The 57,671-nt window shown below is 58.7% G+C and carries 54 protein-coding genes and 2 tRNA genes (1 of these 56 running past the window's edge); 17 read left to right on the forward strand and 39 right to left on the reverse strand.

Going from position 1 to position 57,671, the window contains the following annotated elements; genetic code table 11:
* Window positions 1-360 precede the first annotated feature (360 nt).
* Genes AD928_RS11590 through spt form a run of 4 tightly spaced genes read left to right on the forward strand, consistent with a single transcriptional unit; the run spans window position 361 to window position 4,756 of the window.
* Window positions 361-1,491 (forward strand): hypothetical protein, encoded by a 1,131-nt coding sequence (locus tag AD928_RS11590; RefSeq protein ID WP_062250721.1) that lies wholly within the window; start codon window positions 361-363, stop codon window positions 1,489-1,491.
* Entirely contained in the window at window positions 1,491-3,266 is a 1,776-nt protein-coding gene (locus AD928_RS11595; RefSeq protein WP_062250723.1) for a fatty acyl-AMP ligase, read from the forward strand. The genes AD928_RS11590 and AD928_RS11595 overlap by 1 nt, the downstream gene beginning before the upstream one ends.
* A gap of 23 nt (window positions 3,267-3,289) precedes the next feature.
* The gene (locus tag AD928_RS11600) at window positions 3,290-3,541 is read left to right on the forward strand and encodes an acyl carrier protein (RefSeq protein WP_025826965.1); all 252 of its coding nucleotides are present in this window, start codon (window positions 3,290-3,292) and stop codon (window positions 3,539-3,541) included.
* A 6-nt stretch (window positions 3,542-3,547) separates the two neighbouring features.
* On the forward strand, window positions 3,548-4,756 hold the full coding sequence (gene spt / locus AD928_RS11605) for a serine palmitoyltransferase (RefSeq protein ID WP_062250725.1): 1,209 nt from the start codon (window positions 3,548-3,550) through the stop codon (window positions 4,754-4,756).
* Here the strand turns inward: spt and AD928_RS11610 are convergent.
* Window positions 4,753-5,739 (reverse strand): hypothetical protein, encoded by a 987-nt coding sequence (locus AD928_RS11610; RefSeq protein WP_233420060.1) that lies wholly within the window; start codon window positions 5,737-5,739, stop codon window positions 4,753-4,755. The two genes, spt and AD928_RS11610, sit on opposite strands and share 4 nt — an antisense overlap.
* Window position 5,740: 1 nt before the next feature.
* Window positions 5,741-6,718, reverse strand: coding sequence for a diacylglycerol/lipid kinase family protein (locus AD928_RS11615; protein WP_062250727.1), 978 nt, complete (start codon window positions 6,716-6,718; stop codon window positions 5,741-5,743).
* Between the two features lie 129 nt (window positions 6,719-6,847).
* Between AD928_RS11615 and AD928_RS11620 the strand changes: the two genes are divergently transcribed.
* The 6 genes from AD928_RS11620 to AD928_RS11645 are packed head-to-tail and all read left to right on the forward strand — an operon-like array spanning window position 6,848 to window position 12,730.
* Entirely contained in the window at window positions 6,848-7,747 is a 900-nt protein-coding gene (locus tag AD928_RS11620) for a metallophosphoesterase family protein (RefSeq protein ID WP_233420061.1), read from the forward strand.
* On the forward strand, window positions 7,744-8,961 hold the full coding sequence (locus AD928_RS11625; RefSeq protein ID WP_062250729.1) for an LptF/LptG family permease: 1,218 nt from the start codon (window positions 7,744-7,746) through the stop codon (window positions 8,959-8,961). Before AD928_RS11620 ends, AD928_RS11625 begins: the two co-directional genes overlap by 4 nt.
* Window positions 8,958-10,052 (forward strand): LptF/LptG family permease, encoded by a 1,095-nt coding sequence (locus AD928_RS11630; RefSeq protein WP_062250731.1) that lies wholly within the window; start codon window positions 8,958-8,960, stop codon window positions 10,050-10,052. Before AD928_RS11625 ends, AD928_RS11630 begins: the two co-directional genes overlap by 4 nt.
* The gene (locus AD928_RS11635; RefSeq protein WP_062141856.1) at window positions 10,049-10,852 is read left to right on the forward strand and encodes a sterol desaturase family protein; all 804 of its coding nucleotides are present in this window, start codon (window positions 10,049-10,051) and stop codon (window positions 10,850-10,852) included. The genes AD928_RS11630 and AD928_RS11635 overlap by 4 nt, the downstream gene beginning before the upstream one ends.
* A complete protein-coding gene (locus AD928_RS11640) occupies window positions 10,849-11,637 on the forward strand; it encodes a nucleotidyltransferase family protein (protein WP_062250733.1) in 789 nt (262 codons plus the stop codon). Before AD928_RS11635 ends, AD928_RS11640 begins: the two co-directional genes overlap by 4 nt.
* A 7-nt stretch (window positions 11,638-11,644) precedes the next feature.
* On the forward strand, window positions 11,645-12,730 hold the full coding sequence (locus AD928_RS11645; RefSeq protein ID WP_062250853.1) for a glycosyltransferase: 1,086 nt from the start codon (window positions 11,645-11,647) through the stop codon (window positions 12,728-12,730).
* A gap of 29 nt (window positions 12,731-12,759) precedes the next feature.
* Here AD928_RS11645 and AD928_RS11650 read toward each other — a convergent pair whose 3' ends face one another.
* On the reverse strand, window positions 12,760-13,431 hold the full coding sequence (locus tag AD928_RS11650) for an HAD family hydrolase (protein WP_062250735.1): 672 nt from the start codon (window positions 13,429-13,431) through the stop codon (window positions 12,760-12,762).
* A gap of 110 nt (window positions 13,432-13,541) precedes the next feature.
* On the opposite strand from AD928_RS11650, the gene glmU reads away from it, so the two are divergent.
* On the forward strand, window positions 13,542-14,888 hold the full coding sequence (gene glmU, locus AD928_RS11655; protein ID WP_062250855.1) for a bifunctional UDP-N-acetylglucosamine diphosphorylase/glucosamine-1-phosphate N-acetyltransferase GlmU: 1,347 nt from the start codon (window positions 13,542-13,544) through the stop codon (window positions 14,886-14,888).
* A complete protein-coding gene (glmS, locus tag AD928_RS11660; RefSeq protein ID WP_062250737.1) occupies window positions 14,888-16,711 on the forward strand; it encodes a glutamine--fructose-6-phosphate transaminase (isomerizing) in 1,824 nt (607 codons plus the stop codon). Before glmU ends, glmS begins: the two co-directional genes overlap by 1 nt.
* Before the next feature lie 98 nt (window positions 16,712-16,809).
* Here the strand turns inward: glmS and AD928_RS11665 are convergent, their stop codons facing one another.
* Both AD928_RS11665 and AD928_RS11670 read right to left on the reverse strand, forming a co-directional pair.
* Window positions 16,810-17,646 carry a DUF3108 domain-containing protein gene (locus AD928_RS11665; protein WP_062250739.1) on the reverse strand — a complete coding sequence of 279 codons (837 nt, stop codon included), beginning with the start codon at window positions 17,644-17,646 and terminating at the stop codon, window positions 16,810-16,812.
* Between the two features lie 21 nt (window positions 17,647-17,667).
* Window positions 17,668-18,465 (reverse strand): IclR family transcriptional regulator, encoded by a 798-nt coding sequence (locus AD928_RS11670; protein WP_062141861.1) that lies wholly within the window; start codon window positions 18,463-18,465, stop codon window positions 17,668-17,670.
* Here AD928_RS11670 and AD928_RS15295 point away from each other — a divergent pair.
* Together AD928_RS15295 and AD928_RS11675 are read left to right on the forward strand one after the other, a co-directional pair.
* Window positions 18,464-18,598, forward strand: a complete 135-nt coding sequence (locus AD928_RS15295) for a hypothetical protein (RefSeq protein WP_264821164.1) — start codon at window positions 18,464-18,466, stop codon at window positions 18,596-18,598. The two genes, AD928_RS11670 and AD928_RS15295, sit on opposite strands and share 2 nt — an antisense overlap.
* A 145-nt stretch (window positions 18,599-18,743) precedes the next feature.
* The gene (locus tag AD928_RS11675; RefSeq protein WP_062250741.1) at window positions 18,744-19,229 is read left to right on the forward strand and encodes a glutathione peroxidase; all 486 of its coding nucleotides are present in this window, start codon (window positions 18,744-18,746) and stop codon (window positions 19,227-19,229) included.
* A gap of 14 nt (window positions 19,230-19,243) precedes the next feature.
* Here the strand turns inward: AD928_RS11675 and AD928_RS11680 are convergent, their stop codons facing one another.
* From AD928_RS11680 to AD928_RS11810, 27 genes are all read right to left on the reverse strand, one after another.
* Complete coding sequence (locus tag AD928_RS11680; RefSeq protein WP_062141863.1) at window positions 19,244-19,927, reverse strand: ABC transporter ATP-binding protein; 684 nt, start codon at window positions 19,925-19,927, stop codon at window positions 19,244-19,246.
* Window positions 19,920-21,167, reverse strand: a complete 1,248-nt coding sequence (locus tag AD928_RS11685) for a lipoprotein-releasing ABC transporter permease subunit (RefSeq protein WP_043550760.1) — start codon at window positions 21,165-21,167, stop codon at window positions 19,920-19,922. The genes AD928_RS11680 and AD928_RS11685 overlap by 8 nt, the downstream gene beginning before the upstream one ends.
* Before the next feature lie 2 nt (window positions 21,168-21,169).
* Complete coding sequence (gene proS / locus AD928_RS11690; RefSeq protein WP_062250743.1) at window positions 21,170-22,486, reverse strand: proline--tRNA ligase; 1,317 nt, start codon at window positions 22,484-22,486, stop codon at window positions 21,170-21,172.
* Between the two features lie 167 nt (window positions 22,487-22,653).
* On the reverse strand, window positions 22,654-24,300 hold the full coding sequence (locus tag AD928_RS11695) for a ribonuclease J (protein WP_062250745.1): 1,647 nt from the start codon (window positions 24,298-24,300) through the stop codon (window positions 22,654-22,656).
* A gap of 8 nt (window positions 24,301-24,308) precedes the next feature.
* The gene (locus AD928_RS11700) at window positions 24,309-25,121 is read right to left on the reverse strand and encodes a type III pantothenate kinase (protein ID WP_062141866.1); all 813 of its coding nucleotides are present in this window, start codon (window positions 25,119-25,121) and stop codon (window positions 24,309-24,311) included.
* Window positions 25,105-25,869: a biotin--[acetyl-CoA-carboxylase] ligase gene (locus tag AD928_RS11705; RefSeq protein ID WP_062250747.1), complete on the reverse strand. Its 765-nt coding sequence runs from the start codon at window positions 25,867-25,869 to the stop codon at window positions 25,105-25,107. Before AD928_RS11705 ends, AD928_RS11700 begins: the two co-directional genes overlap by 17 nt.
* Window positions 25,866-27,308: an NADH-quinone oxidoreductase subunit NuoN gene (gene nuoN / locus AD928_RS11710; RefSeq protein WP_062250749.1), complete on the reverse strand. Its 1,443-nt coding sequence runs from the start codon at window positions 27,306-27,308 to the stop codon at window positions 25,866-25,868. The genes AD928_RS11705 and nuoN overlap by 4 nt, the downstream gene beginning before the upstream one ends.
* Before the next feature lie 63 nt (window positions 27,309-27,371).
* Window positions 27,372-29,312 carry an NADH-quinone oxidoreductase subunit L gene (nuoL, locus tag AD928_RS11715; RefSeq protein ID WP_062250751.1) on the reverse strand — a complete coding sequence of 647 codons (1,941 nt, stop codon included), beginning with the start codon at window positions 29,310-29,312 and terminating at the stop codon, window positions 27,372-27,374.
* An 8-nt stretch (window positions 29,313-29,320) separates the two neighbouring features.
* Window positions 29,321-29,644 carry an NADH-quinone oxidoreductase subunit NuoK gene (gene nuoK / locus AD928_RS11720; protein WP_043550666.1) on the reverse strand — a complete coding sequence of 108 codons (324 nt, stop codon included), beginning with the start codon at window positions 29,642-29,644 and terminating at the stop codon, window positions 29,321-29,323.
* Window positions 29,641-30,357, reverse strand: a complete 717-nt coding sequence (locus AD928_RS11725) for an NADH-quinone oxidoreductase subunit J (protein ID WP_082779876.1) — start codon at window positions 30,355-30,357, stop codon at window positions 29,641-29,643. Before AD928_RS11725 ends, nuoK begins: the two co-directional genes overlap by 4 nt.
* 36 nt (window positions 30,358-30,393) lie before the next feature.
* On the reverse strand, window positions 30,394-30,882 hold the full coding sequence (gene nuoI, locus AD928_RS11730; RefSeq protein ID WP_043550664.1) for an NADH-quinone oxidoreductase subunit NuoI: 489 nt from the start codon (window positions 30,880-30,882) through the stop codon (window positions 30,394-30,396).
* Window positions 30,882-31,910 (reverse strand): NADH-quinone oxidoreductase subunit NuoH, encoded by a 1,029-nt coding sequence (gene nuoH / locus AD928_RS11735; protein ID WP_062141871.1) that lies wholly within the window; start codon window positions 31,908-31,910, stop codon window positions 30,882-30,884. The genes nuoI and nuoH overlap by 1 nt, the downstream gene beginning before the upstream one ends.
* A 6-nt stretch (window positions 31,911-31,916) precedes the next feature.
* Window positions 31,917-34,016, reverse strand: a complete 2,100-nt coding sequence (gene nuoG, locus AD928_RS11740; protein ID WP_062250753.1) for an NADH-quinone oxidoreductase subunit NuoG — start codon at window positions 34,014-34,016, stop codon at window positions 31,917-31,919.
* A 5-nt stretch (window positions 34,017-34,021) separates the two neighbouring features.
* On the reverse strand, window positions 34,022-35,350 hold the full coding sequence (nuoF, locus tag AD928_RS11745; protein WP_062250755.1) for an NADH-quinone oxidoreductase subunit NuoF: 1,329 nt from the start codon (window positions 35,348-35,350) through the stop codon (window positions 34,022-34,024).
* A gap of 11 nt (window positions 35,351-35,361) precedes the next feature.
* Window positions 35,362-36,003 (reverse strand): complex I 24 kDa subunit family protein, encoded by a 642-nt coding sequence (locus AD928_RS11750; protein ID WP_062250757.1) that lies wholly within the window; start codon window positions 36,001-36,003, stop codon window positions 35,362-35,364.
* Complete coding sequence (locus tag AD928_RS11755) at window positions 36,000-37,283, reverse strand: NADH-quinone oxidoreductase subunit D (RefSeq protein ID WP_062141875.1); 1,284 nt, start codon at window positions 37,281-37,283, stop codon at window positions 36,000-36,002. The genes AD928_RS11750 and AD928_RS11755 overlap by 4 nt, the downstream gene beginning before the upstream one ends.
* Window positions 37,280-37,945 carry an NADH-quinone oxidoreductase subunit C gene (locus tag AD928_RS11760; protein ID WP_062250759.1) on the reverse strand — a complete coding sequence of 222 codons (666 nt, stop codon included), beginning with the start codon at window positions 37,943-37,945 and terminating at the stop codon, window positions 37,280-37,282. The genes AD928_RS11755 and AD928_RS11760 overlap by 4 nt, the downstream gene beginning before the upstream one ends.
* Complete coding sequence (locus AD928_RS11765; RefSeq protein ID WP_043550655.1) at window positions 37,938-38,501, reverse strand: NuoB/complex I 20 kDa subunit family protein; 564 nt, start codon at window positions 38,499-38,501, stop codon at window positions 37,938-37,940. The genes AD928_RS11760 and AD928_RS11765 overlap by 8 nt, the downstream gene beginning before the upstream one ends.
* 11 nt (window positions 38,502-38,512) lie before the next feature.
* Window positions 38,513-38,878, reverse strand: a complete 366-nt coding sequence (locus AD928_RS11770; RefSeq protein WP_025827009.1) for an NADH-quinone oxidoreductase subunit A — start codon at window positions 38,876-38,878, stop codon at window positions 38,513-38,515.
* Between the two features lie 249 nt (window positions 38,879-39,127).
* Window positions 39,128-39,202: transfer RNA gene (locus tag AD928_RS11775), tRNA-Val, on the reverse strand.
* Between the two features lie 96 nt (window positions 39,203-39,298).
* On the reverse strand, window positions 39,299-39,667 hold the full coding sequence (locus tag AD928_RS11780) for an HU family DNA-binding protein (protein WP_256441373.1): 369 nt from the start codon (window positions 39,665-39,667) through the stop codon (window positions 39,299-39,301).
* A 60-nt stretch (window positions 39,668-39,727) separates the two neighbouring features.
* On the reverse strand, window positions 39,728-42,259 hold the full coding sequence (gene lon / locus AD928_RS11785) for an endopeptidase La (RefSeq protein WP_082779535.1): 2,532 nt from the start codon (window positions 42,257-42,259) through the stop codon (window positions 39,728-39,730).
* Between the two features lie 188 nt (window positions 42,260-42,447).
* The gene (gene clpX / locus AD928_RS11790) at window positions 42,448-43,716 is read right to left on the reverse strand and encodes an ATP-dependent Clp protease ATP-binding subunit ClpX (RefSeq protein WP_062250763.1); all 1,269 of its coding nucleotides are present in this window, start codon (window positions 43,714-43,716) and stop codon (window positions 42,448-42,450) included.
* Between the two features lie 120 nt (window positions 43,717-43,836).
* Entirely contained in the window at window positions 43,837-44,499 is a 663-nt protein-coding gene (locus AD928_RS11795; protein WP_197463990.1) for an ATP-dependent Clp protease proteolytic subunit, read from the reverse strand.
* 169 nt (window positions 44,500-44,668) lie between these two features.
* The gene (gene tig, locus AD928_RS11800; protein WP_062250765.1) at window positions 44,669-46,003 is read right to left on the reverse strand and encodes a trigger factor; all 1,335 of its coding nucleotides are present in this window, start codon (window positions 46,001-46,003) and stop codon (window positions 44,669-44,671) included.
* Window positions 46,004-46,094: 91 nt separating this feature from the next.
* A tRNA-Leu gene (locus AD928_RS11805) sits at window positions 46,095-46,179 on the reverse strand.
* 31 nt (window positions 46,180-46,210) lie between these two features.
* Complete coding sequence (locus AD928_RS11810) at window positions 46,211-47,692, reverse strand: bifunctional ADP-dependent NAD(P)H-hydrate dehydratase/NAD(P)H-hydrate epimerase (RefSeq protein WP_062250767.1); 1,482 nt, start codon at window positions 47,690-47,692, stop codon at window positions 46,211-46,213.
* 162 nt (window positions 47,693-47,854) lie between these two features.
* Between AD928_RS11810 and AD928_RS11815 the strand changes: the two genes are divergently transcribed.
* The 3 genes from AD928_RS11815 (at window position 47,855) to AD928_RS11825 (ending at window position 51,811) form a co-directional block, all read left to right on the forward strand.
* Window positions 47,855-48,310, forward strand: a complete 456-nt coding sequence (locus tag AD928_RS11815; RefSeq protein ID WP_062250770.1) for a hypothetical protein — start codon at window positions 47,855-47,857, stop codon at window positions 48,308-48,310.
* Between the two features lie 532 nt (window positions 48,311-48,842).
* Window positions 48,843-50,486, forward strand: a complete 1,644-nt coding sequence (locus AD928_RS11820) for a DEAD/DEAH box helicase (RefSeq protein WP_373320535.1) — start codon at window positions 48,843-48,845, stop codon at window positions 50,484-50,486.
* Window positions 50,483-51,811, forward strand: a complete 1,329-nt coding sequence (locus tag AD928_RS11825; RefSeq protein WP_082779877.1) for a class I SAM-dependent RNA methyltransferase — start codon at window positions 50,483-50,485, stop codon at window positions 51,809-51,811. Before AD928_RS11820 ends, AD928_RS11825 begins: the two co-directional genes overlap by 4 nt.
* On the opposite strand, the gene AD928_RS11830 is transcribed toward AD928_RS11825, so the two are convergent.
* The 7 genes in view from AD928_RS11830 to sufB are tightly spaced (at most 16 nt apart) and all read right to left on the reverse strand, a layout consistent with a single transcriptional unit that may run on beyond the window.
* Window positions 51,759-52,127 (reverse strand): HesB/IscA family protein, encoded by a 369-nt coding sequence (locus tag AD928_RS11830; protein ID WP_062250774.1) that lies wholly within the window; start codon window positions 52,125-52,127, stop codon window positions 51,759-51,761. The genes AD928_RS11825 and AD928_RS11830 overlap by 53 nt on opposite strands.
* A gap of 16 nt (window positions 52,128-52,143) precedes the next feature.
* Window positions 52,144-52,731, reverse strand: coding sequence for an SUF system Fe-S cluster assembly protein (locus AD928_RS15240; protein WP_062250775.1), 588 nt, complete (start codon window positions 52,729-52,731; stop codon window positions 52,144-52,146).
* The gene (gene sufU, locus AD928_RS11840; RefSeq protein ID WP_062250777.1) at window positions 52,718-53,176 is read right to left on the reverse strand and encodes a Fe-S cluster assembly sulfur transfer protein SufU; all 459 of its coding nucleotides are present in this window, start codon (window positions 53,174-53,176) and stop codon (window positions 52,718-52,720) included. The genes AD928_RS15240 and sufU overlap by 14 nt, the downstream gene beginning before the upstream one ends.
* A complete protein-coding gene (locus tag AD928_RS11845) occupies window positions 53,173-54,420 on the reverse strand; it encodes an aminotransferase class V-fold PLP-dependent enzyme (protein WP_156470195.1) in 1,248 nt (415 codons plus the stop codon). Before AD928_RS11845 ends, sufU begins: the two co-directional genes overlap by 4 nt.
* A 2-nt stretch (window positions 54,421-54,422) precedes the next feature.
* Window positions 54,423-55,700, reverse strand: coding sequence for a Fe-S cluster assembly protein SufD (sufD, locus tag AD928_RS11850; RefSeq protein ID WP_062250780.1), 1,278 nt, complete (start codon window positions 55,698-55,700; stop codon window positions 54,423-54,425).
* Window positions 55,697-56,473, reverse strand: a complete 777-nt coding sequence (gene sufC, locus AD928_RS11855; protein WP_061502878.1) for a Fe-S cluster assembly ATPase SufC — start codon at window positions 56,471-56,473, stop codon at window positions 55,697-55,699. Before sufC ends, sufD begins: the two co-directional genes overlap by 4 nt.
* 13 nt (window positions 56,474-56,486) lie before the next feature.
* Window positions 56,487-57,671, reverse strand: the 3' portion of a protein-coding gene (gene sufB / locus AD928_RS11860; protein WP_062250781.1) for a Fe-S cluster assembly protein SufB. Its footprint extends 306 nt past the window's final position; only the last 1,185 of its 1,491 coding nucleotides appear in the window; the start codon falls outside the window, past its right edge; the stop codon is at window positions 56,487-56,489.

The following is a 57,671-nucleotide window of genomic DNA, read 5'->3' on the forward strand; positions in this document are numbered from 1 at the left end:
CGCCAGTTTTCAACGGGATAGCCGCAAAATTAACGGCTTGGGGGCTCCCCAATCAGCTAAAACCCCACTTTTGGGCCCCAAGAAGGCTTAGGAATCATGGAAGCCAACAGGGCTCCGCCCTTCCTCTTTATATAAGAGAGACCGTTCTATGCCGCGCCCCTCTCCGTGCTCACGACTGTTCACGAAAAACGCGCCGCCTCGTCCCTGCCCCGCTTGAGGCGACCTTGACTATATGGAGCGTGCCACGATTTGTGCATGTGTGCAGGTTACACTGCCGCACAGTAACAGGTTGATGAGGCACCCGATGACGCAAGCAGAAATGACGGATCATGCCTCAATACAAGAGGTGTTATTTCACTGATGCGCGTTCTTTTCCCTTATATCGCACAGCCGCACCAAACCTTGCATTCTCTGCCGATTGCAATGGAAATCGCTAGCAGACACCCTGAAACAGAAGTCCATATTGCCTGCGCCACGCAAGCCCATCTGGATTATGCGCAATCCCTTGCGTCCTATTATCCGGAATCGAGAGCGAGCTTCGAACTTTTGCACCTCCCGAACCTGATCCGGGAGCGTGTTGAACGGCATGGGCACACCGTTTTTTCCCGGTTTGCGAGCCTTTTCTTCAACAAGAAATATTTCTCTACGTTTCAGGGCATCGTCGTGCCTGAACGCACATCGCTCTATTTAAGGAAGCTTGGTGTGCGCCAGCCCCGCCTGATCTGGACCCGTCATGGGGCGGGTGATCGGGCCATTGGCTTTGCCCGCGACGTCAAGAACTTCGACTATGTTCTTATGGCTGGCAAAAAGGTCGAACAGCGGCTTCTTGCTCAGGGGGCCATCCGCCCCGGCCACTATCATACTGGCGTTTATGCCAAGTTTGACATGGTGCGCCGGATGCGAAGCACGAGCTCCCGCCTGTTCAACAACAACCGTCCGACCATTCTTTATAATCCGCACTTCAATGCGCGCCTGTCCTCCTGGCCCAAAATGGGACTGAATATTCTCAGCCATTTTGCCAATCAGGATCGTTACAACCTCATTTTTGCCCCGCATTACCGGCTGTTCGATAATCGCCGGACCGAGGCAGCGCAGCTCAAGCGGGCTTTTGGCGGCCACTCTCATGTGATTGTGGATACGGGCAGTACCCGCAGCATTGATATGACCTATACCTCTGCGGCTGACCTGTATCTGGGGGATGCCAGTTCCCAGATTGCTGAGTTCCTTATCCATCCCCGCCCCTGCGTTTTCCTGAATGCTCACGACGTTGCCTGGCAGGGTGATGAGAACTACCGCTTCTGGACTCTTGGGCCCGTCCTGAACCAGCTGGAAACCTTCTCTGAGGACATTGAAGGCGCATTTTCTTCACATGATGCTTTCGTAAATCTCCAAAAAGACTATATACGCGACACGTTCGATCTCACGGGAGACGAACCAACCGCGCCGGTAGGGGCCGACGCTATTGTTGATTTTCTTCGAATGGCCAGCTGATGAACGTTATAAATCCTGCATCTTCACCTTCTAACGAAGAGGCCCTGCAGCCGGTTCCCACCGGTTCTGGTCAGCAGCGCCGTTATGGAGATTTTGCAACATTCCCCGAAGCGCTTGATTACGCTGCGCAGGGTGAAGCTGGCTTTAATATCTATTCCGGCCGAGGCGTTCTGCTGGAAGCGCTGCCGTATCGCAAACTGCGTGAGCAGGCGATTGAAACCGGCCTGCGCCTTTTGGGAATGGGCCTCCAGCCGGGTGACCGGGTTGCGATTGTCGCCGAAAGCGATGGCGATTTTGCACGCATTTTCTTCGGCTGCCAGTATGCTGGTCTGGTGGCGGCTCCCCTCCCCCTGCCCGTCGCTTTTGCCGGGAAAGAAACCTACCTGACCACGCTGCGCGGTATGATTACCAGCGCCGGGGCCAGTGCGGTGGTTATCCCGCAGATTATTGAAGGCTGGACCGACGATATCGTCAGCGGCATGGGACTGGCCTTTGCAGGCTCCCCCGCTGAACTGATGGAACGGCCTGTGCCGGACATGGCACTGCCGAACATTCACCCGGAAGCCCTGTCTTATCTTCAGTTCTCCTCAGGCAGCACCCGCTCCCCGATGGGTGTGTGTGTCAGCCAGCGTTCCGGCATGGCCAATGTGGCCCCCATTGCGCATGATGGCCTGTGTGTGCGGGAAACCGGCGACCGCTGTGTGTCCTGGCTGCCGCTTTATCATGACATGGGATTGGTCGGCTTCTTTCTGACCCCCATGACGTGCCAGCTGACGGTTGATCTGCTGCCGACACGCGAATTTGCACGACGTCCGCATGTCTGGCTGGATCTGATTAGCCGCAACCGTGGGACCATCGCCTACAGCCCGTCTTTTGGTTACGAGCTCTGCGCACGCCGTCCCGCCTCTGCTGAGTTGGATCTGTCCTGCTGGCGCGTTGCCGGGATTGGCGGCGATATGATCCGTCCGCACATTCTGAAAGAATTTGCCGAGCGGTTTGAAGCGGTTGGCTTCAACGCGAAAGCCTTTGTCGCCAGTTACGGTATGGCAGAAGCCACGCTTGCCATCAGCTTTGTGCCGCTGAATACCGGGATTGAGACCGATACGATTGATCTCCCGGCACTGGAAAATGACGGTATTGCCCGTGCGGCAACGGATCCTTCCACCCCGACCAGAACCTTTGTGGTCTGCGGCAAGGTTCTGCCCGGCCACGAGCTGGAAGTGCGGGACCCGGAAGGGCATGTGCTGGGTGACCGTCAGACCGGCACCATTTTTGTGCGTGGCCCGAGCCTGATGAACGGTTACTTCCGCAAGCCTGCCGACACAGCCCAAGTGCTGGATGAGGACGGCTGGCTGAACACGGGTGACCTTGGCTACATGCTGAACGGCCAGATTGTCGTGACCGGCCGCGCCAAGGATCTGATTATCATCAATGGCCGGAATATCTGGCCGCAGGATCTGGAATGGTCTGCTGAAAGCCATATCCCTGCCCTGCGCAGCCGCGATGTGGCCGTGTTCTCCATGGAAAAAGGAGAGCATGAGGAAATTGTGGCCCTCATCCAGTGCCGCGTAACCTCCCCGGAAGCGCGTGAAGCGCTGCGTGCAGAGGCCGCCAGCCTGTTCCGCCGCCTGCATGGCGTAGATGTGTCTGTGGTTCTGGTGCCGCCACATGCTCTGCCGCAGACGTCCTCCGGCAAACTGACACGCGCCAAAGCCCGCAAGATGTTCCAGACCGGCATGTTTGAACCGCAGCCTGAAGCAGCCTCTGCCTGCTGAGGCGGGAAAATAAGGATTTTAAAATGAGCGAAACCGTTGAAAGCGTGTCTGCGCTGATCATCCAGAAGCTTCTCGCCAATCCGAAAGTGCCGCGCGATATCGACGGCAACTGTAAGATCATGGACGATCTGGCCTTTGATTCTCTGGCAGTCATGAACTTTGTCATGGAAGTGGAAGACAGCATGGATGTCTCCGTTCCGCTCGACAAACTGGCTGATATCCGGACCATCAATGACCTTGCCGCCTGCGTTGTTGATCTGAAAAACAAAGGCTGAACACGCATGACGTCTATTTTTTCCAAATTTGACGGCATTGCAGGAGCTCTCGGCTCCCTGGTGGAAGCTGGCGGACGTAACCCGTTCTCTGTGGTGATCGAAAAGCCCGTCTCTTCCACAGTTGGTATCATTGAAGGCCGCGAGACGCTGCTTTTTGGCACTAACAACTATCTGGGCCTGAGCCAGTCCCCCCGCGCGATCAAAGCGGCTCAGGAAGCTGCGGCAACCTGCGGCGTCGGCACAACCGGCTCCCGCATTGCCAACGGCACGCAGTCTTTGCACCGGCAGCTTGAGCGCCGTATTGCCGATTATTTTGGTCGCCGCGACGCCATGGTGTTCTCCACCGGATATCAGGCCAATCTGGGCATGATTTCCACACTGGCGGGAAAAGACGATTATCTGATTCTGGATGCGGATAGCCATGCCAGCATTTATGATGGCAGCCGCCTGAGCCCTGCACAGGTGATCCGTTTCCGCCATAACGATGCGGATGACCTGTACAAGCGCCTGAAGCGTCTGGATGGCACCCCCGGTGCAAAGCTGATTGTTGTGGAAGGCATTTATTCCATGACCGGCAACGTTCCGCCGATTGCCGAGATGGTCGCCGTCAAGCGTGAAAGCGGCGCTTATCTGCTGGTTGATGAAGCCCACTCCTTTGGTGTGATGGGCGCACATGGCCGCGGCATTGCTGAACAGGCTGGCGTGGAAGCGGATGTGGACTTTATTGTCGGCACCTTCTCCAAGAGCCTTGGCACGGTTGGTGGCTACTGTGTGTCCGACCATCCGGAACTGGAACTGGTGCGGCTGAACTGCCGCCCTTACATGTTCACAGCGTCTCTGCCGCCGGAAGTCATTGCTGCCACCATGGCTGCTTTGGAAGACATGGCGGAACATCCGGAGCTGCGCACGCAGCTGATGGACAATGCTGCCCGTCTGCATGCCGGGTTCCATGGCCTTGGCCTGAATGCCAGCAAGCAGGTCAGCCCCGTGATTGCCGTCACTCTGGAAGAAATCGGGCAGGCCATTGTGATGTGGAACCGCCTGCTGGACCTCGGGGTTTACGTCAACCTCAGCTTGCCGCCCGCAACGCCGGACTCTCGCCCGCTGCTGCGTTGCTCTGTGATGGCGACACACACTGCTGAGCAGATCGACAAAGCGATTGCGATCTTCAAGCAGGCCGCTCTGGACGCTAACGCTCTTCCGGCAGCCGCCTAAGAGCGTTTGAAAGCCCCCTTGCGCCAGAGCCGCCAGAGCAACGGCGGTGCGGCCAGCAAGGGGTGCTTTTCTGCAAAGGGTGTCAGCCGCACCTTGATCCCGCTATGCCGTTCGATTTTCCACGCGGCGTAACGGGCCCCTCCGGTAAATGTATAAGCTGCCTTCATCAGGCGCAGGATATTCAACGGACGCCCTATGCGGCGCCGGACCTGCCATGCCTGCTCTTCCCGGAATTTCTGGGTGGGTGAGATCAGCGGTCTGACCTCTTCTCCCACCACTTCGTAAGACAGTCCCGCCACCTGCCAGCACGGCAGCAGCAGATCCCTGTAGCGGTCCTGATAGCTGGCGACGATCCCGGCCCCACGGCCTGCTTTTTCTACCCGGAGCTCTGTCTGGTAGGTCTGGCGATAGAGAGCGTTCCAGAAATCGTTCCGGCTGCCTTTTTCCGGACCGAGGAAGGCTGTCCAGCGAGCCGCCGTCAGGGTGGCGCGCATCACGCAGCGGCGTAATGTCTGGGCTGCCGCCGCATCACGCTGCCAGACAAGCCGCACGGGTTGAGAAAAACGCGCCCAGACCGTCGTATCCAACGCACTAAACCCGGTTAGCCTGCGGAACTGGGCAAGCGTCAGGATGGCGACTTTCGCGCGCAGAGGGCCCCCCTCAACAGTCAGCTCATGATATTCAACATTGGGAGGCAGGAGCGCGTTGGCCAGACAGGCCAGCCGGCTGCGTGGCCAATCCGATTGCTTACGCACGATCACGTAAAAATCGAGCAGCGTGTCCGTCTGAATGCCACCCCGCAGACCAGAACCGTAGAACAGCACGCCCAGTGGTTCGGCTGTGCCGACCATCTGTTCCACAAAATCCAGCACCGCAGGGCTGACGCGTGTTGTCAGTTCCTGCCGGATCTGGTCATCCAGAAAACGGGCGGCTTTGGCCTGTGTCGTGACGGTATGCAGTTCAGTTGGCTGCTGTTTTACCATGTCATGCCTGTAGGAAAGAAAGAATCGGTCCTGCGGAAATTTCCAGACTTTGCGCCGGTCCCGTTTCCAGAACCTCACCATCCAGCACGAATGACTGCTCCGTGTTGAGCAGAACCTGCCGGGCAGAACCGCTTGAATAGGTTGGGTCTGCCCGCAGCCATGCAGGGCTACGCCCACGCAACAGGCTCCAGATGGCCCGCATCAGTTTTTTGGGATTTGCGGCCACATCCAGATAGCTGATGCCTTCGTCCGCTCCACCCCCACGCCAGAACGGCCAGATGCCATGCGGCAGACAATGCAGCCCCGTGCACAGGAACAGGAAACGGTTGTGCGCTTCCAGCTCACCTCCGTTCAGGCCAAGTCCGACCGGCGTCCCATCCAGCCAGCTTTGCCGCAGGCGCGGCGTGATAATCTGCCGCAAGGTTTCCGCCAGCGTAATGAGCACAGCAGTATCGTGCGCATAATTTTTCAGGATGGCGGGCGAATGGGCAATTTCGATTCCACGCGTAAACGCACCCAGGCCGCCAAAAAAGCCCAGAACCGGTGCACGATCCTGCCCCGGCCAGGAGACAACCAGAGGCTGACGCTGCTTGACGTCTGACACCAGACGGTCTGAGCGGGCTCTGTCCTGAAGTCGCTGCAAAGCTTCCTCACCCCGCATGCCAAACCCGACGTCGGCGGCTATCAGATTTGTATTACCGGATGGCAGAACGGCGATCATCGGCAGTCTGTCTTTGGGGTAAGATGAGACGTACAGCGCGCTCAGCACATTGCCGACCGTACCATCCCCTCCGTCCACTACCAGACACCGCACGTCCTGCCGTGCCATGTCTTCTATGACGTCATGCAGTTCGGTCTGGGAGTCTGGCGAGAAAAACAGCGGCCCCAGAGTGCGGCGCGCGCAGTCCAGATAACGACTATCCGCCTTGAGATTGCGTCGGCTGCGGGAATTGTGAATCAAGACGAAACGATCGGGCACTCGGAAACTCTTGCTTTTGCAGATACGGTGCCAGCGCTTTTGCTCCGGCTTGTCGCGGTGGTATAATTAGAGTCCGCCCGCTTGTCACATACTGTCCTGTCAGGCCCCCTGCGCCGGAGACCTTCTTTCTTGCCTTCTTTTCAGATTGCGCACCTGTCCGACCCCCATCTTCCGCTGGCGGAATTCCCGGCTCTGGATGAAATTCGCTTCAAGCGTATCCTCAGCCTGCTGTCCTGGACATTAAAACGCCGCCATCTGCATAAAGCCGCCCCGCTGGCACGGGTGATGGACGATATCCGGCACTTTCAACCCGAACTGGTGGCGTTGACAGGCGATCTGACCAACCTTGGCCTTCGCTCCGAATTTCGCCACGCCCGCCGCTGGCTGGAAGAGCAGGCTTTGCCGCCTACCCTGCTGGTGCCGGGGAATCATGATGCGCTGATCCGCCAGAATGCTACCGGAAAAGCAGCTCTGTGGGCGGAATGGCTGAAAACGGACGCCAGCTTTCCTTCCCTGCTGGTGAAAGACCATATCGCCCTGATTGGGGTGAACACCGCGGTGCCAACCCGTCCATTTTTGGCCTCGGGCAAAATGGGAGCCGCGCAGGCTGAGCGCCTCCGTGCCGTCCTTCACAAAACCGGGCAAGAGGGACTGTGCCGGGTCGTGCTGATCCATCACCCGCCCGTGGCAAAGCTGGTCAGCCGCCGGAAGGGGCTGGATGATCTGGCACTGTTCCAGTCCATTCTGCGCGAGGCCGGGGCCGAGTTGGTGCTGCATGGCCACTCGCACCGCGCGACTCTCGCCTTCATTCCACACACGGATATTCCAGTTGTCGGCACGACGTCCGCCTCGCATAGTGCGGACAGCCCGGCCACCGCAGCCGGATGGAACGCCATTGCCGTCCATCCGCAGGCCGGACACTGGTCAATAACCGTGCGGCGGCGGGAACTTGGAACGGATGGCATCATGCGCGATGGTTTAACGCAAGTGTTCACGCCCCATCGCCTTTCCCCGTCAATCCGGCTATGACACCCCCCATGCCGAACCCGCCCCTGTTGCGCCGACTGCAAGCGTTCTTCACTCCAGGCACTCTGGATCGCTATCTGATTGCGCAGGTCATTCCGCCTTTTCTGGTCGCCCTCTCAGTCGTGATGGCCGCCCTGCTGCTTGAGCGGCTGCTGGTGCTGTTCAACCTGCTGGCCGCAGGCAACAACCATCTTGGCGTTTTTGTTGAGCTGCTGACCACTCTGCTGCCGCATTATCTGGGGCTGGCCATTCCGGCGGCGCTCTGCGTAGGCGTGTTCTCCATTATCCGGCGCATGAGCCAGAATGAAGAGATTGACGCCATTACCAGCAGTGGCATTTCTCTGGTTCGCATTACCCGACCCTATATTCTGATGGGGGCGTTACTGAGCTTTCTCGCCTTCCTGCTGTATGGTTTTGTGCAGCCGCATGCGCGGTATGACTTCCGGGCGACGTTCTACATGGCCAGCCACACCGGCTGGGCGCCCCGGCTGCAATCCAACATGTTTGCCAGCCCCTCGCCTACGCTGACCATTGTGGCAGATAACGTCACACAGGGTGGGTCCGATCTGCATGGCGTGTTTATCCGCGATACGTCTGACAATCAGGAACGCGATATTACCGCCCGGCACGGCCATATCCGGCTGGCTTCAGACAGTTCCGCCGTAGAAATTGATCTGGAAGACGGCACAATCCTGACAGACAACCATAAGAGCGTGCCGACCCTTACGACCTTTGACCATGCCACACGCCTGCTGACCCGCGCGAACCATATCACCCCCTTCCGTGAACGAGGCGAGGATGAGCGCGAGCTGACCTCTCCCGAGCTGGTCAGCCGGCTGATCCATCGGGATCCGTCGATCTCCCGCCCGCATATGCGCTCGGAAGTGCATTTCCGACTGGCGCGCAGCCTGACCATTCCGTTTATTCCGGCACTGGCGGCTGCCCTAGCCATCATGCGCAAGCGGCAGCGGAGCAGTGCCGGGCTGGTGCTGGCCTTTATCATCATGGTGGGGTTCGACCATATGCTCCAGTTCGGGCACAGCATGGTTGCCACAAAAAAAGCCTCTCTGCTGATTATCTGGGGGCCAGCCCTTTTCTTTGTCGCAATGAGTTCTCTGCTGCTTCTGTATAAGTCCGGCACATTTCAGACTCTCAAAGCCCGGTGGACGAGCAAACGACGCGCTGGGGCGAAAAACAGCCAGAAAGCCCTGCCTTGAAAACGCAGTCTCCCGCTCCGACCCACGTTCTCCTACGCTACCTGTCTGGCGTACTGTTCAGCCGTGTCATGTTCAGTTGCGCCATTCTGGTGGGCCTGATGGAAATTCTGGCTCTGCTGGAACAGACCACCCCTATTCTGCAGCGGCATCTGGGCGTTGCCGGTATTCTGACCTATGCGGGGATGCGGCTGCCGTTTCTGATGGCGGGAGCCCTCCCGCTTGGGGTGTTGATTGGTGCGCTGATCATGCTCACGCAGATGACCCTCGCCAGCGAGATGGCCATTCTGCAAGCCTCCGGGCTTTCCATGTGGGGCCTCTACAAGCGGCTCATTCCCGCCACGCTGATTATTGGCGTGATGGGCGTGGTGCTGGACGACCAGGTTACCCCCCGCTCCGAACAGGCTCTGGCCGCATGGTGGAACCGTACAGACCCTCACCCGGAAAATGGCCACGCCTTCTGGTTCCACGAAGGTGGGCGGATAGGCCGCGTGCACTATGTTGCGGATGGCGGCAACATGCTTTCCGGCCTTGATCTGTACACACGCACACCAAATGGCCTTTTGCATAAAGCCATGCATGCGGAACGTGCGGATTATACCCACGCGCATGGCTGGCAGCTGCATGCCATCACAGGCATTGAAGTCGATGGGAATAAAACGGCCAGACTGCCGGTCGAGGCCGACGCCGCCTGGCAGACAACACTGCATCCGTGGGACTTTATCCGCCTTTCGGCTGAAAATCCGCCCCTGTCTTCCGGCACCATTATCGGCATGTTGCGGGGGCGGCTGCCCTCCGATTCCAGCCCCGGCTTCCTGCAGGCGGGCCTGCTGGAACGCTTTCTACGCCCGGCGGCCATGATGGTATTGTTGTTGCTTGCCATGCCGGTAATCTATATTCCACCCCGAACAGGCACACGCAGTTGGGTCCCGGTCTGGTGTCTGGGGGCCGGTCTGCTCTTTATTATCGCGCAAGGGCTGTTACGGGCCATGGGCAATGCCGGACTTCTGCCCCCACCCGTTGCGACCATCCCCGGGTTGATCATTTTCACCCTGGGAGCGGCCACGGCGCTCCTGAGGAACGAGGCAAAATGAGCGGTACTCTGAATAATGCGACAATCCGCACAGGCCGGAGTTTTGATCTTGGCAAGATGAACCTCCGCCAGCTGTGGGTCGCCTATCTGACTTACCCGACCATCCTGCTGTATTTCGCACTGGTTATTGCCAGTGCTGCCCTGGCTACATGGTTTTTTGCCGGATGGGGCCCGACACTGATTTCCATTGTCGCGGTTATTCTGGTCTACCCGGTGGTGTGGTATCTGCTGCATCGCTACGTCCTGCATGGACGCACGCTTTATAAGATGAAATGGACGGCCGCCCTGTGGAAGCGCATTCATTTTGACCACCATCAGGACCCGCATCTGCTGGACGTGTTGTTTGGCGCACCTGTCACCACGCTGCCGACAATTGGTGTGATCACCCTTCCCATCGGTTATCTGATTGGGGGATGGGGGGCTGCTGCCACCGCCTTCGGCACCGGTGTGGCCATTACCTGCATCTATGAATTCTTTCACTGCATCCAGCATCTGAACTACAAGCCCCGTGCCGCATGGATCCAGCGGATGAAGGCGCGCCACGTGCTGCACCACTTCCATGATGAAGACGGCAATTTCGGCATCACCAGTTTTGTGGTCGACCGCGTCTTTGGCAGCTACTATCTGGACGCCAAGGCTCGCCCGCGTAGCCCAACGGTGTTCAATCTGGGCTACGACGTGAAGGAAGCGAAGCGCTTCCCGTGGGTGATGGACCTGACCGGGTCTCCCCCGCGTGACCGGCCCGACGGTGCCCGCCCGGAAGCCAAACTAATGCGCGACAACACCAGACACGCTGCATGAACACGACTCACGGGGCGCTGTCCGCCCTTATTCTGGCGGGCACACGCCCCGGTGCGCCGGACCCCATGGCGCAGGCTTGTGGCGTTTCCCACAAAGCGATTTTGCCCGTAGCCGGCACCCCTATGGTGCTGCGTGTCATCCACGCCTTGCAGGCAACACCGGGCATTGGGCGGATTGCCGTTTGTATCGACAATCCCGCCGTGCTGGATGGCTTACTCCCCTCTGATATTGAGATTGTTCCTTCCAGCCCGAATGGCCCCAGTGCCAGTGTGCTGGCCGGGCTGACGCAGATGGGCACACCCCTGCTCGTCACGACTGCGGACAATGCCTTGCTGCGTCCGGAATGGATTAGTGAATTTCTGGCTAAATGCAGCCCGCAAACGGATGTTGCCGCTGCTGTTGCACCGGAAGCCGTCGTGCTGCGCGATGTGCCCGGCACGCGACGCACCTTTATCCGGCTGGCTGATATGGCATTTTCCGGCTGCAACCTGTTCCTGTTCCGCACCCCGGCCTCCCTACAGGTGGCAGCACTTTGGCAGCGTGTTGAAAAAAACCGGAAGCATCCGCTGCGGATTGCCTGGCTGCTTGGCCCCGGCATTCTTCTGCGCGCAGTATGCAGGAAACTGACACGCGCCGCTCTGTGCAAGCGTATTGGCACGTTGAGCGGCACAACGGCGGAACTGGTACCGCTCTCAGATGGGCGGGCAGCCGTTGATGTCGATAAACCGGCTGATCTGGAACTGACGGAAAAGCTGATTGCTGCCGACGCCGCAGCGAACGCCTGATCCTGTCATGCGCATTGCCTACATTATCAATTCCACAGAAGGCGGCGGCGCGGCGTTCCCTGTGCCTGCCATTACCAGCGTGTTTCGCAACGCCGGGCATGAGGTTGCTGTCTTTGCACTGACGCGGCGTGATGGCCGGGCCATCAAACCCATGCGGGACGCGGGGCTGGATGTGCGGGTTCGGGACGGTGGTCGAAAAGATCATCTTGCCGCCCTGCTCTGGCTAAAACGCCAGATGGAGTTGTGGCAACCCACTCATCTATGGACGTCCCTGACCCGCGCGACTCTGCTCGGGCAGATTGTCGGCCAGAGGCGGGGCATTCCCATTGCCAGCTGGCAGCACTCCGCCCGGCTACGCCCCCCGAACGGCACTTTGCTACGCCTGCGGCGGAATGCCTCCTGTCTGTGGGTGGGAGATTCGCAATACGTCACGGATATCACCCGGCAGCAACTCCATATCCCGGTGGACCGCCTGCTCTGCTGGCCGATTTTCCATGCGCGGGCCAATGCCCCGCAATCCCGGCCATGGCAGCATGGGGAGCCAGTGCGCCTCGGCTCTCTGGGGCGGCTGCATCCCGTTAAAGGGTTTGATACGCTTTGCCTCGCACTGGCCCGGCTTCAGCAGGCCCAGCGCATTCCTCCTTTCCATCTGACACTCGCAGGAGAAGGGGAAGAGCGTCCGGCGCTGGAAGCCCTCATTCGGGAAAACGGACTGCAGGAGCATGTCTCCCTACCCGGCTTTTGTGAGAATACTGGCCAGTTTCTGGCCGACCAGCATCTCTATCTTCAGCCATCGCATTGGGAAGGCTTCTGCATGGCGGCGCATGAGGCCATGCAGGCAGGCCTGCCGGTGATTGCCTCCGCCGTTGGAGAGCTCACCCATTCCATCCGTAATGGGGAAACCGGCTGGACCGTGCCGCCTAAAAACCCCGACGCACTGGCCACAGCCCTCGCAACAGCCCTCGCCCAGCCGGAACAACTGGCCGGTATGGGTCAGGCAGGACGTCATTATGTCCTGACCCATTTCAGTGAAGAGGCCTTTACCCATGCGGGTGAGGTAGCCCTGCATAAACTTGCAGCGCTGACGACCTGATAAGTCGGACGCAGCCAGAGCGCGACCCGTTACCCCAGCAAGGCCGCAGCTTTTTCCGGAACATCCGCCATACGTGCAGCACTGCCGTTTGCCTCTTTGGCAAAAGCCGGATTTCCATACCCCCACGCCGCAAACAGGGATCGTGCGCTGGCGCCTTTTGCCGCCAGCAGATCCGGCATCATATCCCCAATCATCACAGTGGAGGCCGGATGCCCTCCGGCCTGCTCAATCGTGCCCAGCAAGTGCGCGGGGTTGGGCTTTCGGACAGGAAAGCTGTCCCCGCCCCCTATGCTGGCAAAGAGAGAGGTCAGTCCAAAATGATCGAGAATATGCCGTGCCGCGGCTTCGGGCTTGTTGGTACAAACCGCCAGCTGCCAGCCCTGCGCCCGTAACGTCTCTAACGCGTCCTCCGTGCCGGGAAACAGGCAGGAGAGCCGCGTTGCACGAGGCATATAAAGACCCAGAAACTGCTGAACGGTCTGATCCGGATTGATCCCGATCTGCCCGTGTGGATCCGCCGTGCGAATCAGGCTCTCCACCAGCGCCTGAACGCCATTGCCAATCATCCCGCGCACAACGGGATCCGAGACGGGCGGCAGACCATGCGAGGCCAGAATTTCCCGCACGCAATCGGCAACGTCCGGCAGGGAGTCCAGCAAGGTGCCGTCCATATCAAACACGGCCAGTCCTGACTGCGTCATACGCTGTTATCCTTCTGTAAATTTTGGAAAAGTTTTATGATACACATATAACGTCTTTCCCCGGCCAGACGTTTGACACTTCCTTGAGCTTGGCTTACCGCAAGTGGATCATGACGTCTTCTCCCGCATCCCGTCCCGCCACTGCCGTCCTGCTTGCTGCCGGGCTTGGCACCCGTATGAAATCCTCCCGCCCCAAGGCCATGCAGCGTCTGGCAGGCAGGCCCATGCTGGCCCATCTGATCGCCAGCGCGGCAGAAGTGTTTGACCGGCTGGTTGTCGTTATCGGCCCGGAAATGGGCGATGTGGCCGAGCTGGCTGCGCCCTACCCCGTCGTCATCCAGCATGAGCGGCTGGGCACAGCGCACGCCGCGTTGCAGGCGGAAGCCTATTTTGGAGAGGGCGACGTTGCCGTTCTCTATGCCGATAATCCCCTGATTTCCGCAGATACGCTCAGCCGCCTGCTGGAAGCCCGGCATGCGCCGGATGTGGGACTGGCTCTTCTGGCCATGCGCCCTGCTGAGCCGGGCCGCTATGGCCGCGTAATTGCGCAGGACGGGCTTGTAGAACGGATTGTGGAATGGGCCGATGCCACGCCGGAAGAGCGGGCTGTTGATCTGTGCAATGCCGGCGTGCTGTGCGCGGATGCCACCACCTTCCGCCGCTGGCTGCACAGCGTGAAGAATGATAACGCCAAGGGTGAATTCTACCTGACAGATGTGGTCGATTGTGCCGTGGCCGATGGTGTGCGCGTCCATGCTGTGGAAGCCGCAGAAGACGAACTGCGCGGCATCAATTCCCGTATGGAGCTGGCGGAAGCCGAAGCCGCCCTGCAAGATCGCCTCCGGCAGAAAGCCATGGAAAATGGCGTAACGCTGGTTGCTCCAGAGACGGTATTCTTCTGCGCCGACACCACACTGGCCCCGGATGTACTGGTAGAGCCGCATGTGGTGTTTGGCCCCGGTGTGACGGTTGAAAGCGGCGCTGAAATCCGGGCTTTCAGCCATCTGGAAGGCTGCACCGTGCAGGCAGATGCCATTATCGGCCCGTATGCACGCCTGCGCCCCGGCACCACCATCGGCACGGCGGCACGCGTGGGCAATTTTGTGGAAGTGAAAAACACCACCCTGGGTGATGGCGCAAAAGCCAACCATCTGACCTATCTGGGGGATGCGTCCGTTGGCACCGGCTCGAATGTTGGGGCAGGCACGATTACCTGCAATTATGACGGGTTCTTCAAACACAAAACGACTATTGGGGACCGGGTTTTTGTCGGCTCCAATTCTATTCTGGTGGCCCCGGTCAGCATTGGCACCAATGCGCTGATTGCCGCAGGCAGTGTGATTACCAAAGACGTGCCGGAAGACGCCATGGCCTTTGGCCGCCCCCGGCAGGAAAACAAGCCCGAACTGGGCAAACGTTTTAAGGAAACCCTCAAAGCCCGAAAGGAAAACGGCTGATGTGTGGCATATGCGGCGTTGTCGGCCTGCGACACGCCACCCCGATTGTCTTTGAAGGTCTGCGCCGGCTGGAATATCGCGGTTATGACTCCGCAGGTATTGCAACGCTGGTCGATGGGCGGGTTGAACGCCGTCGGGCGGCGGGAAAACTGGATAATCTCGGTCGTCTTCTGGAAGAAAGCCCACTGGGTGGCACCACAGGCATTGGCCACACACGCTGGGCCACGCATGGTGCGCCTACCGCCTGCAATGCACACCCGCATGGCACGGAACGTGTGGCGATTGTCCATAACGGCATTATTGAAAACTTTGAGACGCTGCGCCGGGAACTGGAAGCCGTCGGACAGGTTTTCCAGACGGAAACGGACAGCGAAACCATCGCCCTGATGGTGGATTACTATCTGACGCAGGGTCTTGCCCCGAAAGAGGCCGCTCTTAAAACCCTGAACCGTCTTGAAGGCGCTTACGCCGTCGCCATGATCTTTGCTGGTCATGAAGGCCTGATGATCGGCGCCTGCCACAGCGCGCCTCTGGCTGTTGGCTATGGTGACGGGGAAATGTTCCTGGGGTCTGATTCCCTCGCCCTCGCCCCGCTGACCCGCCGCATTACATACATGGAAGATGGCGACTGCGTGGTGATTACCCCGGCAGGGGCGGACTTCATGCGGTTTGATGGCACGCCTGTTACGCGCAAGGAGCAGACAACAGCTCTCGCCGCAGGCTCCATCGGCAAGGATGGCTACCGCCATTACATGGAAAAAGAGCTGCACGAGCATCCGCTGGTTATCGGCCAGACGCTGCAGCGCATGGTGGACCCGGCCAGCCGCCGCGTGATGCTGCCGGAGATGCCGTTTGATCTGGCTTCCGTGCCACGTGCGGTTATTACCGCCTGTGGCTCAGCCTTTTATGCCGGCATGATTGGTCGTTACTGGCTGGAAGATATTGCCCGCCTGCCGGTGGATATCGATGTCGCCAGTGAGATGCGGTATCGCAACCCGCCCCTCACAGCCGGCTCTCTTGGTCTGCTCATTTCTCAGTCCGGTGAGACAGCCGACACGCTGGCGGCTCTGCGCAGCCTGCGGGAAAAAGCCGTTCATATCCTCTCCGTGCTCAATGTGGAGCACAGCACCATGGCGCGTGAGAGTGATGTTGTGCTGGGCACCGTGGCCGGTCCGGAAATTTCCGTGGCCTCCACCAAAGCCTTTACCGCGCAGCTAACGGTTCTGGCCTGCCTGACCATTGCTACCGCCCGCGCCCGTGGCACGCTGGAGGCTCTGGGTGAGGAAGAACTGGTCTCCGCCCTGCTTGATCTGCCCAGCCGTGCGGCGGAAGTCTTCACGCAGGGTGATGCGGTCCGCCGTATGGCGCAGGTCGTGGCGGAGGCGCGGGATGTGCTCTATCTGGGCCGGGGCAGCATGTTCCCCGTCGCCATGGAAGGCGCGCTGAAGCTCAAGGAAATCACTTACATCCACGCGGAAGCCTATGCCGCGGGCGAGATGAAACACGGGCCGATTTCCCTGATCGACCGGACTGTGCCGATTGTTGCCAGCGCGCCCTACACCCCGCTGTTTGATAAGACGCTCTCTAACCTGCAGGAAGCAAAGGCTCGTGGCGGTCGCCTGCTGGTCTTTACGGATACCAAAGGAGCTGAGCGCGTCTCCGCCATAGCGGAAGATATGGTTGTGCTGCCACATGTGCATGATTTTGTGGCCCCCATCCTGCAAACCATTCCGGTGCAGATGCTGGCCTATGAGGTTGCTGTGCTGAAAGGCACGGATGTGGACCAGCCGCGCAACCTCGCAAAGTCCGTAACGGTCGAATAAGCCGACGTTCACACAGTTTTAGACGAGGCTGACAAAACGTGCGGCGCGCTGTGTCCTGAGAAAACTCTCAGACCTGCGCACCGCACGTTTTTGTTTTTTCAGGTCGCCTGCTTCGGCGTCCCGTCCAGAAGAATGGTAATGCGGCCAAGTTTGGGGTGATCGATCTCAACCCGCACCGCTACAAAACCGGCTTCTCCTATTTTTTCAAACCACGCCCGGCCCGGCTGCGGGTTCCGCAACTTGCTCTTCTCGCTGTTGAACTTGAAGCCTTCGGTCTGCTGCGCCACAAAATCACACCGCAGCGCATCTTCACCCCATTCCAGCGGACCGCCGGAAGGAAGGCGTTGTAAGCCCACCGGGTGCATGGAGAGTGTGCTCAGACGCATGCCATCAAAAACTTTCGCCTGCCCGCTACAGCTCTGGGTGGTGCGGACCTGATGCAGCAAATTCATCAACGCAGCGAGGGTATCAATGGCCCCTTTTTTGTCGGCGTCGGGCACAACTTCCCGGTCCGTCTCGGCCGGGTCAAGCTGGGTGACCACAGGCATCTGATCCCGATAGGCCAGAGAGACATGGCGGTTCCGGCCACGAGACCAGCCCACGCTATCATACGCGGCAGGCTCTGCGGTCTGGCCTGCAAACTGCCCCTGCGCACTGGTCTGCAAATTCGTTTTCATGAACAGGCCGAAAAACCCGCCTGTCCTGATATGGGCGGCAACCCCATATTGCGTCTCGCTCAGCCGATAGGACGCCTGAATATCCATGACGTTGAAGCCATGCGCATAGACACGATAGTTCACGACAGTCTGAGCCAACGCGGCATCAGCGCGCGCGACAGAGCCACACCCGCTCACCAGTAAAAGTCCGGCACACAGGCCCGGCACAAGAGACCTCAAAAGAGCGGCCCCACCGGACAGCAAACGTAAACGCGGCATAGCATTCCTTTTCAAACGGCCTCAGACAGACTCGGCCTGCACAGGACGATACCCCAACCGGCGGGAAAGCGCCTGCGCCAGAGCCCCAGCCATGCGCCCAAGCTGGCTGACATCATAACGACCAAGCTCAGTTTGCGGCAGGCTCAGTCCTACCCCCGCCACCATGCGCCCGGAATGATCCTTCACCCCGGCGCCGAAGCACCAAAGGCCATCATGGATCTGTTCATCATCCACGGCGTAACCACGTTCTCTGATTTCCGCGATTTCCCGCACCAGAGTCGTGACTGAGCGGATACCGTTGGGCGTCAGCGGTTCCGGCCATGTTGAAGCTGGATGCAGGGTCAGCCACTCCCGGAAGGCGTTATCGTCCATCTCGGCCAGCATGGCATTGCCTGTGGCCGTAAATATGGCAGGCAGACGCATGCCGACGCGGAAGGACGCGCCCAGCACCGTCGCACTGTTCCGGCAGGCCATGTAGACCACCTCCGTATCTTCCAGCACCGTGAGTGTGACCGTGAAGGCCGCGAGGTCCGAGAAGCTTTCCAGAGTCTGGTAAAATTCCGTCACCAGATCCCGCCGTTCCGTCACCCCTCCGGCCCAGTCCAGCAGGCGCGCGCCCAGCCGATAGCCTTGTGTGACGGTTTTTTCCAGCAGCCCCAGTTCCACCATAACCGCCACCAGCCCGTGGACTGTGCTGCGGGGCAGTTCAAGCTGGCGGGCGATATCAGCCGCAAGCGGCGGGCGCTCTGTGCTTTTCACCAGATCCAGAATGCGCACAGCCCGGCGCAGGGCGGGCACAGAGTCATGAGATTTGGACATGCCGTTTCTTATTTTCCTTGTTGACAAAGAGGGGCCTTACCCTCATTATTCCAAATACGGGATCGAGTTCAATATAATGAACAATAAAAATCAGAACTCGATCCTCCCGCAGACTATTCTGGTGGAAGCCTGACAAGAACCCGGAACAGGGCAGCAGGCTTCCCCCCGGACTTTTCTGATCTGACACATCTCCCCCTCCACACTCGCTCCTTTGGTTCTCTTACGCTAAACAGGACAGACGCAAGTCCCGTCAATGTCGTAAAGATGAGTGCCTGACCGTGACCACACTCTATGATTTTACCCTCCCCGCCCTTGAAGGTGGTGAGATCAATCTGGCTGATTACCGTGGCCGGCCCGTTCTGATTGTGAACACGGCCTCCAAATGCGGCTTTACCCCGCAATATGAAGGGCTTCAGGCCCTGTGGTACCAGTTCCGCAGCATGGGGCTGGTTGTTATCGGGATTCCCAGCAACGATTTTGGGGCGCAGGAGCCGGGAACGGCCTCCGATATTGCCTCTTTCTGCCATCGGAACTACGGCGTGAGCTTTCCTATGGCGGCTCGCTCCCCGGTAAAAGGCCCCCACACCATTCCGCTGTTCCGCTGGCTGGACAAGGAGTGCGGTTTTCTGGCCCGCCCCCGCTGGAACTTCTACAAATATCTGACCAACCGAAAGGGTAAACCTGTCGACTGGTTTTCCAGTATTACGCCGCCCACCTCCGCCCGTGTGACCAAAGCGGTGGAACGTGTGATCCTGAACCCCTGAGCCGGGTTTAGTGTTTAACGAGGAACGATCAGCCCATCCCGCAGCGTGACCACCCGGTCCATGCGGGTCAGGAGTTCTTCATTATGGGTGGCGACCAGAGCCGCCAGCCCCTGCCCGCGCACAGCCGCCATCAGTTCCGAGAACACGGCATCTGCTGTGCGCACATCCAGATTGCCAGTCGGTTCATCCGCCAGCAACAAAGCGGGGTTATTTGCCAGCGCGCGGGCAATCGCCACGCGCTGCTGCTCACCGCCGGACAGCTTGCCCGGCAGGTGGCTCACGCGGTGCGCCAGACCAAACATGTCCAGCAGCTTTTCCGCTTTCTGACGCGCCTCGGCCTTGCGCACGCCAGCAATCATCTGCGGCAGCATGACGTTCTCACGCGCTGTGAACTCCGCCAGCAGGTGGTGGAACTGATAAACGAAGCCAATCTGGTCACGCCGCAACGCCGTGCGCCCCACCTCCGGCAAGCCATGCGTCCGCTGGCCGCATATCTCAATCTCGCCTTCGTCTGGCGTATCCAGCAGGCCAGCCAGATGGAGCAGCGTAGATTTCCCGGTACCCGAGGGAGCCACAAGCGCGACAATCTCACCCGCATGCAGGGTGAAGTCCACGCCCTGCAAAACAGGCAGCGTGCCGTCTTCCCCGCTTTTATAGGTCTTCTTCACGCCGCGCAGGCTGAGGGCGACATTACTCATGGCGCAATGCCTCCACAGGATCAGTTTTTGCCGCACGCCATGAGGGATACAGCGTGGCGAGCAGAGAGAGGGTCAGAGCCATGGCAATCACCTCGCCCACCTGCCCCCAGACCAGCTTGGCCGGAAGGTGTTCGAGGTAATAAACCTCCGGGTTAAACAGATTCGTGCCGGTCAACTTCTGCAGCGCCTGACGAATCCGCTCGATATTCTCACAGAACACCACGCCCAGCAGCGTTCCGGCCACGGTGCCGGTGACACCAACAGAAGCCCCGCACATCAGGAAGATGCGCATAATGGCCCCTCGGCTGGCCCCAATGGTGCGCAGCACGGCAATATCGCCCGTCTTGTCCTTCACCATCATGATCAGGGAAGAAATGACGTTAAAGGCTGCGACCAGAATGATCAGCGTCAGGATCAGGAACATGACGTTCTGTTCCACCTGCACCGCGCCAAACAGAGCATTGTTGGCATTGGTCCAGTCCAGCACCCGCAGGCCGGGTTCTCCGATGGCATTCACAATCCGCATCGTCACCGGGCGAATGTTCTGCTCATCCTTCGCCATGACCTGAATCTGGGTCACCTTGTCAGGCATCTGGAAATAGACCTGCGCGGCGTGCATCGGCAGGAAGACGTAGCTGGAATTGTAGTCGTTCACGCCCGCATCAAAAATGGCCACCACATGATAGGCCCGCACGCGAGGTACGGTGCCAAACGCCGTGGCCGCGCCATCGGGCGAAACCAGCGTGATGCGTGAGCCAATGGACAGCCCCGCACGATCCGCCAGCGTCACGCCGATGGCGATGGAATCGTCACTGCCGAAATCATCCAGCGTGCCCGCCACCAGCGAGGAACTGACGCCTTTCAGGTCCAGCAAGCCCTGCCGGGTCATGCCATGCACCACCCCGCCGGAATTGTAAGACCCCGCACTAAGCAGCACCTGTCCTTCAATGAGTGGGGTTGCGCTGATAACGCCCGGCACTTTCCGCACCCGAGCCGCAACATCCTCATACTGAGAAATGGTGCGGCCCGCGCCGTAAATGCTCAGATCCCCATTCAGGCCGAGAATACGGCCCATCAGGTCAGCCTGAAAGCCGTTCATCACCGCCATGACGATGATGAGCGTGGCGACCCCGAGGGCAATCCCCACAAGCGAGAAAATGGCAATGACGGAAACAAAGCGTTCCCCGCGCCGTGCCCGAAGGTAGCGGCCTGCCACGGCCCGCTCGAAGGGACCAAACATCATCAGTCTGCCAGCACCAGAGCGAGAGCGTCTTCCACACTGACTTCCTTGCGCTCACCCGTTGCGCGGCGCTTGAGCTCCACGCGGCCTTCCTTGGCGCTACGCGGGCCGACGACGATCTGCCAGGGGTGGCCCATCAGATCCGCATCCGCGAATTTCGCACCGGCACGGTCCGTGCGGTCGTCATAGAGGAAGGCTTCGATATTGGTGTTGTAGATCTGCTCACACATGGCGTCACAGGTTTCATCACCCACCTTCAGGTTGATGATTACTGCACGGAACGGTGCGACCGCATCCGGCCAGATAATGCCGGCATCATCATGGCTGGCTTCAATAATGGCCCCCGCCAGACGGGAGACGCCAATACCGTAAGACCCCATTTCCGGATAGACCGGTGTGCCTTCCGGCCCGCTGACCGTCACATCCATGGATTGGGTATATTTGGTACCAAAGTGGAAAATATGCCCCACTTCCACGCCACGCCCTTCCCGACGGCGGTCTTCCGGCACGGCATCCCATGCGGCGGTATCGTGCATTTCATCGGTTGCGGCATAGGGTGTGGTCACGCGCTTGTAGAAGACTTCCAGCGCTTTGGGGTCTTCCACATTCACCGGCTCATCCAGCCAGTCCTGCTCTTCCAGAGCGGCATCATAGAACACGCCACTTTCCCCTGTCGGGGCGAGGATCAGGAATTCGTGGCTCAGCTCACCACCAATCGGCCCGGTATCGGCACGCATCGGCACGGCCCGCACACCCAGACGCTGGAACGTGCGCAGGTAAGCCAGCAGCATGCGGCGATAGGTGGCGACAGCAGAGTCGTAATCCAGATCAAAGCTGTAGGCATCTTTCATCAGGAATTCGCGGCCGCGCATCACGCCAAAACGCGGACGCACTTCATCACGGAATTTCCACTGGATATGATACAGCATCTGCGGAAGGTCCTTGTAGGACTTCACAGCCTGCCCGAACAGATCGGTGATCATTTCCTCATTGGTCGGCCCGTAAAGCAGTTCGCGTTTATGGCGGTCCTGAATGCGCAGCATTTCCGGGCCATACGCGTCATACCGGCCGGAACGCTTCCACAAATCAGCGGACTGAAGAGTGGGCATCAGCACTTCCTGCGCGCCAATCCGGTCCTGCTCTTCCCGCACGATCTGGCTGATATTGCGCAGAACCTTCAGGCCTGCGGGGAGCCAGGCATAAATGCCGGAGGCCGTCTGCCGGATCAGGCCGGCCCGTAGCATGAGCCGATGCGAGACGATCTGCGCCTCTGCCGGGTTTTCCTTAAGCGTGGGAAGAAAACTACGCGAAAGACGCATGATGCACTCAGCCTTGTCTGGCAGGTGAGACCACAGGCGGCCTCACTCTGAAATTTTACTCTGTAATCTGCTCTAAAACAGTGCGGCGACAAAGAAAACCCGCCTGATGCAGGTCTTCTTTTAGCCGCCGTTTTTACCCTGCTCTGCGCAAGGTAAGGGTCCGCGCGTCAGACGCGCAGAACGTGAACATCCACCAGCGGACGCTTCTGAAGTTTGCGGCCAAGTGCGCGACGCAGCGCAGTTTTGGCGGCATCCCGGAAGGACTGGTCATCGCTCCGCAGTTCATCAGGAATCACATCAATCGCGTTGGCGAACTCTTCGCGCACGCGCACGCTTTCCAGATCATCCGGGTCCAGCAGACCGGGGGCGCTGACTTTCGGCTCACCGATAACGAAGCCTTCGTCATCCACCGCAAAGCTGGCAATCACCACACCATTGAACAGCATCTTGCGGCGAGCCGCCAGCACGCCACCGTTCATGGGCAGCAGACGCCCGGCATCCAGAGCCAGACGGCCAGACGGTGCGGTATCGACCACTTCCACCTTGCCGGGGGCGAGACGCAGGATGTCACCATCTTCCAGCAGGATCGGCGCGATGTCCTTTTCCTGAGCCAGAGCGGCATGGGCCGTCAGATGGCGCCATTCGCCATGCACCGGCACGGCATATTTCGGCCGGACCAGATCATACATGGTGCGCACATCATCGCCCGTCGCGTGACCGGACACATGCACAAAGGCTTCCTTGTCCGTAATCACGCGCACGCCGCGGCGGGAAAGGTTATCCTGCACCGCCATGATGGCGCGCTCGTTGCCCGGAATCATACGGCTGGAATAAATCACCGTATCGCCCTCACCGAGGGACACATTCGGGTGCATATCCAGAGAGATGCGGGACAGAGCGGAGCGCGGCTCCCCCTGACTGCCGGTGATGATCATGACGATCTGATCATCCGGCACGTCATTCACGTCCTGCTCCGTCAGGAACGGCAGCACACCGGACAGATAGCCGCACTCACGCGCCGCCACATCCAGATTGCGCAGAGACCGGCCAACCAGCACCACCGTGCGGCCAGCAGCCTGAGCGGCCATGGCGATGGTTTCCACACGCGCCACGTTGGAAGCAAAGCAGGTGACGGCAATGCGTCCCTTCAGCCCACTGATGAGGTCCGTCATGCTGCGACGCACTTCGGATTCCGAACGGGAGGGACCGGAACTCATCACGTTGGTGCTGTCACACACCAGCGCCAGAACGCCTTCGTCCCCCACTTCCTTCAGACGCTTGACGTCTGTCGGCGGGCCAACCAGCGGATCGGGGTCCAGCTTCCAGTCACCCGTATGTACGATCACGCCATCAGGCGTGCGCAGCACAACAGCCTGTGCTTCCGGCACAGAGTGGGTGACGGGGATGAATTCCAGATCAAACGGACCGACCTTGAACTCACCGCCACAGGGAATGACGTGAATAGGCACCTGCTGGAGCAGACGTGCTTCACCCAGCTTGCGGCGCAGCACGGCACCTGCAAACGGCGTCACATAAACAGGGCACTGCAGCAGCGGCCACACATGCGCGACAGCGCCAATGTGATCTTCATGCGCATGGGTGATGACCAGACCGGCCAGCTTATCCTTGCGTTCCGCAATAAAGGTGGGGTCCGGCACCAGAATTTCTGCTTCCGGGGTGTCATTCCCGCTAAAGCCGATGCCGCAATCTATCGCCAGCCAGGTTTCCCCAAGGCGATAGAGATTCAGATTCATGCCAATCTCGCCCGTTCCGCCCAGGGGCAGAAAGACGAGATCGCCGTTCTGTTCTGTCATAAGTAGTACTACCCTTCTGTCAAAAAGTCTTTTTCGATTGTGAGACGCGGCAAGGGATTCCGCCCCGCCAATATCCGCAGCCCGTTAAGGGTCAGCATTGAATCCACGTGATCAAACACCGTTGTGCCTTCCGAGAAGAGCGGAGCCAGACCGCCAGTTGCGAGCACCTTCATGTTTTGCCCGACTTCCTGCCTGATCCTCTCGACGATCCCCTCGATCAAACCCACGTAACCCCAGAACACGCCTGACCGCATAGCGGCCACTGTATTACGCCCAATGACGGAATCCACCGCCGGGCGTCCAATTCCTATTCTCGGCAACCGTGCGGCTGCCTGATGCAGAGCCTCAACCGAAAGGTTGATGCCCGGTGCAATTACACCCCCGCAATAGCTGCCCTCTGCATCCACCACATCAAAGGTTGTGGCGGTGCCAAAATCAATCACCGTCAACGGACCACCGTACAGATGGTGTGCCGCAAGCCCGTTTAAAAGCCGGTCCACGCCAACTTCGTCCGGATTATCCATTTTGATGGAAAATCCCCAGTCCAGCCGGGCGGACGCCAGCAGCGGCTCCACCGCAAACCACTGGCGACACAGGGTGCGCAGATGGTAGAGTGCTGCGGGCACCACCGTGCCAATCACAGCGCCTTCAATATCATCCGCTGCAATCCCCTGCATCTTCAGCAGGGCCAGCAGCCAGACCGCGTACTCATCAGACGTGCGCTGGGCCTGCATGGTAATGCGCCAGACACCCCGCCATTTTTCGCCATCATGCACGGCAAACACGACATTCGTGTTGCCAGCATCAATGACGAGAAGCAACGTCAGCCCCCTGTTCTGCCAGCAGGATATCCCCTGTTGCGATCGTTTTCATGCCCTGTTCCGTCTCAAGCAGAAGCCGTCCATCAGCGGCAAGCCCTGCAAACTGGCCCTTTTCATAAGTAGTCCCGCCGCTTACGACAAGGGGCGTGCCCACAGGATGTGCACGTTTCCGCCATTCCGCACACAAAACGGCAAAGCCATCCTGCTGCCAGACAGCACACCAGTGCGCCAGCTGCGCGAGAATGGCGCGGGCCACATCAGCAGGCGGCGGGACCGGGCCACACTGCCCTAAAGAGGCCGCTCTCCGGCCAATCTGCGCTTCCTCCGGCGGCTGCACGAGGTTGGCCCCCATACCGATAACCAGCATCGGCCCTTCCCGCTCAATCAGGATGCCACCGAGCTTCTGGCCGTCCAGCAGAATATCATTCGGCCATTTGATCATCAGCCGGTCTCGCGCCGCGGGAACGCTGGTCGCCAGCCCTTCAAAAAACGCCAGAGACGCCACAAAGGGCCAGCCCCCCAGTGCGTCCAGCCCCGCCTGCCCCGCATCCAGCAGAACAGAAAAGGCAAGACTTTGCCCGGCATTGGCCCAGTTGCGCCCCCGGCTACCGCGCCCTTTTGTCTGGCGCAATGCCAGAAGCGCCAGCCCCGGTGCTTCTCCGGTGCGGGCGCGTTCCAGACAGACATCGGAGGTGGACGTCAGTTCCTCATAACATTCCAGCCGCCAGGCTGCCGTCGGCTCACTCATCCGCCAAGGGCCAGAGCAGCCTGTCGGGCCATAGCCATCAGCGGGCCAAGAGCGAGAATAAAGAATACTGTCGCCAGCCCCATGCTACCCGAGACAAACAAGAGGCTGCGTGCTGGCCGGTCCAGCCCCTCCGCAGAGGCATCAAAATACATCACCTTCACCACCCGCAGATAATAATACGCACCAATAACGCTTGAGACTGCCCCGATCGCCACCAGAACGTAAAGGCCGGATTGCCATGCAGCGGCAAAAACCATCAGTTTCCCGAAAAAACCTGCCAGCGGCGGCGCGCCGACCATGCTGAACATGAACACCGCCAGCGCAGCCGCCAGTCCGGGGTCTGTCCGGCCCAGACCGGCCAGGTCAGAAATGGAGGTCACTTCATGCCCTCTGCGACGCATGGCCGTAATCACGGCGAATACCCCGGCATTCATGACCAGATAGGCCGCCAGGTAGACCAGCGTGGCCCGCACGCCGTTGGTGGATGCCGCCGCTAACCCCATGAGCGCGTAGCCCATATGGCCGATAGAGGAATAGGCCATCAGCCGTTTGATGTTGGTCTGCGGAATGGCAGCAAATGCACCGTAGACCATAGAGAGGATAGACAGCGTTTCAATCAGGATCTGCCAGCGCGGAGCCATAGACCCAAACGGGCCGCTCATCACGCGCAGGAACAGCGCAAAGGCCGCAAATTTGGGAGCGCCTGCCATATAGGCAGTGATGGGCGTGGGCGCCCCCTGATACACATCCGGCGTCCACATATGGAATGGCACAACCGAGAGCTTGAAGCTCAGCCCCACAACAAGGAACACAAGGCCGACCATCAGCCCCGTGGGCAGCGTAGCTGTTTGCTGAATGGCGGCAATCAGCCCGGTATAGGCCATGGTCCCCGCATACCCATAGATCAGAGACATGCCATACAACAGCAGACCGGACGCCAGAGACCCAAGAACGAAATATTTCAGCCCGGCCTCGGAGGACGTGACATCGTCCCGCTCCAGCGCGCACAGGATGTAAATGGAGAGCGAGGACAGCTCCAGCCCGACAAACAGCGTCATCAGATTGGCGGAGGACGCCATGATCAGCGCGCCGAGGGTTGAAAACAGGATCAGCACGCCCGTTTCAAACGGAAGCGGCGTGCGCTCTTCCGTGCGGTAGCTGAGGGTCAGCACCAGCGCTACCAGCCCGCCAAGCAGGGCCAGCATTTTCATGAAGCGGGCAAAGCCGTCATTCACAAAGGTACCTGCATAGGCCATGCCATCGGGCGAGAGGGCCACCAGCACACCACAGCCGACAAACGCCGCGACCGTCAGCAGGGTGCAGGACACAATGCCCTTCCCTTCCCGCTGCAAGACGCCAAACACAAGAATAACCAGCCCCGCCAGTGCGAGCGCGATTTCCGGCAGAGCCAGCGTCCAGTTAACCGATGCAGCACTCATGGCTCGGCACTCCGTTCAGAGCAGGAGAAAACAGGAAAGACAGCGTGGGTCATTTCAGTCTCCTCACCCGCAGAGGGCTACGGTCAGTACCACGACCAACCCCGCCAGCATGGTGAACGCATAGAACGCGATAGACCCGGTTTGCAGACGGATAGCGTCAGACGCGCCATTGGCCGTCGCCTGCACCAGATCACGCGGGAGGCCTTCAACCGCCCCTTCCTCGCCGTCTTTCCAGAGAATACGGGCGAGGGCGGTATAAGGCCGGACAAAAATGCGGTCATACAGCTCATCAAAATACCATTTGTTGAGCAGGAACCGATAAAGAGGGCCACAGGAGCGAGCCAGCGCTCCCGGCAGATCCGGTCTGGCAATATAGAACACATACGCTACAGCAATACCCGCCAGCCCGACCAAAGAAGGCAGAAGCGCCACCAGTCCCGGCACATGCTCAAAGATTTCCATGATGCTGTTATCCGGCGCATTGAAGATGCTGCCTTGCCAGAACGCGGCCTGCTGCGTGCCAATATAATACGGAGCCAGCACAATCCCGCTCACCACAGAGCCGATTGCCAGCAGCACCAGCGGAATAGTCATGGAAAGCGGGCTTTCATGCGCGGCGTCCCGCATTTGTGCATCCGCTGGCGCACCGTGGAATACCAGAAAGATCAGACGCCAGCTGTAGAAGGCTGTCAGGAAGGCCGTGATGACGCCCAGCGTCCACGCATAATGGCTCATGCCGCTATCCGCCGCCCAAAGCGTGTTGAGGATGGCGTCTTTGGACCAGTAGCCGGCAAAGGGGAACACGCCGGCCAGCGCCAGACTACCAATCCACATCACCGCATACGTCAGCGGCAGTTTTTTCCACAGCCCGCCCATGCGGAACATGTTCTGTTCATCATGCATGGCATGGATCACGGAACCGGCTCCCAGGAACAGCAGCGCTTTGAAAAAGGCATGTGTTGTCAGGTGAAAAACGGACGCCTGATACGCTCCCACGCCGACAGCCGCGAACATATACCCCAGCTGGGAGCAGGTGGAATAGGCAATGCTCCGCTTGATATCCGGCTGCACCATGCCGACCGTGGCGGCAAAAAAACAGGTTGTGGCACCAATAAATATCACGAACAGGCGGGTGTTCGGTGCAACCTCCAGCAAGGGCGACATCCGCGCCATCAGGAAGACGCCAGCCGTCACCATGGTGGCTGCGTGGATTAGCGCCGAGACAGGGGTTGGGCCTTCCATGGCGTCGGGCAGCCATGTGTGCAGAAAGAGCTGTGCTGATTTCCCCATGGCCCCGACAAACAGCAGGAAGCTGATGACTTCCACCATACGGAAAGACTGCCCGAACAGCGTGTACGGTGCCCCGGCAACCTGCGGCACAGCGGCGAAAATGTCCTCATACCGCACGGACTGGAACTGGACATAAATCAGGCCAATCCCGACGAGGAAAAACAAGTCTGCCACGCGGTTGACCACAAAAGCCTTGATGGCCGCAGCCGTGGCGGCCGGACGGTCATACCAATAGCCAATGAGCAGATAACTGGCGAGGCCGACCCCTTCCCACCCGAAAAACAGCTGAATGAGGTCCGAGGACGACACCAGCATGAGCATGGCGAAGGTAAACAGCGAGAGATACGCAAAAAACCGATAAACCGGCATGCTCTCATGGCTCATATAGCCAAGGCTGTAGCAGTGAACCAGCAGCGAGATGCACAGCACCATGGCCGTCATGGTCACGGAAAGCGTATCGAACCGCAGGGTCCATGTGGCGTGAAAGCCGCCCGCATTGATCCAGTCCGCCAGCGGCACGGCAGAGGGGCCAAAGCCGGAGGTCCAGCCGCCATACAGCGCTCCCACCCCGCACAGGGTGGCCATGCCCATGCACAGCAATGTCACGATTTTGGCCGCAGTGTCGCCCATCAGGCGGCCACCGAGCCCTGCCACAACGGCACCCGCCAGAGGCAGAGTCACGGCTGCGGCAAACAGGTGAAGATCGGTCTGCATGAGTCCGCTCATCCCTTCATCATCGTGACGTCTTCGACCTGGATCGAGCCACGGTTACGGAAATACACCGTGACAATCGCCAGCCCGATGGCGGCTTCCGCTGCGGCAATGGTGAGCACAAACAGCACCATCACCTGCCCGGAGAGATCTCCATGCGCGGAGGAAAACGCCACAAAATTCAGATTGGCCGCCAGAAGAATGAGCTCCATGGACATCAGGATGATGATGATATTCTTCCGGTTAAGAAAAATACCCAGCACCCCCAGCACCAGCAGCGCCGCACTGACCACAAGATAAGGCCCAAGCCCGATAGGAGCGATTGCCGGTGTCATGCGCCAGTCTCCTCTTTTTCCGCCTCTTTGCGCTGCTCATCAGAACCGTAAGAGCCGGGAGCAGCAATTTCGTAATACGAGGTTCGGGGGCGCAGAAAACCACCCTGCTCCAACACGTTTTCGCCAAGTGGCAGTTGCACAAGCTCCAGCGTCTCTTCACGTGTGCGTGCATGCTGTTTTTCGATATTCTGCCGACGCCCGCTACCGGTTTGACGGAGGGTGAGCACAATAGCCCCGATCATGGCGACGAGAAGCACCAGCCCGCAGGCCTGAAACAGCAACACGTAGTGGGTATAGATCAGCGTGCCCAAAGCCGCCGTGTTGGTCAGGCCGGGAGCCGCCTGCACTGCTCCCCCCGCACTGGCCGGAGCCATGCTCCAGTTGCTCATAGCCATAACGAGCTCGGCAAACAGGATGCCCCCAACACACGCCCCGATAGGCGCGTTACGCTGCAAGCCTTCCCGCAGTTGCGTGAAATCAACATCCAGCATCATGACGACAAACAGGAACAGGACCGCCACCGCGCCGACATAGACAATGACCAGCAGCATCGCCAGGAACTCGGCTCCAGCGATGAGAAACAGTCCGGATGCATTGAAAAACGCCAGAATAAGAAACAGCACTGCATGCACCGGGTTGCGCACACTAATGACCATACCCGCAGACATCAGCAACACGGCGGCAAAAACGTAAAAAACAACCTGCGCCAACATCAGCCGGCCTCCTGCCCCAGCCGGGGCTGCACGGGGTTAACGATACGGGGCATCGTATTCCAGCCGACGGGCTAGCAAGGCTTCCCACCGGTCTCCATTTTCAAGGAGCTTATCCTTGTCGTAGAGCAACTCTTCCCGTGTTTCTGTAGCGAATTCGTAATTGGGCCCTTCGACAATGGCATCCACCGGGCAGGCTTCCTCGCACAGACCGCAATAGATGCATTTTGTCATGTCGATATCGTAACGCGTGGTGCGGCGGGAGCCATCATCGCGCTCTTCCGCCTCAATCGTAATAGCTTCCGCCGGACACGTAGCTTCGCAAAGCTTGCAGGCAATGCAGCGCTCTTCCCCATTCGGGTAACGCCGCAGGGCGTGTTCCCCGCGAAAGCGCGGCGAAAGCGGCCCTTTTTCATACGGGTAGTTCAGCGTCACCTTCGGCTGGAACATCATTTTGAATGTTGAAGCCATCCCACCGACAAGTTCTGTCAGCAGGAACGAGCGGAACGTGCGTGTTAAAGCGCCCATCAGTTTACGCCTCCTACCTGTGGCAACAGGCCTGTGGCCATCAGGAAACCAGCCGTTGCAATCATCCAGACCAGTGACAGCGGCAGGAAGACTTTCCAGCCAAGACGCATCAGCTGGTCATACCGGAAGCGGGGAAATGTTGCCCGGATCCAGATAAACACAAAGAGGCAAAACAAGATTTTAAAAATCAGCCACAGCGGTCCGGGTACCCATGTAAAGGGCGCCAGCCCTAGCGGTGGCAGCCAGCCTCCCAGAAACAGAATGCTAATCATGCCTGACATCAGGATCATGTTTGCATATTCACCAAGAAAAAAGAGACCGAAGGCCAGTGACGAATATTCCACAAAGAACCCGGCCACGAGTTCACTCTCGCCTTCCGGCAGGTCAAACGGCGCACGATTGGTTTCCGCGAGCGCCGAAATGAAGAAGACGATAAACATCGGGAACATTGGCACACAGAACCAGATATGGCGCTGGGCCAGCACAATATCATTCAGGTTCAGGCTGCCTACGGCCAGCAGGACCGAGACAATGACCAGCCCAATGGACACTTCATATGAGACCATCTGCGCGGCAGACCGCAGCCCACCCAGAAAGGCATAGCGGGAATTGGATGCCCACCCGGCAATCAGGATGCCGTAAACCCCCAACGAGGAAATGGCGAGCAGATACAAAATGCCAACATTGATATCCGCCACGGCCAGACCGTTTCCGGTTGGAATAACTGCCCAGGCCAGCATGGCGAGAGAAAAGGTGAGAAACGGTGCAAAGAGAAACAGCGCCCGGTTTGCCCCGGCGGGAATAACCGTTTCCTTCATAATCATCTTGATGGCATCGGCAAATGCCTGAAACATCCCGAACGGGCCGTTCACATTCGGCCCGCGCCGACGCTGCATGGCCGCCATCACCTTGCGCTCCATAAGCGTCAGATACGCCACGGCAATCAGCAACGGCACCAGAACGGCCAGTGTTTCCAGCAGCATCAGAATAATCTGGCCTGCGAGCGTATGATAAAAAAACTGCGCCATTCGCCCTTACTCCGCCGCTACTGCACGCACAGGCCCGTAAACACGGGAACAGTCCGCCATGGTGGGGCTGGCCCGGCTGATGGGGTTGGTCTGGTAGTAATCCTGCATCACCGGTCTGAAAGCGCTTGCAGCAAGCCCCTCCTCCTGCGCGGCGGAAACCGCCGGCACACTCGGTGCGGACACGCCCTGCCCTTCAATCTGCGTAATCGGCTGAGCAACAGCCCCGATCTGCCGGAAGATCGGATTGACCTCTGCCATCCTGTCCCGCAGAGCATCCAGCGTGTCATAGGGCAGTGTTTTGCCGATCACTTCAGAAAAAGCGCGAAGAATACGCCAGTCTTCCCGCGCCTCACCCGGCGGGAAAACAGCCCGGAAGCTCCGCTGCACGCGGCCTTCCGTGTTGACATACGTGCCCGGTTTTTCCGTATAGGCCGCACCCGGCAGGATGATATCGGCGCGGGCCGCGGCAGCATCGCCATGGTGGCCCTGATAGACCACGAACGTGTCAGCCTCGATTTTATCAACCGGGAATTCATCAGCACCCAGCAGCCAGAGAACATCAACGTCCCCCCGCAGCATGCCGCTGGCGTTGCGCCCGCGCGTGCCGGGCAGGAAGCCGAGGTCCAGCGCGCCAACGCGTGAGGCCGCAGTGTGCAGGACGTTAAGCCCGTTCCAGCCCTCTGCAATCGCGCCGGTCTGAATGGCCAGTTTTTTACAGGCGTCATAAATAGCTGATGCATCAGGGCGGGTCAGCGCGCCATGACCGATGATAATCATGGGCCGCTTTGCGGTTTGCAGAGTTTCGGCAAAAGGATGACTACCATCAAGAAGCTTTTCCAGAACCTCTGGCCCATCCCCAAGCAACTCAGCCGGATAGGTTGGGTCCGTCAGCGGGTGTCCGATCATGGCAATCGGGAAGCGACCGCGCCCGGAATCCAGAAAGCGTTTACGGATACGGGCATTCAGCACCGGAGCCTCATGCCGAGGATGCGTCCCCACCAGCAGAAGGGCATCGGCCTCCTCTATGCCGAGAATGCCGCTGTTAAACAGATAGCCTTCCCGCGCACTGAGGTCATACCAGGCGTTATCCTGACGACAGTCGAGATTGGGCGAGCCCAGAGACGTCATCAGGTCTTTCAGAGCACACAGGCTTTCCGCGTCACATAGATCCCCCGCAATAGCACCGATCTGATAGCCAGAAACCCCATCCAGACGCCGTGCGAGAGATACAAAAGCCTCCTGCCAGGACGCCTGCATCAGTTTGCCATGCACCCGCACCCACGGGCGATCCAACCGCCTGCGCTTGAGGCCATCAACTGAAAAACGCCCTTTGTCAGACAGCCATTCTTCATTCACCTCATCATTCACGCGCGGCACAATCCGCATGACCTCACCGCCACGCGCCTGAATCTGGATGTTGGTGCCAACAGCATCCATCACATCAATGCTGTCCGTCTTTTTGTATTCCCAGGAACGGGCATGAAAGGCGGAGGGCTTGGCCGTCAGCGCGCCCACCGGGCAGATATCAATCAGGTTGCCAGATAGTTCTGACGTCAGCGCCTTTTCTACATAGGTGGTGATTTCCGCATTTTCGCCACGGGAGACCATCCCCAGTTCCGGCGTTCCTGCCACTTCCGTGGTGAAGCGCACACAGCGTGTGCACTGAATGCACCGCGTCATCACGGTTTTGACCAGCGGACCGAGGTCTTTATCCGTTACCGCCCGCTTGGGTTCGTGATAGCGAGACACCCCGGTGCCATACCCGTAGGCCTGATCCTGCAAATCACACTCACCACCCTGATCGCAGATCGGGCAATCCAGCGGGTGATTAATCAGCAAAAACTCCATCACCGCACGGCGGGCACGACGCACCATCTCAGTGTCCGTCAGGATTTCCATCCCCTCCGAAACCGGGAAGCCACAGGAGGCAACTGGCTTAGGCGCACGCACCACCTGCACAAGGCACATCCTGCAGTTACCGGCTACGGAAAGCCGTTCATGATAGCAAAAGCGGGGAATTTCCTTGCCCGCAGCCTCACAGGCCTGCAAGGCGCTGAAACCGGCTGGCACATCAACAGGAGTGCCATCAACAATCACCCTCACCATAGCGTTTACTCCGCAGCCACTGGCACGCCGGAGGCTGGCACCTGCACCAGCCCCGTGCCGCCATGTGCTGCCTTATACTGGCGGATGCGTTCTTCCATTTCCGGCCGGAAATGGCGGATAAGACCCTGAATTGGCCAGGCGGCGGCATCACCCAGCGCGCAAATGGTGTGGCCTTCTACCTGACGGGTCACCTGCTCCAGCAGGTCAATTTCATCCAGTTCCGCCCGGCCCTGAACCATCCGATCCATCATGCGCATCATCCAGCCGGTTCCTTCCCGGCACGGGGTGCACTGCCCGCAGCTTTCATGTTTGAAAAAGCGTGAGAACCGGGCAATGGCTTCAATAATGTCGGTCGATTTGTCCATGACAATCATGCAGCCCGTGCCCAGACCGGAACGCTCTGCGCGCAGACTGTCATAATCCATCAGCACAGTTTCACACACGGATTTTGGCAAAACCGGAACCGAGCATCCGCCCGGGATGACGGCCAGAAGATTATCCCAGCCACCCCGAACGCCACCGCCATGTTTTTCGATAATTTCTTTCAGCGGCACCCCAAGTTCTTCTTCAAAAACACATGGCGTATTCACATGGCCGGAAATGGCCATCAACTTGCTACCCGCATTGTTAGGCCGCCCCAGCCCGACGAACCATGCCGCCCCCCGCCGCAGAATGGTGGAGGTCACGGCAATGCTCTCCACGTTATTCACGGTGGTCGGGCACCCATAAAGCCCAGCCCCGGCGGGGAATGGGGGCTTCATCCGTGGCTGGCCTTTTTTGCCTTCCAGACTTTCCAGCAGGGCCGTTTCTTCCCCACAGATATACGCTCCGGCACCGCGATGAATGAAGAAATCAAAATCCCAACCGGATCCAGAGGCATTTTTGCCAATCAGTCCGGCAGCATAGGCTTCATCCACCGCAGTCTGAAGATGGACGGCTTCATTAAAAAACTCGCCACGCACATAGATATAGGCGGCATGCGCGCCCATGGCGAAAGAGGCAATCAGTGCGCTTTCAATCAGCTTATGCGGTTCATGCCTGAGAACTTCACGATCTTTACAGGTTCCCGGCTCTGACTCATCGCCATTGATCACCAGGTAATGCGGCCGGCCATCGGACTTTTTGGGCATGAAGGACCATTTCAGCCCGGTCGGGAACCCGGCTCCGCCGCGACCGCGCAGGCCGGATGCCTTCATTTCCGCAACAATGGCATCCCGCCCTTTTGCCAGAATCTCCGCTGTATTCTGCCAGTCTCCCCGCTTACGCGCGCCCTCTAACCGCCAGTCATCCTGGCCGTAGAGATTTGTGAAGATCCGGTCCTTGTCCTGCAACATGCCCGTCTCTCCTACTTGTTTTCAGAAATCGAATGGACAGAATCCATCAGCGTCTTACGGCCGCCTTCCGGAGCAGAGCCGCAACGGTTGATTGTCGGGCCGGCAGGCGGACGTTCCCCTTTGCGCAGCGCGTCAATCAGCGCCACAGTGCGCGGGCCGTCCATGTCTTCATAAAAATCATCATCAACCTGCAGGATAGGCGCATTGGAACACGCGCCGAGACACTCCACCTGTGTCAGGGTGAACTGCCCGTCTGCGCTGGTCTCGCCAAAACCCGCAATGCCGGTCGCACGCTTGCAGGCTGCCACAACATCATCTGAACCCCGCAGCCAGCATGGCGTTGTGGTGCAAACCTGCAAATGGTAGCGGCCCACAGGCTTTGTGTTGAACATGGTGTAGAAAGACGCCACCTCATAAACCCGGATGGCGGCCATTTCCAGCCGACGCGCAATCTCATCCATAGCTGCCACAGGCACCCATGCACTTCCGGTTTCCCGCCCCATTTGCCGCTGAGCAATATAGAGCAGCGGCATAACCGCACTGGCTTTGCGCTCTTCAGGATATTTGGCGAGCACAGTCACAATTTCCGCCTCGGACGCACTATCGAAAGCAAAGCTATCAGGCTGTTCCTGCGGTGTCCGGTGTGTATTCATCGGTCAACCTCCCCGAAAACCAGATCGAGCGAGCCAAGAACCGCCACCATATCGGCCAGCATGGAGCGGCGGGACAGTTCATCCAGAGCCTGCAAATGCGCAAAACCTGTCGGGCGGATTTTGCAGCGATATGGCTTGTTGCTGCCATCAGCCACCAGATACACCCCGAACTCACCTTTCGGGCTTTCCACGGCGGTATACGTGGCCCCCGGCGGCACATGATATCCTTCACTAAACAGCTTGAAGTGATGAATGAGCGCTTCCATGGAGCGCTTCATTTCCGCACGGGGTGGCGGACTGAATTTTGGGTCCTGCACTTTGACGTCCCCGGGGCGGATCTGATTCAGACATTGCTCAATAATGCTGACGCTCTCGCGCATTTCCGCAACACGAACGAGATAGCGATCATAGCAATCCCCATGACGGGCCACCGGCACGTTGAATTCCACCTTATGGTAGTTGTCATACGGCTGCGTGCGGCGCAGGTCCCACGGCACGCCGGAGGCCCGCAGGCAGGGGCCACTAAATCCCCAGGCCAGTGCCTGCTCGGCTGTGAAAACGCCAATCCCGACCGTGCGCTGTTTCCAGATTCGGTTTTCCGTCAGCAGGCCTTCCAGCTGATCAATCCATGCCGGGAATTCTTTGGCCCATGCGCCAATTTTATCTTCCAGCCCCGCAGGAAGATCCTGTGCCACACCACCGGGGCGGAAATAATTGGCATGGAAGCGCGCGCCGGAAGCTGCCTCGTAAAACTCCAGCAGCTTTTCACGCTCTTCATACCCCCACAGAGCAGGCGTCACCGCGCCACAATCCAGACCAAGCGCTGTGATATTCAAAATGTGGTTTAGAACACGGGTGATTTCCGCAAACATCACCCGCAACCAGCGGGCACGTTCGGGAATTTCAATCCCCAGAAGCTTTTCCGTCGCCAGCGCAAACGCCTGCTCTTCACACATGGGAGAGACGTAATCCAGCCGGTCAAAATAGGGCAGCGCTTTCTGATAGGTTTTGTATTCTATCAGTTTCTCCGTGCCACGATGCAGAAGCCCGATATGCGGCACCGTGCGCGCCACAAGCTCACCTTCCATTTCCAGCACAAGGCGTAACACGCCATGTGCGGAAGGATGCTGCGGCCCGAAATTCAGCGCATGGGAATCAATCTCCAGCGTCTTGCGTTCCCGCGCTTCCACCTGCTGCTCCGGCAGCAGGCTTTCCGGAATATCCGTCCGCAGAATAGCGTCTGCGTCATTCAGCAGGATGCCTTTGTCCGCGTCTGTCATCCGCGTGACCTCCTGATATGTTGCCGGACCTCGTGCGCTTTCTCATCCCCCGGCAAGGTCAGCATGCCTTCCCATGGGGAAACAAAATCAAAATTACGGAAATCCTGCGCAAGCGAGACAGGCTCCTTCACCACCTGCCGGCTTGCCACGTCGTAGCGCACTTCCTCATAGCCGGTCAGCGGGAAATCCTTGCGCAGCGGGTAGCCTTCAAACCCGTCATCCGTCAGGATACGCCGCATGTCCGGGTTGCCGGAAAACTGCACGCCGAACAGATCGTAGCATTCCCGCTCCCACCAGCACGCACACGGCCAAAGGCCTGAAACGGATGCTACCGGCGCAACTTCATCCGTGGTGATAATCACGCGGATGCGCTGGTTAAGCGTGACGGAAAGCAGGTTATAGACCACGTCAAACCGCTCGGCCCGGCTGGGATAGTCCACCCCGCACAAATCCATCATCTGCTCAAACCGGCACTGTGGATCGTCCCGCAGGAAGGTCATGAGCGGCACAAGCTGATCCCGGGTCGTGCGGACCACCAGTTCACCCTTCTCCAGCGCAGCGGATGAAACGTTTGGCCAGGCTGTGGAGAAGGTGAAGGCCAGAGCCCCGAGGCGCCCCTGAAGGCTGACCTGCTGCGGAGAGGAAAGACGCGCATCAACCACGGAGAATGGTCCCGGTGCGGCGAATTTTCTTCTGAAGCAGCATGATGCCGTAAATCAGCGCTTCTGCCGTAGGTGGGCAGCCGGGCACATAGACGTCCACCGGCACAATCCGGTCACACCCACGCACCACGGAATAGGAGTAGTGGTAATACCCTCCCCCGTTAGCGCAGGAGCCCATGGAAATGACCCAGCGCGGCTCTGCCATCTGCTCATAGAGCCGACGCAGCACCGGGGCCATCTTGTTGGTCAGCGTGCCCGCAACGATCATCACGTCCGACTGCCGGGGCGAACCGCGCGGGATAATGCCCATGCGGTCCAGATCGTACCGGGGCATATAGGCGTGGATCATCTCTACAGCGCAGCACGCCAACCCGAAGGACATGGGCCACAGACTGCCTGTGCGCCCCCAGTTGACCAGCTTGTCCAGATTGGCAACCACAAAGCCCTTCTCGGCAATGGCGCCCGTAATGCCTCGCACCACGGCATCCTGCTCCGGTCCGGGTGGAAGGGCTTCACGATTCCACAGAATGGTTTCGTCTTGCGGATTTGCAGACATCGGCGGCTCCCTCAATCCCAGTCCAGCGCGCCTTTGCGCCATTCATACAGAAAGCCGATCCCCAGCACGCTCAGGAACCCCAGCATGGACAAGAAGCCAAACAGCCCTATGCGAGACAGGCTGACAGCCCAGGGGAACAGAAACGCGACCTCGAGGTCGAAAATAATGAAAAGGATCGCGACCAGATAAAACCGCACATCAAAACGACGGCGCGTATCATCAAAGGCCTCAAATCCGCACTCATAGGCCGTTACTTTTTCAGGATAAGGTTTTTGATGGCCGCATAGCAGCGCCATACCCAGCATTGCAGCCGCAATAACTACTGAAATAGCACCGAATACCAAAACAGGGGCGTAATCACCAAGAACAGACTGCATCTGTATTCCTTGCATGAGAGAGATCATGAAGATCAAACGTCATGCAGAGGATCCTAGACCTAAGTCTTTACAACAGCCATGCCCTGACACCAGTCATAACGGGCACGTTCCCGTGACTACTTAGAGGGACCACGTGAAACTGCCGTGAATATGGCGGAAAACTACAGATTTTGGGGGATATTCATAAAAACGAGAGCATCTCACATTTTGGTGCTCTGCGCGGAAACCATGATGCCTTGAGAGAAATCATGGTGGGCGATGACGGGGTCGAACCGCCGGCCCTCTCGGTGTAAACGAGACGCTCTACCTCTGAGCTAATCGCCCGCTGGATGCGTATGTGTCACAAACAGAAGCGGCCGGCAACCCTTCCTGTGGAAGTTTTACCGGCCGAAACCAAAAAACTATCAGTCTGAGAGACTTTTAGCTTACGGCATCCTTCAGAGCCTTACCCGGCTTAAAGCGCACGGACGTAGAGGCCGGAATATCAATTTCCTCACCTGTACGCGGGTTGCGCCCTTTAGCAGCCTTGCGTGAGGCTGTAACGAACGTGCCGAAACCAACCAGACGAACTTCCTGCTTTTTGGAAAGCGCCTTTTCGATTGCACCGAATACGGCGTCAACCACTTCTCCAGCCTTCGCCTTGGGCAGAGCAGCCTCGTCGGCCACTGCCGCTACGAGTTCCTGCTTGTTAAGCGGCTTCTCCATATTACGCCTCTCTCTGTGTTTATCGTGACTGGAGCGGCGGGCGGCTTTACGTCCGCCTCTCCGCTTCCCGCTCGCACTATGCAGCCGTTTTACGCCACGTCAACCGAGCAACGGTAAACTTCGGCCACATAGTAAATTTTTCCCTCAGTGCGGCAGCACGGGTGCCGCACCAGCTCCTTCCGGGGTCGGAACAGCTTCCGAAACCTCATCCCAATGGATGGCCTGAGGCTTACGCACCAGCGCCCGGGCAATCACTTCATCCACGTGGGATACGGGGATGATTTCGAGATTGTTCTTTACGGAGTCAGGGATTTCCGCGAGATCTTTCTCGTTCTCCTTAGGCAGGAATACAGTCTTGATGCCTGCGCGCAGAGCCGCCAGCAGCTTCTCTTTCAAACCACCAATCGGCAGCACGCGTCCCCGCAACGTGATCTCGCCAGTCATGGCAACATCACGCCGAACCGGGATGCCCGTCATGACGCTAACCAGCGCTGTTGCCATGGCAATACCGGCTGAAGGCCCGTCTTTAGGAGTCGCACCTTCAGGCACATGCACGTGGAAACTCCGCTTTTCAAACAGAGTCGGCAGGATACCGAATGTGGTCGAACGGCTGCGCACGTAGGAATACGCCGCAGAGACGCTCTCCTTCATGACATCGCCCAGCTTGCCGGTTTCCACCACGGCGCCTTTACCGGGCACCATAACGCTCTCAATCGTCAGGATTTCCCCACCGACCTCTGTCCAGGCCAGACCGGTGACAATACCCACCATGTCTTCCGCCTCGGTCTCGCCGTAACGGAAGCGCTTCACACCGGCCAGCTTTTCAAGATTGCGCACGGTGATGGCAACTTTCTTTGCCTTCCCCGTCACAAGCTCTTTCACGACCTTACGCGCCAGATTCGCAATTTCGCGCTCAAGATTACGCACCCCGGCTTCACGCGTGTAATAGCGAATCAGATCCCGCAGAGCGTCATCACTGATCGACCACTCGCTCGGCTTGAGGTTATGAGCCTCGGCCTGCTTGGAGATCAGATGGCGACGGGCAATCTCAACCTTTTCGTCTTCCGTGTAGCCAGACAGACGGATGATTTCCATACGATCCAGCAGCGGCTGGGGCATGTTGAGGCTGTTTGCCGTGGTGACGAACATGACGTCCGACAGATCATAATCCACTTCCAGATAATGATCCGCAAACGTGCTGTTCTGTTCCGGATCCAGCACTTCCAGCAGAGCTGAAGCCGGATCGCCCCGCCAGTCCGCACCCAGCTTGTCAATTTCATCCAGCAGGAAAAGCGGGTTCGAGACCTTCGCCTTCTTCATCCCCTGAATGATCTTGCCCGGCATGGAGCCGATATAGGTGCGACGATGCCCACGGATTTCAGCTTCATCCCGCACGCCGCCCAGAGACATGCGCACGTAATGGCGGCCGGTTGCCTTGGCGATGGAGCGTGCCAGCGAGGTTTTACCCACACCCGGCGGCCCCACAAGGCAGAGAATCGGCCCCTTCAGCTTCTGGGAGCGGCTCTGGACTGCCAGATATTCCAGAATACGCTCTTTCACCTTTTCCAGAGCGTAGTGATCGGAATCCAGCACGGCTTCAGCGGCGTCCAGATCATTTTTGACCTTGGTGCGCTTCTTCCACGGAATACCGAGCAGCCAGTCCAGATAGTTCCGGACAACCGTTGATTCGGCAGACATGGCGCTCATGCCACGCAGCTTCTTGAGCTCGGCAACTGCCTTTTCCCGCGCTTCCTTGGAAAGCTTGGTTTTGGCAATCCGCTCTTCAATCTCGGTGGTTTCGTCCTTGCCGTCTTCGCCTTCACCCAGTTCTTTCTGAATGGCTTTCAGCTGCTCGTTCAGATAGTACTCGCGCTGGGTTTTCTCCATCTGGCGCTTCACGCGGTTGCGAATTTTCTTCTCAACCTGCAGCACGCCGATTTCCGCTTCAATGTGTGCGAAAACCTTTTCCAGCTGCAATGTGACAGACGGCGCCTCCAGAATTTCCTGCTTTTCGGAAATTTTGAGGTTCAGGTGGCTGGCAACAGTATCGACCAGCTTGGACAGATCGCTGATCTGGTTAAGAGAGACCAGAACTTCAGACGCAATTTTTTTATTGAGCTTAATATACTGCTCAAACTGAGAGACGATGGAACGGCCCAGCGCTTCGGCTTCCGCCCCTACCGCTGGCTCTTCAACCACATCCTCAATTTCTGCTTCAAAATGCCCGTCAATATCATGCAGGGCCTTCACCCGTGCGCGACGCACACCTTCCACCAGTACCTTGACGGTGCCGTCCGGCAGCTTGAGCAGCTGCAGGATGGTGGACACGGTGCCAAAGCGGTACACATCATCCACACCCGGATCGTCCTGAGCCGCATCTTTCTGCGCAATCAGCAGGATCTGCCGATCTTCCCGCGTGACGGACTCCAACGCCTTGACGGACTTTTCACGGCCGACAAACAGCGGGACAATCATGTGGGGAAACACGACAATATCGCGCAAGGGCAGAACGGCAATACGACCGTTACCCTGCTCTACCTTCTTATCGGGGGCTGTGTTGTCCGCAGCGACGACGGCTGCATTTTCGGTCGGTGTGACCGTTGCTGGCGTCTTAGCCGGCGTTTTTGCGGGTGATTTACGCTTACGTTTTACTGCTGGTTTTTCATTATCAGCCATAACCATGACCTCCTTCAAGGACGATCCAGATCGGGCACCCGTAATGTGGCGTACCCAGACCCGCGAGAACCTGCCAACAGGCTCCCACCATCTACCATGTCGTTACGAACGCCCCATTCTACAATGGGTTAACCAGAAAACCCGGCCAGCAGGGCATTTCTTCCCTGCTGGCAGTTGTTTTGCAGTTCTTAGGCTGACTGTTCCGCCGGAACCTTTTTCCCTTTGCCATAGACATAAACCGGGTTTGTTTTTTCCTCGGCCACGTCACGGTTCACCACCACTTCTTCCACGTTATCAAGACCGGGAAGATCAAACATGGTGGACATCAGGATGCTTTCCATAATGGACCGCAGGCCACGTGCACCCGTCTTGCGGGTAATGGCACGGTCTGCAATCGCCTTCAGGGCATCATCCGTAAAGGAAAGCTGGACATCTTCCATCTGGAACAGGCGCTGATACTGCTTGACCAGAGCATTTTTCGGCTCGGTCAGAATGCGGATCAGAGCCGCCTCATCCAGATCCCCCAGCGTTGCCAGAACCGGCAGACGGCCAATGAATTCCGGGATCAGCCCGAATTTCATCAGATCTTCCGGTTCCACATCGTGGAGAATTTCACCGGTTTTCCGCTCATCGGGAGACCGGACATCAGCACCAAAGCCAATGCCTGTCCCCTTACCGCGGGCTGTGATGATTTTATCCAGCCCGGCAAAGGCCCCGCCGCAGATGAACAGCATGTTCGTGGTATCCACCTGCAGGAACTCCTGCTGCGGATGCTTACGTCCACCCTGCGGCGGCACAGACGCCACTGTGCCTTCCATCAGCTTCAGCAGAGCCTGCTGCACGCCCTCACCACTCACATCACGCGTGATGGAGGGATTGTCAGACTTGCGGGAAATCTTGTCGATTTCATCGATATAGACAATGCCGCGCTGCGCACGTTCCACATTGTAATCAGACGCCTGCAACAGCTTGAGGATGATGTTTTCAACATCCTCACCCACGTAACCGGCTTCGGTCAGCGTGGTGGCATCTGCCATGGTGAACGGTACGTCCAGGATACGGGCTAGCGTCTGCGCAAGCAGAGTCTTACCCGACCCGGTGGGGCCAACCAGCAGGATATTGGACTTTGCCAGTTCAACATCGTTATTGCCTTTGGTCGCCTGCGTCAGCCGTTTGTAATGGTTATGCACCGCAACAGAGAGGACCTTCTTGGCCTCAAACTGTCCGATCACATAATCGTCCAGAACCTTACAGATTTCCTTGGGAGTCGGAACGCCTTCGCGTGACTTCACCAGTGTCGTCTTGTGCTCTTCACGGATGATATCCATGCAGAGTTCAACACACTCATCGCAGATAAACACGGTCGGGCCGGCAATGAGCTTACGCACCTCGTGCTGCGACTTCCCGCAGAAAGAGCAATAGAGTGTGTTTTTGGAATCACCGGACTTTGCGTTCATCAGCCCACTCCCTTGAACGTCCCGGACCTCAGAAAACCAGGAACCGAGTTACCAACTCTATCTGCCTTACTGCGGGCAGACCACCCCTGACATTGAACAGGAGATTTAGCGTACACCAGATTAAGGATGGCTTTTATCCTTCTTTCCAGCTTCTGTGGCCTTATGATGGCTGATTACCTTGTCAACAATCCCGAAAGACTTTGCTTCCTCGGCTGACATATAGGTATCGCGCTCCAGCTTCTGCTCAATATCTTCAAGCGTCTGGCCGGTATGCTCACGATAGATCTCGTTCAGGCGCTGCCGGATAATAAGGATTTCCTTGGCCTGAATCTCAATATCGCTTGCCTGCCCCTGCGCGCCGCCAGACGGCTGATGCACCATCACGCGGGCATTTGGCAGAGCGAAACGACGCCCGGCTTCCCCACCCGCCAGCAGCAGAGAACCCATGGAGGCTGCCTGACCGATACAGACGGTGCTGACCGGGCTGCGGATGTACTGCATCGTGTCGTAGATTGCGAGACCTGCGGACACAACGCCACCCGGGCTGTTAATGTAGAAAGAAATTTCTTTCGTCGGGTTCACGCTTTCCAGATAAAGGAGCTGTGCGGAGATCACAGACGCAACCTGGTCATAGACCGGGCCGGTCAGAAAGATGATCCGTTCCTGAAGCAGGCGGGAATAGATATCAAATGCCCGCTCGCCCCGGGAGGTCTGCTCGACCACCATCGGCACCAAAGCGTTGCTGAAAACCTCAACGGGATCACGATCCCTCATGTCAGTCATTCCCGTAAAAAACCTGCACCATCCTTCCCCCATTTCCGTCCGAAGACGCAAATCGGTTCAGGCACTCTCAATCAAGATAGAGATAAAGTAGCAAGATGCTACCCCGGAAAAGAAAATCTGCCCTGAAAAAGAGTGTCCCGCCGGTTCACACCGGCGGGACACAATTTTCTCAGATATCAGCCGGAGGAATATCCGATAACTCTTCCGGAGTAACTTCCTTGTCCTCCACTTTCGCGAGTTCAATCAGATAATCGACAACTTTGTTCTCGAAGATCGGACCGCGAAGGGATTCAATGGCCTGCGGGTTGTTCTGGAAGAAAGTAAAGACTTCCTTCTCCTGCCCCGGATAACGCATGGCTTCTGCGCGCATGGCGCGGCCCAGTTCGTCCTGCGTAACCGTAATAGCATTCTTGCGGCCAATTTCAGCCAGAAGAAGACCTAGCTTCACGCGGCGTTCGGCAATCTTGCGATAGTCGGCGCGCAGCGTGTCTTCGTCTTTATCTTTGTCTTCGTCGTCAAGCTGACCAGCTTTGCGGTCGGCTTCAACGCGCTGCCAGATCTGCTGGAATTCCGCATCAACCATGCCCTGAGGAGCCTGGAAGTCGGTTTTCGTAGCCAGAGCGTCCAGCAGGTCGCGCTTGATGCGCAGACGGGACAGCTGATCGTATTCGCCTTCAACCTGCTTGCGGACGAGGTCACGCAGCTGTTCCAGCGTTTCAAAGCCCAGCTGTTTAGCCAGCTCATCATCAATCGGCGCGTCAACCGGCTTCTTCAGCTCTTTGACGGTGATGTCAAAGGTTGCTTCCTTGCCAGCCAGTTCTTCGGCCCCGTAGTTTTCGGGGAACGTCACGGTGATCTGTTTTTCTTCACCGGGCTTCATGCCTTCAATCTGCTCGGCAAAGCCGGGGATGAAGCCTTCGCCACCGATTTCAACATTGACGTCCTGCGCCGTGCCACCGTCAAACGGCACACCATCGCGTTTACCAACGAAGTCAACGGAGACAACGTCACCCTTCGCAGCCGGGCGAACTTCTTCGATCGTCTCGAAGGAGCGCTGGCGCTTGGCAACATCGGCCAGAATTTTGTCGACAGCTTCATCGCTGGCAACCGCCTTCAGGCGGGTCAGGGAGAGGTCGGACAGATCCGGCACGGTGATTTCTGGCAGGATTTCGGTTTCAACCTTGAATTCAAGATCCTTGCCGTCGTCTTCCTGACCGCTCACCAGCTCAACCTGCGGCTGACCAGCAGGGCGGAGGCCGCGTTCTTCAAGCGCAGAGCGCAGGGATTCGGACACTGCCTGCTCCAGCACTTCAGCACGCACGGCTTCGCCATGACGCTGGCGCGCCAGAGAAACAGGCACCTTACCCGGGCGGAAACCAGGAAGAGTCAGGTTGGCAGCAACTTCTTTCAGACGCGCATCGCGCTTTTCTGCAAGCTCTGCTGCCGGAATGGTAATGGTGAAACCACGCTTCAGCCCTTCATTGAGGGTGTCAGTAACCTGCATCGGCCAGGCCTTCCTTTCGGTACAAACTCAAATTTCCCGCTGCAATGCGCCGAAAGGCTGCCGCGGAACAGGACGGGAGCACCATGAAAAATGGTACGGGCGGAGGGACTTGAACCCCCACGACTTGCGCCACCAGAACCTAAATCTGGCGTGTCTACCAATTCCACCACGCCCGCACGGTAAAACCCCGTCGCAAGTTGCGAGGACTTAGCCCAGAGCGCGGCTCCCGGCAAGAGACCCTCTGCACATCTCTCCATATTCATGCTGCATTCGGGTCGCTTTTTCACGCGCAGGACCCAGATAACGGTCCAGATCCTCCGCAATTAGCCATGCACCAGCCTGAATCCCGGCCTCGCCATGCAGCCATACACCCGCACAGGCGGCATCCCACGCGGGCATATCTGCCGCCAGCAACGCCGCAATCACACCGGACAGCGTATCGCCAGAGCCGGCGGTACCCAGAGCAGGACTCGCATGATCATTGATCGCCAGTCGTCCATCCGGGGCTGCGATCAGCGTGGATGCTCCCTTGAGCACCACAACAGCATTGATCTGCGCCGCCGCCTTCCGCACGGAGTCTGGCGGGTTTGCGCCCGGTGCCCCAAACAATTTGGTGAACTCCCCAATATGAGGCGTGATGACAGCCACACCGCGCAGTTTTTCCGGATGCCCCGCAGCAGCAGAAAGAGCGCCTGCATCGGCAAGCACGCATTTTTGCGCCTTAAGCAACGCCGGGAGCGTTTGCGTCACCTCACCTTCTGTCAGGCCCGGGCCGCATACCCAAACGACACGCCGTTTATCAGCAAGCAGACTGTCCAGCGGGCCTTCATCAATCACCAGCCCCGGCGCCCCCAGCCTGTAAGCGGGAGCATCTTTTCCGGCGGCAATCCGCACCAGCCCCGCCCCGGCGGCCCGTGCCCCGCCTGCGCACAGGCGCGCAGCCCCTGGCATAGACTGCCCGGCACACAGACTGACGACACCCCGCGTATATTTATGACTCTCAGGCCCTGGCTCGGGTAGACGCCACAAGCCCGGAGCATTTTGCCAGACCTGCGGCGGAACCTGTTCCAGTGCCACCTGCGGCATTCCGATATCCGCCAGCACCAGCCGCCCCATGAAACTCCGCCCCGGATAGAGCAGGTGGCCCGGCTTGAAGCGACAAAATGTGACCGTCATGGCAGCGTGGGGCGCGCTGCCGCGCACCTGTCCTGTCGCGCCATCAATCCCGGACGGGATATCAATCGCCACAACCTTGCGGCCTGCCCGCAGCAGATCAGCGGGCAGGCCCGTTACATCCCGGCTCAGCCCGGCCCCGAACACGGCATCAATCACCAGATCGGCACGCTCCACTTCTGCCAGAGCAAATGGCACGCGGACGCCTTGAAAACGCGCCGAGGCTTCTGCTGCGGCCGACCCAGCACGCGGTGAAGCCATTTCCGCCACAGCAACCGGCCAGCCAGCCTCCGCCAGATAACGTGCCGCGACAAATCCATCGCCGCCATTGTTCCCCGGACCGCAGAGCACCAGAACCCGGCAGGGGCGCATGTAACGGCGCACCGCACGGGCAACGGCGCGCCCGGCGTTATCCATAAGTGTGGCAACCGGCACTGAGGCCGAGGCAAGTTGATCCACACGCCCCATTTCTTCTGGTGTATAAAGACTGAGGTCTGAAAGTGGGAAGACGGGCATGGAAATCCTCCTGATACGGGAAACCGGAACAGTGCCTGAAGAATACTGACTTGCACCCAAGGCGTCCCCTTGGCAATCAGACACCCTGTATCGCGCGGAGTGGCGACCTCCCGCCGCTGGCGTGCCAGTTTTTGAATTCAGTTTTTTACGAGCGGAGTCTGCATGCCTCATTCCATTCTCTGGAGCGTCATCCTCGCTCTCCATCTCATCAGCATCATGTTCTGGCTGGGCGGTACCGCCTATGCCGCCATCATCATGCGCCAGAGCCTCTCTCTGCTGGACCCGACGCAGCGCAATTCCGTGCAACTGCAATCGCTGGGCCGCTTTTTCCGGGTGCTGATGCACGTCATCCCCACAGCGCTGATTACCGGCTGGCTGATGATTCTCCATGAAGGCGGCTTTGCGCAGGCGCCGTGGACCACCAACCTCATGCAGCTACTCGGTATCGTCATGGCTGTCCTGTATGTACGTGTGCTCACAGGGCCGTTCCAGAAGGCTCGCCGGGCCCTGCGCCCGCAACCAGCCCTGTTCGACTCGATCCGTAACCAGATTCTGGTGATCATGGCGCTCGGTCTGATTGCTGTTCTGGCCGCCTCGCTGGGCCATCCGTTCCTGTAAAATAGACCGCAAGGATGGGGAAAGCTTGATTCTGCCGGGAAATGCCTTTATCGCAGCAAGCGCCTGACCGGCTTCAGCTTCTCTCCCTCCTCCGACCTTCGGGGCATGGAAAATTCAGGGCCTGTCGGTCCATGCTTATAACGACTGAAGTATCTCCGAGAGCATATTGATAGCCAAAACGCCCACCCGTCCCCGCAAGACCACGACGCGCAGCCGCACAAAAACGGCTGCCACGGCTGTAGACGCAGCCGCAACGGAAAAGGGTGCGGAAGCGCTTGAGGCTGCCCCTGCCGAAAAGGCAGAGGCGCCCAAAAAACCTGTACGCCGCAGACGGAAAGCCGCTGAACCGGCTGCTGTGGCTCCCGAAGCTACGGAACAGCCCGCGGCCCAGCCTGTGGAAGAGGCACCGGTTGCTGAAGAAGCACCTAAGCCCAAACGCCCCCGGCGCCGTGCGACCCCTGCAAAAAAAGCCACGACGAAAGCTGCCGCTGAGTCTGCCCCTGAGCAGCCTGCGACTGAAGACTCCGTAAGCATTCCGGTTCCGACTGCAGACGCAGCCGCCCCCGAGAAAGCGCCTGAGCCTGAAAAAATTGTGGCTGCACCGGCTGCAGAAGCTCCCGCTGAGCCCGTGACAGCAGAGAGCCCTGAAGCGAAAGCGGAACCTGAAAAGGCCGCCGAGCCCAAGACAACGTTTGCCGATCTGGAACTGTCTGCACCCATTCTCCGCGCTGTAACGGAAATGGGCTACACCCACCCCACTCCCATTCAGGAACAGGCTATTCCGGCCATTCTGATGGCGAAGGATGTGCTGGGCGTGGCGCAGACCGGGACCGGGAAAACAGCATCCTTTACGCTGCCCATGCTGGAAATTCTGTCCGGCTCACGGGCCAGAGCGCGCATGCCGCGCTCCCTGATTCTGGAACCCACGCGGGAACTGGCACTTCAGGTTGCAGAAAACTTTGTGAATTACGGCAAGCACCTCAAGCTGACCCATGCGCTGCTGATTGGCGGCGAGAGCATGGCCGACCAGAAAGAAGTGCTGAACCGCGGCGTGGACGTGCTGATTGCCACACCGGGCCGTCTGCTGGACCTGTTTGAACGCGGTGGTCTGCTGCTCAACCAGACACGTATTCTGGTGATTGATGAAGCCGACCGTATGCTGGATATGGGCTTCATCCCTGACATTGAGAAAATTGTCAGCTTGTTGCCTGCCAACCGTCAGACGCTGTTCTTCTCTGCCACCATGGCTCCGGCCATCCGGCAACTGGCGGATGCGTTCCTGCAGTCTCCCAAGGAAATCACGGTTAGTCGTGCCTCTTCCGTCGCCACCACCATTACCGCTGGTCTGGTGATTGTGGATGAGCACAACAAACGCGACACGCTGCGCAAGTTGCTGCGCGACCCCACGATGCAGAACGCCATTGTGTTCTGTAACCGCAAGCGTGACGTGGACGTGCTGATGCAGTCCCTGCAGAAACACGGTTTTTCCGTGGGTGCCCTGCATGGTGACCTGCCGCAGTCAGTCCGGTTTTCCACCCTTGAAAAATTCAAGAATGGTGAGCTGAAAATTCTGGTCTGCTCTGATGTGGCAGCCCGTGGGATTGATATTGGCGGGCTCTCGCACGTCTTTAACTTCGACCTGCCGTTCCATGCCGAAGATTATGTCCACCGGATTGGCCGCACAGGCCGCGCCGGGAAGGAAGGCCACGCCTACAGCCTGGCCACCCCGTATGACAAAAATCTGGCCGAAGCCATTGAGACCCTGACCGGGAACAAAATTCCGCGTCTGACGATTGATGGTATTGAGCAGCTTGACTGGTCGGATGAAAAACGTCCGCCGCAGGGCCGCCGCAGAGAAAAACCGGGCTCTAAAAGCCAGCACGGGACTCGGGGCGAGAAAACGACCAACGCTCCGCAGCAGCCTAAGGCCGCAACGCCGAAACCTACCCCCGCAGCAGCTACCCCGCAGCCCGCGCAGGAAAGCCGTCGGTCTACTGGCCGCCTGCCACGCCGGGATGAAGCACCGCCGATGCCTGCGGGTGATGTGGTTGGTTTTGGCCACACCATTCCAGCCTTTATGCAACTGCCGCGCCGTACGACTATTCTGGCAGACCTCCCTGCCCCGACTGCAGACGTTTCTGTATCTGAAGAAGAGGCCGCAAAGCACTCAAGGTGACAGCTCACACACCGGAGCAACACGCTTCAGACATTCGCGACGTAACCATTACCTATCTTGGCGCACAGGGTGACGGCGCCGCAGTTCTGGCTGACGGCCAGACCCTGCATGTGCCCTACACCCTGCCGGGTGAGCAGGTGCGGATAGAACGCACCGCATCCGGCAAATGGGCTACCACGGAAATTCTTGTTCCCTCCCCAGAGAGAACCGAGCCGCCCTGCCCCTTGTTTGGCGAATGCGGCGGCTGCACGCTCCAGCACATGGACCGTGCCGCACTGCTGGTCTGGAAAACAGACCGGGTGATGGCAGCCCTCAAAAAAGCGGGTTTTTCTGATCTGCCTGAGCCGAAGGCGTTTCAGGTACAGCCCCATAGTCGCCGCCGGGCAGATCTGGCCGTGCGCAGAGAGGGCAAAGAGGTTCTGCTTGGTCTGCATACCCGTGGCAGCACGGACGTGATTGACCTGACAACCTGCGCCGTTCTCCATCCTGCCATTATGGACTGCCTGCCGGCCCTCCGTCAGACGCTCAGAAGTCTGGAAGGGCTGTATCGGGCGGGGGATGTGCGGATTAATCTGCTCGAGTCGGGACTGGATATTCTTCTGGTCACTGATGGCCCCCTTTCCACCGTGGACCGCACGCGACTCGCAACCTTATCGGCTGAACAGGGCATTCCGCGCATCTGCTGGCGGCGGCAGGGCGATCAGGGTCTGCCGGAAACAGCCGCTCAAACGCGCCCGGTGCAGCATACGCTGGCGGGTTCTACCGTCAGTCCGCCGACCGGTGCGTTTTTTCAGGCAACAGCAGAAAGTGAGACGCTGATCCAACAGGCCGTGCTGGACGCTCTGCCCAAGCTGAACAAGCGTGATGTGGTGATTGAGCTGTATGCGGGCTGTGGCACGCTCAGCTTCCCGCTGGCCAGCCGTGTGCGTGTGCAGGCTTATGAGGGCTATCCGCCTGCCGCAGCAGCCCTGAAGAACGCTGCTGGCGGCACGCGGCTGGAAGTCGCCTGTCGGGATTTAAACCGCCAGCCCATTATGGCCAAGGAACTGGCTCAGGCAGGCTGTGTGGTGCTGGACCCGCCGCATGCCGGGGCCAAGCTGCAAATGAAGCAGATGATTATGGGCAAGCCCCGCAGCCTGATTTATGTGAGCTGTAATCCTGCCGCGCTGACCAACGATGCCGCAGCCCTGCAGGCTGCAGGCTATCGCCTGACCAGCGTGACAGTCATTGACCAGTTCCTGTGGTCAGCCGAGGTTGAAGCCGTTTGCGGCTTCAAACATGAAAGCTCTCGCCGCAGCCGCACCGGCCTTTCTCATTCGGGTTGATGAAGACAAACCCTTCCTCAAGTTCCGTCTCGTGGTAGTCCATCTGCGTGCCGATCAGAAACAGGGTGGCCTTGCGGTCTACCAGCAGGGTCAGGCCTTTGTCTGACACGACCTCATCCCCTTCTGTCGGGGCTTCTACAAACTGCATGTCATAGGCTTTGCCGGAGCAGCCTTTGGTGGTGACGCTGATACGCAGCAACTGTCCGGCATGGGCCGTTTTATACAAATGCCGGAGGCGTTCCGCCGCTGCGTCGGACAGACGCATTAACGGCGGCAGGGCTCTTTTGACGGGCGGCGCAACACTGGTCTGAGACATCGGTCCGTCCTTTCGATTAAAACATATTCAGGGCAAGGCGGGCTTCATCGCTCATGCGGGACATATCCCACGGCGGATCCCACACCACTTCGACCTGAGCCGAAGCGACGCCCGGCACTTTCTCCACAGCGTCCTTCACCTGCACCGGCAGTTCCTGCGCACTCGGGCAGTTGGGGGCCGTGAGAGTCATTTCGATTTTCACGCGGCCATCATCATACAGATCAATCGCATAAATCAGCCCCAGTTCGTAAATATTGACTGGAATTTCCGGGTCATGAACCGTGGCAATGGCTTCAATCACTGCGTCTTCAGAAGCCGGACCGGTCGCGTCTCCGGTGCCCTCTGTTGCAGGACTGTTGGCCGCCGTCTCCCCATCTGCAGGAACTTCCTCAACTCCCTCCGCCGAAGCACTGGCACTGGCACTGGCACTGGCACTGGCACTGGCAGGCGCAGCATCGGCGTTATCCGGCGTCCAGCTTTCGACCCGTGCTGTCTTTGCACCAGCCTCCGGCGCATCAGCGTGCAGAACATCCGTGGTAGCAATCTGCGTCATTGTGTCCTGCTCCTGCAGTTCAGGAGCATGCACCTTTTCAGACATCGACATGAGAAAGCGCCTCCTTCAAAGCAACCCAGGGCAATTCTGCACAGCGGATTCGGGCCCGATGTGCGCGCAGCGGGGCAAATGCTTCCAGAGGCCCCAGTGCTGGTGTATTCGTATTCGTATCCGGTGTGCTGGCAGGTTCATTCACCAGCATGGCGGAAAAGCGTCGGCTGAGATCCTGCGCCTGCGGGACAGTCAAACCGGTCACGCGTTCAGCCATCAAATCCGCTGCGGCAAGGCAAATCGCGCAGCCGCGCGTCTGATGTCTGATCTGACTGATATGGGTATCAGCCATCTGAACGTCCACCCGGGTCTTATCCCCGCAGAGCGGGTTTTTCCCCTCTCCCTGCGCATCAGCCTGTTCCAGCCGCCCTGCATGAAGAGGGGTACGGGCACGATCGACAATCAGCCGATCATACAACGCACCGCTATCCGTCAGGCTGTTCACACAAAGAAGTTCCGAATGCGCACCAGCGTATCCGCCAGTGTGTCGATTTCTTCCGGCAGGGTGTAAATGCCAAAGCTAGCGCGCGCTGTAGCCGTCAGGCCAAGGCGACGCATGAGCGGCTCCGCACAATGATGACCAGCACGCACAGCAATGCCGTTCCGGTCCAGCAGAGTCGCAATATCGTGCGGGTGGACATCGTCCATGGTGAAGGAAATCACCCCGCCGCGCTCTTTGGGCTGGCCTACTATTTTGAGGCCCGGTACGTCCGCCAGGCGGGTCAGTGCATGTACTGTCAAAGCGGCCTCATGCGCCCCAATAGCCTCAAACCCGATAGCCTCTACCCAGGAGATGGCCGCACCAAGACCAATGGTCTCGATAATGGCCGGGGTGCCTGCCTCGAATTTATGCGGGACATTGGCCCATGTGGATTTTTCAAAGGTCACGGTGGAGATCATGTCCCCCCCACCCATGAACGGCGGCATGGCTTCCAGCAGTTCTTTGCGCGCCCACAGCACGCCAATCCCTGTGGGACCATAAAGCTTGTGGCCGGTGAAGGTGTAGAAATCCGCACCCAGAGCCTGCACATCTGTCTTGCGATGCACCACGGACTGGCTGCCATCAAACAGTACCTGCGCACCGGCGGCATGCGCCATATCCGCAATAGTCTTGGCCGGCGTCACAGTACCGAGCACGTTAGACATATGGGTCATGGCAACCAGCGCCACCTTCCCATCTGCCAGCAGGCCTTGCAGCGCATCGAGGTCGATATCCCCGGCGTCCGTAATGGGGGCAACACGCAGCTCAATCCCGGCGCGGTCCCGCAGCATCTGCCAGGGGATCAGGTTGGCGTGGTGTTCCATTTCGGAAATAACCACCGCCTGCCCCGGCTTGAGCAGAGCGCCGAACGAATGGGCCACCAGATTGATGGCTTCCGTGCTGTTGCGCGTGAACACAATTTCTTCACGGGAGTGCGCATTCAGAAAGCGTGCGACCTGATCGCGCACGGCTTCATACGCTTCCGTGGTGCGCTCACTCATCCAGTAGAGGCCACGATGAATATTGGCATACTGGCAGCGCATGGTGTGCGCCATCGCCTCAATCACCGCTTCCGGCTTTTGAGCGGAGGCCGCGCTATCCAGAAAGACCAGTGGGCGGTCATGCACTTTTTGCGACAGGATGGGGAATTGCTGGCGGATTGCCGCCACATCCAGATCCTGCCGGACTTTATCCTGTGTGGATGCCATGCTCATGCACTTTCTCCTGCAACCGGGAAAGACCGGGCCAGCATCTGCGTGCAAAGTGTGCGGGCCGTCTCGTCTTCAATCAGACCCAGTGCTTCATCCATAAACGCATGGATAAGGATCTGCCGCGCTTCCGCATCCGGCACGCCCCGGCTGCGCAGATAGAAAAGCTGATCGTCATCCAGCGCACCAACCGTCGCGCCGTGGCTGCACTTCACATCATCCGCGTAGATTTCAAGCTCAGGCTTGGCATCAATTTCCGCGTTTTCAGACAGCAGCAGCGCCTGATTCATCTGGTAGCCGTCCGTCTTCTGGGCCACCCGATCCACAAACACCTTGCCCTGAAACACGCCGCGGGCATGACCATCCAGCACGTTCCGCACGGTCTGGCGGGAAATGCAATCGGGTGCAGCGTGCGTGATGACACTGGTCACATCGCCAATCTGCTTACCACCCAGCATCTGCGCCCCGTTCACATGAACAGTCGCAAACGGGGCCGCCAGACGGGCGTGAATTTCCTGACGGGACAAGGCTGCGCCCAGACCCAGCACGAAGCTGTCATACGTGCCGCGCTCTGCAACCTGTGCGTAGGTCGTGGCCAGACACGCCGCATCCTGCCCTTCGGTCTGAAGAGTGACATGCTTGAGGTTGGCTTCCGCCGCCACGCTGATTTCCAGCACCGGGTTATGCAGATAACGCCCCTGCCCCGCCTGAATGCTGATCAGGGTGAGCTGTGCGCCCTCGTCCAGCGTGACAGAATGCCGCGGATGAAAAGATACCGGCGTATCCGTCTGGCCCAGAGAGACCAGCAGCACGTCACCGCCATTCTTGCCAGCCGACACGTGCAACTGGGCACCGTCAGACGCCAGAGCAGCGTTCAGCGCCGTCAGCGGGTCACGATCCGGAGCAGACAGCGCACCGAAAGTCTGGGTCTTGGCAAAGAAAGAGACCTCAACCTCAGCAGGCAACACAGAAAACGGCTCGGCATAACGACCGTTGACGAACACCAGACGCGGCAGTTCCGCCAACGTGCCACTGTTCAGCCCGAGGTTTTCAAGCTGCGCCTGAACCTGCCCGGCGTCATACACCTCAGCCGGAGCCGCTAGCGGCGTTTCCGTCAGAAAACGGAGGCTGGTATAGCGCCATTCTTCAACACGGCGGTCAGGCAGCCCACTTCTGTGCAAAGCGCCTATCGCTGCCTTGCGCACCGGGTCTGTCACCCCGTCCAGACGTGTGCCGAACGGGGCCAGCGTGTCTGACCGATCTTTTGTGATTGCGTTCACGCCGCCTCAGCCTCCGCCAGGAACCGGGTGTAGCCTTCACGGTCGATCTGCTGCGCCAGTTCCGGCCCACCAGAATGGATAATCCGGCCTTTAGCCATCACATGGATACGGTCCGGCACCAGATAATCCAGCAGACGCTGATGATGGGTAATGACCAGCGCGGAGAAGCTAGGGGAACGCAGACGATTAACGCCCTCCGCCACAATACGCAGAGCATCCACATCCAGCCCGCTATCCGTTTCATCCAGAATAGCGAAGGACGGCTGAAGGAGTGTCATCTGCAGCACTTCGTTGCGCTTCTTCTCACCCCCGGAGAAGCCGACATTCACGTTCCGCTTCAGCATGTCCGGCGCCATGGAAAGTTCCTTGGCGGCAGCACGGGCTGTTTTCAGGAAGGTGACGGCATCCAGCTCGTCTTTCCCACGGGCACGACGCACTGCGTTCACAGCCGTGCGCAGGAAGTTGGCGTTGTTCACGCCCGGCAGCTCGATGGGGGACTGGAACGCCAGAAAGAGGCCCGCCGCAGCGCGCTCTTCCGGTTCCATCTCCAGCAGGTCCTTGCCCTGAAAGTTTACGGTGCCTGCCGTTACTTCATAATCTTCACGCCCGGCCAGCACGTAGGACAGGGTGGATTTCCCTGACCCGTTCGGCCCCATGATGGCGTGAACCTCACCCGGCGGGATGCTGAGATCCACACCTTTGAGGATTTCCTTTTCCTGCCCGTCAGCATCAATCCGGGCGCACAGACCGGAAATATCCAAAAACTGGGTCATGTCATGCACTCCCTTACCCTACGCTGCCTTCGAGGCTGATCTGCAACAATTTCTGAGCTTCCACGGCAAACTCCATGGGCAGCTCTTTCAGAACGTCACGGCAGAAGCCGTTGACGATAAGCCCCACCGCATCCTCTTCAGAAAGCCCACGCTGACGGCAGTAGAACAGCTGGTCTTCCGAGATTTTGGAGGTAGTCGCTTCATGTTCAATGCGTGCGCCCATATTGCGATTTTCAATATAGGGCACGGTATGCGCGCCACACTGATCACCGATCAGCAGGCTATCGCACTGTGTAAAGTTTCGCGCACCGGAGGCCTTCGGCAGCACACGCACCAGACCGCGATATGTGCTGTCCGAATGCCCGGCACTGATGGTCTTGGCAATGATGGTCGAGCGGGTATTCCGCCCGATATGGATCATCTTGGTACCGGTATCGGCCTGCTGGTGATTGTTGGTCACCGCCACGGAATAGAATTCCCCCACGGAGCCTTCACCCTGCAGAATGCAGGACGGGTATTTCCATGTGATGGCCGAGCCGGTTTCCACCTGCGTCCAGGAAATCTTGGAGCGTGCGCCACGGCATGCGCCGCGCTTGGTCACGAAGTTATAGATCCCGCCCCGGCCATTTTCATCACCCGGATACCAGTTCTGCACCGTGGAATATTTGATGGAGGCATCTTCCATCGCCACCAGTTCCACCACGGCTGCGTGCAGCTGGTTTTCGTCCCGCATGGGGGCCGTGCAGCCTTCAAGGTAAGAAACGGAAGCACCGTCTTCCACCACGATCAGCGTCCGTTCAAACTGCCCGGTATTTTTGGCATTGATACGGAAATAGGTGGAGAGCTCCATCGGGCAGCGCACGCCTTTGGGCACGAACACAAAGGAGCCATCGGTAAACACAGCGGAGTTGAGCGCGGCGTAGAAATTATCGCCTGCCGGCACCACACTGCCCAGATACTTGCGGACCAGATCCGGATAATCCCGCACCGCTTCAGAAATCGGGCAGAAGATCACGCCCGCTTCTTCCAGCGTCTTGCGGAAGGTGGTGACAACGGAAACACTATCAAACACGGCATCAACGGCCACGGGCGGACGGGCGGTTTCGCCTTCCGGCAGCTCCACACCGGCCAGCATCGCCTGCTCATGCAGCGGAATGCCCAGCTTTTCGTAGGTGCGCAGCAGTTCGGGGTCCACTTC

Origin of the sequence: Acetobacter cerevisiae, assembly GCF_001580535.1 — a bacterium.
Lineage (GTDB): Bacteria > Pseudomonadota > Alphaproteobacteria > Acetobacterales > Acetobacteraceae > Acetobacter > Acetobacter cerevisiae.

Bases quoted from the DNA above. Each gene is read 5' to 3' on its own strand.
- AD928_RS11770 (WP_025827009.1), bottom strand. From the start codon at position 38,878: ATGCAGTCTGTTCTTGGTGATTACGCCCCTGTTTTGGTATTCGGTGCT.
- AD928_RS11600 (WP_025826965.1), top strand. From the start codon at position 3,290: ATGAGCGAAACCGTTGAAAGCGTGTCTGCGCTGATCATCCAGAAGCTT.
- AD928_RS11750 (WP_062250757.1), bottom strand. From the start codon at position 36,003: ATGAATACACACCGGACACCGCAGGAACAGCCTGATAGCTTTGCTTTC.
- nuoK (WP_043550666.1), bottom strand. From the start codon at position 29,644: ATGACACCGGCAATCGCTCCTATCGGGCTTGGGCCTTATCTTGTGGTC.
- AD928_RS11830 (WP_062250774.1), bottom strand. From the start codon at position 52,127: ATGTCTCAGACCAGTGTTGCGCCGCCCGTCAAAAGAGCCCTGCCGCCG.
- AD928_RS11680 (WP_062141863.1), bottom strand. From the start codon at position 19,927: ATGAGTAATGTCGCCCTCAGCCTGCGCGGCGTGAAGAAGACCTATAAA.
- AD928_RS11725 (WP_082779876.1), bottom strand. From the start codon at position 30,357: ATGTTGGCGCAGGTTGTTTTTTACGTTTTTGCCGCCGTGTTGCTGATG.
- glmU (WP_062250855.1), top strand. From the start codon at position 13,542: ATGACGTCTTCTCCCGCATCCCGTCCCGCCACTGCCGTCCTGCTTGCT.
- AD928_RS11755 (WP_062141875.1), bottom strand. From the start codon at position 37,283: ATGACAGACGCGGACAAAGGCATCCTGCTGAATGACGCAGACGCTATT.
- AD928_RS11595 (WP_062250723.1), top strand. From the start codon at position 1,491: ATGAACGTTATAAATCCTGCATCTTCACCTTCTAACGAAGAGGCCCTG.
- AD928_RS15240 (WP_062250775.1), bottom strand. From the start codon at position 52,731: ATGTCGATGTCTGAAAAGGTGCATGCTCCTGAACTGCAGGAGCAGGAC.
- AD928_RS11635 (WP_062141856.1), top strand. From the start codon at position 10,049: ATGAGCGGTACTCTGAATAATGCGACAATCCGCACAGGCCGGAGTTTT.
- AD928_RS11810 (WP_062250767.1), bottom strand. From the start codon at position 47,692: ATGCCCGTCTTCCCACTTTCAGACCTCAGTCTTTATACACCAGAAGAA.
- nuoF (WP_062250755.1), bottom strand. From the start codon at position 35,350: ATGTTGCAGGACAAGGACCGGATCTTCACAAATCTCTACGGCCAGGAT.
- spt (WP_062250725.1), top strand. From the start codon at position 3,548: ATGACGTCTATTTTTTCCAAATTTGACGGCATTGCAGGAGCTCTCGGC.
- glmS (WP_062250737.1), top strand. From the start codon at position 14,888: ATGTGTGGCATATGCGGCGTTGTCGGCCTGCGACACGCCACCCCGATT.
- lon (WP_082779535.1), bottom strand. From the start codon at position 42,259: ATGGCTGATAATGAAAAACCAGCAGTAAAACGTAAGCGTAAATCACCC.
- AD928_RS11685 (WP_043550760.1), bottom strand. From the start codon at position 21,167: ATGTTTGGTCCCTTCGAGCGGGCCGTGGCAGGCCGCTACCTTCGGGCA.
- AD928_RS11845 (WP_156470195.1), bottom strand. From the start codon at position 54,420: ATGGCATCCACACAGGATAAAGTCCGGCAGGATCTGGATGTGGCGGCA.
- AD928_RS11665 (WP_062250739.1), bottom strand. From the start codon at position 17,646: ATGCCGCGTTTACGTTTGCTGTCCGGTGGGGCCGCTCTTTTGAGGTCT.
- AD928_RS11610 (WP_233420060.1), bottom strand. From the start codon at position 5,739: ATGGTAAAACAGCAGCCAACTGAACTGCATACCGTCACGACACAGGCC.
- AD928_RS11645 (WP_062250853.1), top strand. From the start codon at position 11,645: ATGCGCATTGCCTACATTATCAATTCCACAGAAGGCGGCGGCGCGGCG.
- AD928_RS11625 (WP_062250729.1), top strand. From the start codon at position 7,744: ATGACACCCCCCATGCCGAACCCGCCCCTGTTGCGCCGACTGCAAGCG.
- tig (WP_062250765.1), bottom strand. From the start codon at position 46,003: ATGCAGGTTACTGACACCCTCAATGAAGGGCTGAAGCGTGGTTTCACC.
- nuoI (WP_043550664.1), bottom strand. From the start codon at position 30,882: ATGGGCGCTTTAACACGCACGTTCCGCTCGTTCCTGCTGACAGAACTT.
- AD928_RS11765 (WP_043550655.1), bottom strand. From the start codon at position 38,501: ATGTCTGCAAATCCGCAAGACGAAACCATTCTGTGGAATCGTGAAGCC.
- nuoH (WP_062141871.1), bottom strand. From the start codon at position 31,910: ATGGCGCAGTTTTTTTATCATACGCTCGCAGGCCAGATTATTCTGATG.
- AD928_RS15295 (WP_264821164.1), top strand. From the start codon at position 18,464: ATGCCGTTTCTTATTTTCCTTGTTGACAAAGAGGGGCCTTACCCTCAT.
- AD928_RS11640 (WP_062250733.1), top strand. From the start codon at position 10,849: ATGAACACGACTCACGGGGCGCTGTCCGCCCTTATTCTGGCGGGCACA.
- AD928_RS11695 (WP_062250745.1), bottom strand. From the start codon at position 24,300: ATGACAGAACAGAACGGCGATCTCGTCTTTCTGCCCCTGGGCGGAACG.
- AD928_RS11705 (WP_062250747.1), bottom strand. From the start codon at position 25,869: ATGAGTGAGCCGACGGCAGCCTGGCGGCTGGAATGTTATGAGGAACTG.
- AD928_RS11815 (WP_062250770.1), top strand. From the start codon at position 47,855: ATGCCTCATTCCATTCTCTGGAGCGTCATCCTCGCTCTCCATCTCATC.
- AD928_RS11670 (WP_062141861.1), bottom strand. From the start codon at position 18,465: ATGTCCAAATCTCATGACTCTGTGCCCGCCCTGCGCCGGGCTGTGCGC.
- sufC (WP_061502878.1), bottom strand. From the start codon at position 56,473: ATGACCCAGTTTTTGGATATTTCCGGTCTGTGCGCCCGGATTGATGCT.
- proS (WP_062250743.1), bottom strand. From the start codon at position 22,486: ATGCGTCTTTCGCGTAGTTTTCTTCCCACGCTTAAGGAAAACCCGGCA.
- AD928_RS11590 (WP_062250721.1), top strand. From the start codon at position 361: ATGCGCGTTCTTTTCCCTTATATCGCACAGCCGCACCAAACCTTGCAT.
- clpX (WP_062250763.1), bottom strand. From the start codon at position 43,716: ATGAACGCAAAGTCCGGTGATTCCAAAAACACACTCTATTGCTCTTTC.
- nuoG (WP_062250753.1), bottom strand. From the start codon at position 34,016: ATGGTGAGGGTGATTGTTGATGGCACTCCTGTTGATGTGCCAGCCGGT.
- nuoN (WP_062250749.1), bottom strand. From the start codon at position 27,308: ATGAGTGCTGCATCGGTTAACTGGACGCTGGCTCTGCCGGAAATCGCG.
- nuoL (WP_062250751.1), bottom strand. From the start codon at position 29,312: ATGCAGACCGATCTTCACCTGTTTGCCGCAGCCGTGACTCTGCCTCTG.
- AD928_RS11795 (WP_197463990.1), bottom strand. From the start codon at position 44,499: ATGACTGACATGAGGGATCGTGATCCCGTTGAGGTTTTCAGCAACGCT.
- AD928_RS11650 (WP_062250735.1), bottom strand. From the start codon at position 13,431: ATGACGCAGTCAGGACTGGCCGTGTTTGATATGGACGGCACCTTGCTG.